Annotated in this window: 58 protein-coding genes and 2 pseudogenes; 22 read left to right on the forward strand and 38 right to left on the reverse strand. The window is 36.7% G+C overall.

Annotated features, from left to right (window positions below; genetic code table 11):
• Together ACFPU1_RS16485 and ACFPU1_RS16490 are read left to right on the forward strand one after the other, a co-directional pair.
• Positions 1–1,449: DNA cytosine methyltransferase (locus ACFPU1_RS16485; protein ID WP_385943051.1), on the forward strand; the 1,449-nt coding region annotated here is incomplete at its 5' end.
• 27 nt (positions 1,450–1,476) lie between these two features.
• Positions 1,477–2,622, forward strand: a complete 1,146-nt coding sequence (locus ACFPU1_RS16490; protein WP_385943053.1) for a hypothetical protein — start codon at positions 1,477–1,479, stop codon at positions 2,620–2,622.
• A gap of 551 nt (positions 2,623–3,173) precedes the next feature.
• Here the strand turns inward: ACFPU1_RS16490 and ACFPU1_RS16495 are convergent.
• From ACFPU1_RS16495 to ACFPU1_RS16510, 4 genes are all read right to left on the reverse strand, one after another.
• A complete protein-coding gene (locus ACFPU1_RS16495; protein WP_385943055.1) occupies positions 3,174–3,473 on the reverse strand; it encodes a hypothetical protein in 300 nt (99 codons plus the stop codon).
• A gap of 985 nt (positions 3,474–4,458) precedes the next feature.
• Positions 4,459–4,953, reverse strand: coding sequence for a hypothetical protein (locus tag ACFPU1_RS16500; protein WP_385943056.1), 495 nt, complete (start codon positions 4,951–4,953; stop codon positions 4,459–4,461).
• Positions 4,954–5,258: 305 nt separating this feature from the next.
• Entirely contained in the window at positions 5,259–5,498 is a 240-nt protein-coding gene (locus ACFPU1_RS16505) for a hypothetical protein (RefSeq protein WP_385943057.1), read from the reverse strand.
• Between the two features lie 35 nt (positions 5,499–5,533).
• Positions 5,534–6,367: an ArdC-like ssDNA-binding domain-containing protein gene (locus ACFPU1_RS16510; RefSeq protein ID WP_385943059.1), complete on the reverse strand. Its 834-nt coding sequence runs from the start codon at positions 6,365–6,367 to the stop codon at positions 5,534–5,536.
• Between the two features lie 928 nt (positions 6,368–7,295).
• Between ACFPU1_RS16510 and ACFPU1_RS16515 the strand changes: the two genes are divergently transcribed.
• From ACFPU1_RS16515 to ACFPU1_RS16525, 3 genes are all read left to right on the forward strand, one after another.
• Entirely contained in the window at positions 7,296–8,564 is a 1,269-nt protein-coding gene (locus ACFPU1_RS16515) for a hypothetical protein (RefSeq protein ID WP_385943060.1), read from the forward strand.
• Positions 8,565–8,712: 148 nt separating this feature from the next.
• Positions 8,713–9,036, forward strand: coding sequence for a hypothetical protein (locus ACFPU1_RS16520; RefSeq protein WP_385943061.1), 324 nt, complete (start codon positions 8,713–8,715; stop codon positions 9,034–9,036).
• Between the two features lie 811 nt (positions 9,037–9,847).
• Positions 9,848–10,447, forward strand: coding sequence for a hypothetical protein (locus ACFPU1_RS16525; protein WP_385943063.1), 600 nt, complete (start codon positions 9,848–9,850; stop codon positions 10,445–10,447).
• 290 nt (positions 10,448–10,737) lie between these two features.
• On the opposite strand, the gene ACFPU1_RS16530 is transcribed toward ACFPU1_RS16525, so the two are convergent.
• From ACFPU1_RS16530 to mobQ, 16 genes are all read right to left on the reverse strand, one after another.
• The gene (locus tag ACFPU1_RS16530; protein WP_385943065.1) at positions 10,738–11,292 is read right to left on the reverse strand and encodes a hypothetical protein; all 555 of its coding nucleotides are present in this window, start codon (positions 11,290–11,292) and stop codon (positions 10,738–10,740) included.
• Between the two features lie 16 nt (positions 11,293–11,308).
• Positions 11,309–11,680 carry a hypothetical protein gene (locus ACFPU1_RS16535; protein WP_385943067.1) on the reverse strand — a complete coding sequence of 124 codons (372 nt, stop codon included), beginning with the start codon at positions 11,678–11,680 and terminating at the stop codon, positions 11,309–11,311.
• Positions 11,681–11,705: 25 nt separating this feature from the next.
• Positions 11,706–12,563, reverse strand: coding sequence for a conjugal transfer protein TrbL family protein (locus tag ACFPU1_RS16540; protein ID WP_385943069.1), 858 nt, complete (start codon positions 12,561–12,563; stop codon positions 11,706–11,708).
• A gap of 20 nt (positions 12,564–12,583) precedes the next feature.
• On the reverse strand, positions 12,584–13,069 hold the full coding sequence (locus ACFPU1_RS16545; RefSeq protein WP_385943070.1) for a hypothetical protein: 486 nt from the start codon (positions 13,067–13,069) through the stop codon (positions 12,584–12,586).
• Between the two features lie 23 nt (positions 13,070–13,092).
• The gene (locus ACFPU1_RS16550; RefSeq protein WP_385943071.1) at positions 13,093–14,664 is read right to left on the reverse strand and encodes a VirD4-like conjugal transfer protein, CD1115 family; all 1,572 of its coding nucleotides are present in this window, start codon (positions 14,662–14,664) and stop codon (positions 13,093–13,095) included.
• Position 14,665: 1 nt separating this feature from the next.
• Positions 14,666–15,097, reverse strand: a complete 432-nt coding sequence (locus ACFPU1_RS16555) for a hypothetical protein (protein ID WP_385943073.1) — start codon at positions 15,095–15,097, stop codon at positions 14,666–14,668.
• A gap of 12 nt (positions 15,098–15,109) precedes the next feature.
• Positions 15,110–15,664 (reverse strand): hypothetical protein, encoded by a 555-nt coding sequence (locus ACFPU1_RS16560; protein WP_385943075.1) that lies wholly within the window; start codon positions 15,662–15,664, stop codon positions 15,110–15,112.
• Between the two features lie 14 nt (positions 15,665–15,678).
• Entirely contained in the window at positions 15,679–16,725 is a 1,047-nt protein-coding gene (locus ACFPU1_RS16565; protein WP_385943077.1) for a bifunctional lytic transglycosylase/C40 family peptidase, read from the reverse strand.
• 26 nt (positions 16,726–16,751) lie between these two features.
• A complete protein-coding gene (locus tag ACFPU1_RS16570; RefSeq protein ID WP_385943078.1) occupies positions 16,752–18,131 on the reverse strand; it encodes a hypothetical protein in 1,380 nt (459 codons plus the stop codon).
• Between the two features lie 30 nt (positions 18,132–18,161).
• Positions 18,162–20,144 carry a VirB4 family type IV secretion system protein gene (locus tag ACFPU1_RS16575; protein WP_385943080.1) on the reverse strand — a complete coding sequence of 661 codons (1,983 nt, stop codon included), beginning with the start codon at positions 20,142–20,144 and terminating at the stop codon, positions 18,162–18,164.
• Between the two features lie 17 nt (positions 20,145–20,161).
• A complete protein-coding gene (gene trsD / locus ACFPU1_RS16580; RefSeq protein WP_385943082.1) occupies positions 20,162–20,806 on the reverse strand; it encodes a TrsD/TraD family conjugative transfer protein in 645 nt (214 codons plus the stop codon).
• Positions 20,807–20,826: 20 nt separating this feature from the next.
• On the reverse strand, positions 20,827–21,171 hold the full coding sequence (locus ACFPU1_RS16585) for a hypothetical protein (RefSeq protein ID WP_385943083.1): 345 nt from the start codon (positions 21,169–21,171) through the stop codon (positions 20,827–20,829).
• 18 nt (positions 21,172–21,189) lie between these two features.
• Entirely contained in the window at positions 21,190–21,528 is a 339-nt protein-coding gene (locus tag ACFPU1_RS16590; protein WP_385943085.1) for a CagC family type IV secretion system protein, read from the reverse strand.
• A gap of 75 nt (positions 21,529–21,603) precedes the next feature.
• Positions 21,604–22,116, reverse strand: coding sequence for a hypothetical protein (locus ACFPU1_RS16595; RefSeq protein WP_385943086.1), 513 nt, complete (start codon positions 22,114–22,116; stop codon positions 21,604–21,606).
• 239 nt (positions 22,117–22,355) lie between these two features.
• A complete protein-coding gene (locus ACFPU1_RS16600) occupies positions 22,356–23,015 on the reverse strand; it encodes a hypothetical protein (RefSeq protein ID WP_385943088.1) in 660 nt (219 codons plus the stop codon).
• A gap of 60 nt (positions 23,016–23,075) precedes the next feature.
• Complete coding sequence (gene mobQ, locus ACFPU1_RS16605; RefSeq protein WP_385943090.1) at positions 23,076–25,016, reverse strand: MobQ family relaxase; 1,941 nt, start codon at positions 25,014–25,016, stop codon at positions 23,076–23,078.
• Between the two features lie 255 nt (positions 25,017–25,271).
• Between mobQ and ACFPU1_RS16610 the strand changes: the two genes are divergently transcribed.
• A complete protein-coding gene (locus tag ACFPU1_RS16610) occupies positions 25,272–25,532 on the forward strand; it encodes a hypothetical protein (RefSeq protein ID WP_385943091.1) in 261 nt (86 codons plus the stop codon).
• An 11-nt stretch (positions 25,533–25,543) separates the two neighbouring features.
• Complete coding sequence (locus tag ACFPU1_RS16615; protein WP_465310299.1) at positions 25,544–25,780, forward strand: hypothetical protein; 237 nt, start codon at positions 25,544–25,546, stop codon at positions 25,778–25,780.
• Between the two features lie 176 nt (positions 25,781–25,956).
• On the opposite strand, the gene cobT is transcribed toward ACFPU1_RS16615, so the two are convergent.
• Positions 25,957–27,033, reverse strand: a complete 1,077-nt coding sequence (gene cobT / locus ACFPU1_RS16620) for a nicotinate-nucleotide--dimethylbenzimidazole phosphoribosyltransferase (protein WP_385943092.1) — start codon at positions 27,031–27,033, stop codon at positions 25,957–25,959.
• A gap of 686 nt (positions 27,034–27,719) precedes the next feature.
• Here cobT and ACFPU1_RS16625 point away from each other — a divergent pair.
• Together ACFPU1_RS16625 and ACFPU1_RS16630 are read left to right on the forward strand one after the other, a co-directional pair.
• Positions 27,720–28,865, forward strand: coding sequence for a replication initiation protein (locus tag ACFPU1_RS16625; protein ID WP_385943093.1), 1,146 nt, complete (start codon positions 27,720–27,722; stop codon positions 28,863–28,865).
• A gap of 94 nt (positions 28,866–28,959) precedes the next feature.
• On the forward strand, positions 28,960–29,505 hold the full coding sequence (locus ACFPU1_RS16630) for a hypothetical protein (RefSeq protein WP_385943095.1): 546 nt from the start codon (positions 28,960–28,962) through the stop codon (positions 29,503–29,505).
• A gap of 83 nt (positions 29,506–29,588) precedes the next feature.
• On the opposite strand, the gene ACFPU1_RS16635 is transcribed toward ACFPU1_RS16630, so the two are convergent.
• Both ACFPU1_RS16635 and ACFPU1_RS16640 read right to left on the reverse strand, forming a co-directional pair.
• Positions 29,589–29,819: a hypothetical protein gene (locus tag ACFPU1_RS16635; RefSeq protein WP_385943096.1), complete on the reverse strand. Its 231-nt coding sequence runs from the start codon at positions 29,817–29,819 to the stop codon at positions 29,589–29,591.
• Positions 29,812–30,600 (reverse strand): ParA family protein, encoded by a 789-nt coding sequence (locus ACFPU1_RS16640; RefSeq protein ID WP_385943097.1) that lies wholly within the window; start codon positions 30,598–30,600, stop codon positions 29,812–29,814. The genes ACFPU1_RS16635 and ACFPU1_RS16640 overlap by 8 nt, the downstream gene beginning before the upstream one ends.
• Before the next feature lie 192 nt (positions 30,601–30,792).
• On the opposite strand from ACFPU1_RS16640, the gene ACFPU1_RS16645 reads away from it, so the two are divergent.
• On the forward strand, positions 30,793–31,050 hold the full coding sequence (locus ACFPU1_RS16645; RefSeq protein WP_385943099.1) for an AbrB/MazE/SpoVT family DNA-binding domain-containing protein: 258 nt from the start codon (positions 30,793–30,795) through the stop codon (positions 31,048–31,050).
• Positions 31,050–31,439, forward strand: coding sequence for a type II toxin-antitoxin system death-on-curing family toxin (locus ACFPU1_RS16650; protein ID WP_385943148.1), 390 nt, complete (start codon positions 31,050–31,052; stop codon positions 31,437–31,439). The genes ACFPU1_RS16645 and ACFPU1_RS16650 overlap by 1 nt, the downstream gene beginning before the upstream one ends.
• Positions 31,440–31,725: 286 nt before the next feature.
• On the opposite strand, the gene ACFPU1_RS16655 is transcribed toward ACFPU1_RS16650, so the two are convergent.
• From ACFPU1_RS16655 to ACFPU1_RS16665, 3 genes are all read right to left on the reverse strand, one after another.
• Positions 31,726–32,823, reverse strand: a complete 1,098-nt coding sequence (locus tag ACFPU1_RS16655) for a helix-turn-helix domain-containing protein (protein ID WP_385943101.1) — start codon at positions 32,821–32,823, stop codon at positions 31,726–31,728.
• A gap of 359 nt (positions 32,824–33,182) precedes the next feature.
• The gene (locus tag ACFPU1_RS16660) at positions 33,183–33,359 is read right to left on the reverse strand and encodes a hypothetical protein (RefSeq protein ID WP_385943103.1); all 177 of its coding nucleotides are present in this window, start codon (positions 33,357–33,359) and stop codon (positions 33,183–33,185) included.
• A 687-nt stretch (positions 33,360–34,046) separates the two neighbouring features.
• Positions 34,047–34,439: a YhjD family protein gene (locus tag ACFPU1_RS16665; RefSeq protein WP_385943105.1), complete on the reverse strand. Its 393-nt coding sequence runs from the start codon at positions 34,437–34,439 to the stop codon at positions 34,047–34,049.
• Between the two features lie 273 nt (positions 34,440–34,712).
• Here ACFPU1_RS16665 and ACFPU1_RS16670 point away from each other — a divergent pair, with 273 nt between their 5' ends.
• Both ACFPU1_RS16670 and ACFPU1_RS16675 read left to right on the forward strand, forming a co-directional pair.
• A complete protein-coding gene (locus tag ACFPU1_RS16670; RefSeq protein WP_385943107.1) occupies positions 34,713–35,273 on the forward strand; it encodes a MerR family transcriptional regulator in 561 nt (186 codons plus the stop codon).
• A 45-nt stretch (positions 35,274–35,318) separates the two neighbouring features.
• The gene (locus tag ACFPU1_RS16675; RefSeq protein WP_385943109.1) at positions 35,319–35,549 is read left to right on the forward strand and encodes a hypothetical protein; all 231 of its coding nucleotides are present in this window, start codon (positions 35,319–35,321) and stop codon (positions 35,547–35,549) included.
• Between the two features lie 705 nt (positions 35,550–36,254).
• Here ACFPU1_RS16675 and ACFPU1_RS16680 read toward each other — a convergent pair.
• Positions 36,255–36,524, reverse strand: a complete 270-nt coding sequence (locus ACFPU1_RS16680; RefSeq protein ID WP_385943111.1) for a hypothetical protein — start codon at positions 36,522–36,524, stop codon at positions 36,255–36,257.
• Between the two features lie 410 nt (positions 36,525–36,934).
• Here ACFPU1_RS16680 and ACFPU1_RS16685 point away from each other — a divergent pair, with 410 nt between their 5' ends.
• A complete protein-coding gene (locus ACFPU1_RS16685) occupies positions 36,935–37,576 on the forward strand; it encodes a CAP domain-containing protein (RefSeq protein ID WP_385943113.1) in 642 nt (213 codons plus the stop codon).
• A 557-nt stretch (positions 37,577–38,133) separates the two neighbouring features.
• Here ACFPU1_RS16685 and ACFPU1_RS16690 read toward each other — a convergent pair.
• On the reverse strand, positions 38,134–38,448 hold the full coding sequence (locus tag ACFPU1_RS16690) for a hypothetical protein (RefSeq protein ID WP_385943115.1): 315 nt from the start codon (positions 38,446–38,448) through the stop codon (positions 38,134–38,136).
• A gap of 308 nt (positions 38,449–38,756) precedes the next feature.
• On the opposite strand from ACFPU1_RS16690, the gene ACFPU1_RS16695 reads away from it, so the two are divergent.
• From ACFPU1_RS16695 to ACFPU1_RS16715, 5 genes are all read left to right on the forward strand, one after another.
• Positions 38,757–39,407: a hypothetical protein gene (locus ACFPU1_RS16695; RefSeq protein WP_385943117.1), complete on the forward strand. Its 651-nt coding sequence runs from the start codon at positions 38,757–38,759 to the stop codon at positions 39,405–39,407.
• A gap of 1,212 nt (positions 39,408–40,619) precedes the next feature.
• Entirely contained in the window at positions 40,620–41,807 is a 1,188-nt protein-coding gene (locus ACFPU1_RS16700; protein ID WP_385943119.1) for a Ger(x)C family spore germination protein, read from the forward strand.
• A 2,024-nt stretch (positions 41,808–43,831) separates the two neighbouring features.
• Positions 43,832–44,104 (forward strand): GerAB/ArcD/ProY family transporter, encoded by a 273-nt coding sequence (locus tag ACFPU1_RS16705; RefSeq protein WP_385943121.1) that lies wholly within the window; start codon positions 43,832–43,834, stop codon positions 44,102–44,104.
• Positions 44,105–44,127: 23 nt separating this feature from the next.
• On the forward strand, positions 44,128–44,247 hold the full coding sequence (locus tag ACFPU1_RS16710; protein WP_385943123.1) for a hypothetical protein: 120 nt from the start codon (positions 44,128–44,130) through the stop codon (positions 44,245–44,247).
• A gap of 71 nt (positions 44,248–44,318) precedes the next feature.
• Positions 44,319–44,834 (forward strand): DUF3231 family protein, encoded by a 516-nt coding sequence (locus tag ACFPU1_RS16715; RefSeq protein ID WP_385943125.1) that lies wholly within the window; start codon positions 44,319–44,321, stop codon positions 44,832–44,834.
• A 369-nt stretch (positions 44,835–45,203) separates the two neighbouring features.
• Here the strand turns inward: ACFPU1_RS16715 and ACFPU1_RS16720 are convergent, their stop codons facing one another.
• The 4 genes and pseudogenes from ACFPU1_RS16720 to ACFPU1_RS16735 all read right to left on the reverse strand — a co-directional run bounded on the left by ACFPU1_RS16720 (position 45,204) and on the right by ACFPU1_RS16735 (position 47,434).
• On the reverse strand, positions 45,204–45,875 hold the full coding sequence (locus ACFPU1_RS16720) for an HAD family hydrolase (RefSeq protein ID WP_385943127.1): 672 nt from the start codon (positions 45,873–45,875) through the stop codon (positions 45,204–45,206).
• Between the two features lie 96 nt (positions 45,876–45,971).
• Positions 45,972–46,965 (reverse strand): annotated as a pseudogene (locus ACFPU1_RS16725) (zinc-dependent alcohol dehydrogenase family protein).
• A gap of 121 nt (positions 46,966–47,086) precedes the next feature.
• Positions 47,087–47,245 carry a helix-turn-helix domain-containing protein gene (locus ACFPU1_RS16730; protein ID WP_385943128.1) on the reverse strand — a complete coding sequence of 53 codons (159 nt, stop codon included), beginning with the start codon at positions 47,243–47,245 and terminating at the stop codon, positions 47,087–47,089.
• A 24-nt stretch (positions 47,246–47,269) separates the two neighbouring features.
• A complete protein-coding gene (locus ACFPU1_RS16735) occupies positions 47,270–47,434 on the reverse strand; it encodes a hypothetical protein (RefSeq protein WP_385943130.1) in 165 nt (54 codons plus the stop codon).
• A 281-nt stretch (positions 47,435–47,715) separates the two neighbouring features.
• On the opposite strand from ACFPU1_RS16735, the gene ACFPU1_RS16740 reads away from it, so the two are divergent.
• Positions 47,716–48,276 (forward strand): recombinase family protein, encoded by a 561-nt coding sequence (locus ACFPU1_RS16740; protein ID WP_385943132.1) that lies wholly within the window; start codon positions 47,716–47,718, stop codon positions 48,274–48,276.
• Between the two features lie 32 nt (positions 48,277–48,308).
• On the opposite strand, the gene ACFPU1_RS16745 is transcribed toward ACFPU1_RS16740, so the two are convergent.
• The 3 genes and pseudogenes from ACFPU1_RS16745 to ACFPU1_RS16755 all read right to left on the reverse strand — a co-directional run.
• Positions 48,309–48,791 carry a DUF2321 domain-containing protein gene (locus tag ACFPU1_RS16745; protein WP_385943134.1) on the reverse strand — a complete coding sequence of 161 codons (483 nt, stop codon included), beginning with the start codon at positions 48,789–48,791 and terminating at the stop codon, positions 48,309–48,311.
• A gap of 541 nt (positions 48,792–49,332) precedes the next feature.
• Positions 49,333–50,415: a phospholipase D-like domain-containing protein gene (locus ACFPU1_RS16750; RefSeq protein ID WP_385943136.1), complete on the reverse strand. Its 1,083-nt coding sequence runs from the start codon at positions 50,413–50,415 to the stop codon at positions 49,333–49,335.
• A 483-nt stretch (positions 50,416–50,898) separates the two neighbouring features.
• Positions 50,899–51,138 (reverse strand): annotated as a pseudogene (locus tag ACFPU1_RS16755) (flagellin); the annotation flags it as partial.
• A gap of 31 nt (positions 51,139–51,169) precedes the next feature.
• Here ACFPU1_RS16755 and ACFPU1_RS16760 point away from each other — a divergent pair.
• A complete protein-coding gene (locus tag ACFPU1_RS16760; RefSeq protein WP_385943138.1) occupies positions 51,170–51,493 on the forward strand; it encodes a recombinase family protein in 324 nt (107 codons plus the stop codon).
• Positions 51,494–51,537: 44 nt separating this feature from the next.
• On the opposite strand, the gene ACFPU1_RS16765 is transcribed toward ACFPU1_RS16760, so the two are convergent.
• The 3 genes from ACFPU1_RS16765 to ACFPU1_RS16775 are packed head-to-tail and all read right to left on the reverse strand — an operon-like array spanning position 51,538 to position 55,239.
• On the reverse strand, positions 51,538–53,451 hold the full coding sequence (locus ACFPU1_RS16765) for a hypothetical protein (RefSeq protein WP_385943140.1): 1,914 nt from the start codon (positions 53,449–53,451) through the stop codon (positions 51,538–51,540).
• Positions 53,448–53,933: a hypothetical protein gene (locus tag ACFPU1_RS16770; protein ID WP_385943141.1), complete on the reverse strand. Its 486-nt coding sequence runs from the start codon at positions 53,931–53,933 to the stop codon at positions 53,448–53,450. The genes ACFPU1_RS16765 and ACFPU1_RS16770 overlap by 4 nt, the downstream gene beginning before the upstream one ends.
• The gene (locus ACFPU1_RS16775) at positions 53,926–55,239 is read right to left on the reverse strand and encodes an SIR2 family protein (protein ID WP_385943143.1); all 1,314 of its coding nucleotides are present in this window, start codon (positions 55,237–55,239) and stop codon (positions 53,926–53,928) included. The genes ACFPU1_RS16770 and ACFPU1_RS16775 overlap by 8 nt, the downstream gene beginning before the upstream one ends.
• 455 nt (positions 55,240–55,694) lie before the next feature.
• Here ACFPU1_RS16775 and ACFPU1_RS16780 point away from each other — a divergent pair.
• Positions 55,695–56,214 (forward strand): DNA cytosine methyltransferase (locus ACFPU1_RS16780; protein ID WP_385943144.1); only part of this gene is annotated, 520 nt, incomplete at its 3' end.

The raw sequence follows: 56,214 nt of genomic DNA on the forward strand, positions 1-56,214 counted from the left end.
AAAAAAAAAGATTGGGATATTATACGAAACTCATTTCAAGAACTTGGCTATGAAATTCACTTTCGAATATTAGATGCAGCCGATTACGGAGTGCCTCAACATAGAGAACGACTAATAATGGTAGGTGTAAAAAACAATTATGTTGATTTTAAATTTCCACGACCTATTTATGGACCAGACAGTTTATCTAAACAATCTTACGTAACGGCAGGAGACGCAATAAAAGACATAGACGATCCCAATGAAGAAGTTCCTGAATATGGCGGTAAATACGGTAAGCTAATTGAAGAAGTGCCACCTGGCATGAACTATCTACACTTTACAGAAAAAATGGGACACCCAGAACCTAAATTTGCCTGGCGCTCTCGATTTTCAAATTTCCTATATAAAGCTGATCCATCAAATCCTATAAAGACATTAGTAGCCAGTCAAGGACGCTATGGGGGTCCCTTTCACTGGAAAGGAAGAAAGTTTAGTATTAATGAACTAAAAAGGTTACAATCTTTTCCTGATGCTTATCATATTGAAGGAAGTTGGAACCACGCATCAAAACAAATAGGAAACTCTGTGCCACCTAAGCTTGCTGAAGCAATTGCCCAATCTATAATGCACCAATTATTTGACAGTAATAAATTTAAAAATATCGACTTGTTAAATAAAGATGATCATTTGTCATTTGATAAACGAAAAGGTGAAAAAGCTAAAAGAACTAGAAAAAAAACAAAGGAAAATGCTGGTGTCGAACAATTAAATCTATTTAACATGAATGATGTAAGTGATCCATTTGATAATGTTAAACATAGCTTTAATTTAGAATGGTATTACTCTACTGTTAGGAAGCAAACAAACCAATATCTTCAAAGTAATTATGGCCATTTCAATGTCATTGGAACCCTAAATAATGGAATATACGAATTACAAGTAAAGAAAAATAAGTCACAAGATGTTTCACTCATATTAAATCTCGATTTTCACAAGCCCATAGCTAAGAAATTTGTAAAAATCAAATGTACTCTTTCCTCAGATACTCTTTGGGATGTACCTATTGCTTGGGATGCAATCAATTATGCAATAAAAGAAACTACTTCCTATGATAGTATAGAGCCTTTATATGGCCATTTCACAGAACCTTACCCAATGTTTGACCTAAGTATTGAGACAAATGGTATTTATGAGAAAGATATGGCTGAATTCTTACAAAAGATAAGTAATTTTAGTAATTTAAAGAAACTGCATCCAGTAAATGAAATCAGAAAAATATTTGGAACTAACAATCATTTAGATGTAATAAAAAAACTACTCATGCATGGATTCGATATACGTGTACATCAGACTAATAAAACAATTCCTCTCGACTTTTATAAATGCTGTTACCCTTTTACAACTAGTTTGGACTCCTTAAAATTTATTAAATGGATTGATATTGAAAACCAAAGAAAAGTTAATTAACTGATATTTACTTATGGAGGGAAAAACATGCCTTTAACTGTCAAAGACAAAAAACAAATAGAGGAATCATTACAAAAAATTTTAGACAAAGTACAAACAGAGGAATCAGTTGATTTACCTGAAGGGGTGAAGAGAGCAGTTCAAAGTTTCAGTGAAAAAGTCGATACTGCTACAACTGCTTTTACAAATATAGTTACATGTCTGATTGCTAATATAACTGATCAAGATATTGACCCAAGGTATCATCGTAAGCCAGGAGAAGGAGAAGGAATGCCTTCTCCACCAAGTGGTAAAGAGAATTGGTTTTCTGGAAGATCAATAAGTGAGAGGATTATATACCCATGGTTAAACGCCAACAATTATAGAACTGCTAAATCAGGTTGGCAAACACGCACTTTTGAAAGGCCGCGTCCTTACTCTTTAAGCTATCCAGAAAATATAGACTATGTAAAAGGTGAGTTTCTTTTAATTTTAGATGAAATAGCTAACGGTAAAGTATTGGCTGAAGATGTACTGATCTATTTTCTGAAATTAGAAGAAAAAGAAAAAGAAAAACGAGACCAAACCATCATAAATATTGCGAAATTTCGTTCTGAGGGTGATAAATTAATTCAAGATGTTATTAATGCATTTGAAGAACATTTCACGTTAAAAGATAGTGCGAGATTGCCTGTGTTAGCAATGTACGCTACATATCAAACAGTTGTTAGTGACATTAAAAAATACGATGGATTTAACCTAGCAGATTTATCAAGTCATGAAGCAGCAGACTCACGAACCGGCTCACTTGGGGATATAGAAATTTTAGACGAAGGTGAAGATATAATAATAGAAGCTATAGAAATAAAACATCAAATTCCAATAGATGAAGTAATAGCCCTTAAAGCAAAAGAGAAAATAGAGAAATCAAATGTAAGTAGATATTATATTCTTACCACTCACCACTCCTGCAACGACGTTGATGCTGAAGTGGAAAGAGTAATAAAAACGATTTATAAAGAACATGGTTGTCAACTTATTATTAATGGTGTAGTACCTACTATGAAATATTACTTAAGGCTAGCAAGCAAACCCGAAGAAATTATAGAACATTACTCTAAGCTGCTTGTTGCAGATAGGAGAATAAAAACACACCATTTAGAAGAGTGGGATAAAATAATTCGAAATCTATAATTCTAAAAATACTATAGTTCAGAGATTTTTTGATACCAATATTTTAATAACCTTGTCCTATCATCTTTCTATCAACAAAAAAAGTAAATAACAGGGCTGCCATAAAGGACGTGAATCATGACCTTTATGGCAGCCTTTTTTTAATTCGACAAGAAAAAAAGGGGAAATCGTCTCCTTCATAGGCGATTTCTTTTTATGTTGGAGTAGCTGTAGAATAAGCTCAATAGGAGATGAAGGTAAAATCTAAAAATAAACAATTTATGATAATAACGTATAGCAAATAACAGCCTTCTTTAGGCTGTTATTTTAGTAGATTTTTTTCCACTCTTAAGGGAAGGTGTATAAAACTCTAAAAATATGACCATACCAGTACTAACTTCAAAGTTTGGGAGAGTGAACGGGTATGGCAAGTAATAAATGTAGAAGTTGCGGTAAAAGTACACGTGATCGAAAAAGTAATAATCGTCATGGTCTTTGTCATTGTTGTTATAAGATAGAGAAAAAGTGGGTTAAAGAAGGGTTTACTTATTTAAGAAAACAGGCAAGGTAATTTACTCATAAATGACTTGTTGTGTCCCTCCCGTGTTTACCACGATAGGTTTGATCAGAAAACGCTCATTCTTATTGTAATGATATTGGGCCTGTTCGATAAAAGACGGACTATTAAGAGTGGTAAGCAGTATGGTATCCACCATTTCAGACTTTGTCATTCCGCAGCTCGTGGCAAGCAACTGTAATTTATGGTCGGTATCATTTTGAATGGAAACAGAAAATCGGCAACAACGTTTCTTTCCATGACTTCTGGTTTTTGCCGATTCACTTTTAGGTGTACTTTTTATAAAACTAGTCATAAAACTCCCTCCAAAGTTAGGTGTAGTGGTGCAGTGGTTCTAAAGTATATGTGTTTTTCAAAGCGCTCATGCCTCCTTTTTAAAACTGTATTGGTAAGAAATGGCCTTTTATCTTAATACGGACAATCATAAATGTTCGTCTTTTTTGTGTGTCAGGAAAACAATTTTTCATGGCGTGAAGGGGAATTACTTAAATTTTGAAAAATTTTTTATTTTACATAGAGTGGTAAAACCACTCTCCTTTCTACCTTATAAGACCATAAGCTCAACAAAAATTAGTATAAATCACATTCGAAAAGTGGTTCACTCGTGATGTGGTGAAGGGGTGTAGGGAAGGAGAGGGAGGTCATTTAATAAGATGTTCGGTTCATATGTATAGTATTGGATGACCAATATACATATCTTTATCGTCATCCAATGTAAAAGGTATTCTTCGTGTTTTAAAGATTTTTTGGATAAATAAAACTCGAATAGTACCTTAAGGAAAGAGATGGTGGATCTTTTTAAAATAGGTTGAACGAAAACTAAGGGAGCTTAACAGCTCTCTTTTTTTATATAGTAAACTGTTTTTAATAAAAAAACGACTGTGGACATACGTTTACATTTCTATTTTCGTCCCTTAACCTGGTGAAAATCTACAGTAAAAGTCCTTATCCTTAAGACCTGAAAGTGATTCACTGTTCTTTTCTACACTGGTACAAGAGCAGGAGGGGAGAAGGATCATGACATGTACTGTTCTCCCATCTATCACAAAACACTAGTTAGTGTAAAGAGACAAACACTATATAGTGTTTACACTATATTGGTATCCAGCCCACCTCTTTCCTCCTGTGTAACTTTCTCTATCCCAGATTTCCGTGACAAAAGTTGAAGACAATACTTCTTGAAATACATTATATATAGTATGTGAAATTTTTATCGCCAGACCAGCTACCTGAAGTTCCTATGAATACTACTACATACGTATGAAAAGAAAAGAGAAGGTTTACTTTGTCTTCTCTTTTCTTCTTGTCCTAACATACATGGGTTTGTGCTGCATGGTTTCAATATGGTCTCTCATCTTTTCTAAATAGGAATCTGTTAAGCGTTGCGGAATATAAACCATTCTCTCTCTGAGAAGGTTTTCGACAACGAACATTTTCTTGGTCCAGTATTGATAATCTGTTCCTTGGTCTTCTTCTTGATCCTGGTACTCAGGGTTTCCCGTTTTTCTCGCCCGGTAAAAATGAGTCATTAATTTGTAAGCAGTAGCCCTTTCTTTACGGATCAGTTTTAACAGCATCATTAGCTCAAACGAAGTCATATTCTTTAATTCGGGTGTGGTTTTTTCTGCATCTTCCCTAAAGACAAAATCGCGAACCAAAACCTTCTCTCGTTGATGATCCGTTTGCACTTTTTCCTTTGGTATCGTCATCACACAAAATTCGCAATAAAAGTTTTGATCTAAACGGCTGCCACAATACGGACACGTATCTTTCATGTTCAGAACCACCTTTTATATTGTTTTTCTCTTTCGCACGGTGTGCGGTGGATGCAATCGTAACGCACAAGATGTACAATAAATTTTTTCCGGAGATGTGACTTCATTGATCCGTATTCTCTGTTTATTCTCATCGTGTAATCGTGCGAAACACTCCCAGCAAACCGGCTGACCATTTATAAAATGAAGGATTGTCATGATCATGATCTCCTTTCTGTTTGGCAAAAAAGGGCCAAGTGAAAAAATTCATAGCATTTCAGCTTGCCAGATTGAATGGGTGGGAGGTGGGAAAAGACGATGACTATTCATCTTCCACCTTTTCTATTTTCGTACACCTTCGGATTGATGGTATATTCAATAATTGTGTACACTTCGGTTTGAGAACGAGCATAAAAAGGCTCTGAAAAATAACTCGGCTCTAGCTCCCATCTTTCACTGCCTGCAGGCTTATAAAGCAACGCAACTTCCATGTAGTTGTCTTCATACGTTACCAGGCTAATCGCAAGGTCTTTTTCCCCTTTGATTGGAATAATGGTTTGTTTCACCTGTCATCCTCCTTGTAAGGAAAAGGATGGGGCTTTTAAGCCCCCACCGATTCCCTTCGCTTGTCCTTCCTTTCTTCCAACTGGGTTAAAATGGTTTGGCTTGTTTTGATAATGTCTGTTCCAATTTTCTTCATAATATGAGGGTCTTTGCTCCAACTGGCAATATAGCCAAAACTATATTCCCCAGTATCTATGCCGTAATGGTGTAAGACTACATAGGCCACGCCTTCAGCTTGGGCTTCTTTAATCCGGTGTTCTTCTTGTTCAAATGTGGCCCCTTGTCCATGTAAAAGATGATGGGCATATTCATGGACTAAGGTTTTCACTTCCTGATTGTGGCTTAAATCATGATCGAGAGCAATGTATTTGTCGATGATATGATAGTATCCATTGGCGGGTTTTGTATCCTCATGATAAATAGGAATGTCGATGAGGTTTTCCAGATCACTGTATAATTCCTTTGTCACGTCCTTTTCTCCTTCCAGTGTTTTGACCGGAGGCTCTGGCAACGGCTCTCCTTCTGTTTGCTGGACATCAAAAACATTGACGTACCGAAAACCATATATAATTGATTTTTCTTCATCTGTTTCTTTGTCTTTTTTCTTGGTGATTAAGGGCGCTAAGATTTTAATGGCCTTGGAGCCTTTTTTCGGGTATCGTCCGAGTTTTTTCCACTCATGATACCCTTTCACAAGCGTTGCTGTGGGCATTTGACTAAAAATGAGCACGGTATTGTTAAACGAATACTGTCTAAAGTTTGAGAGAAACGCTAGATACTCTTTCATTTGTTCAGATGCAAAGATCTCCTGAATGCCTTTTTCTAGCTTCTTTTCAATGCCTTTCATCACTTCCTCTTTTGTCTTTTTCATTTGTGTTTCATCCTTTCTTTTTTCTTTGTTTGGCTCGGCAGGGAAGTGTACTTCCCAAAAGGGAGCTTTTTTTCTTTTGTTGCGTAGCAGTTAGCGTGACCTTTAACCAAAACGACAAGGGAACCAACCAATTCGTCATGCTTCAAAACTTTTTTGTTTGTGCAGCGTTTTTGCAAAAAAGTTTTGAAGCTCCCTTGCGTTATGGTTGTTTTAGTTGCCAAAAAACGTAGGAAAGAGCGAAGCGCAAACTTTGCCACGTTTAGGGGCTTATCTGAAACAGGGAACGCTAGACTGCCGGAGCCAAAAGAAAAAAGCATAAAAAAAGAAGCTGGCAATGGCCAGCTTTCTAATTGGAGGGGAAAATAAAAGGCGGTCTTCTTTTCGGCCACACTCTTTTTAAATTTCTATGTTCCACCCTAAGAATGGGACTCGTTCTCTCGTAAAAAATAGTCAGGAACATACGGAATGTTAGCGTAGCCTTACAGACCGTTGATATCAACTATTTTAGAGGGAAGCGAGACTGTTATCAGCATGTAAGAAAGCTCACTTCGCTTTCTTACATGCTGATAGGACTAGAAGCGATTGTATTCTTATCCATCGTAAAAATCATAATCATACTAAACCATATGATTGTCAATGAAGTTTTCCGACCCATGGTTTATTTATTTGTGCTCTAATAAGATCAACCTTAAAGGTATTGAATAGCTATACAAAGATGAACTAGTCTGTATCTGATATTATTGATTTGTACAACAAGGAAACACAAAAATTTTTAGAGAAGGAAAAAGTAATCCTATTATCTAATGATAAGTTATTGAGCACTTTAGATGGAAGGATAGATAGCAGTAAAAAAGAGACTGAGTAAAGAGGAGTAAATAAAGTCCAACCCTTTCATAATTTTTAGGTTTGGGAGTTGAGGAGGGAAAGAATGGAGTTAAATATAGGAATTATTGATAGTGACCAGGCAAATGAATTTCTAAGGAGTTTGTGGGCAGAGATAGCAACAGAATTTGGGAGTTGTGGATGGTCTTATATGCCTTACAAAGATATCCAAGGAAAAAGAATTCATTTTGGGGTTATGGCAGCTGGACAACATGCCTTAGCAGTAAGTATCTCTTATAAAGATAGAGGTTCTATTATAAATCTATATTTTGATTACCCTGATACTAAAAAGTCTTTGGAATTAGACTCTCCTTTAGGGCAACAACTAAAGAGGGTTGTAAGAAAGGCAAGAAGAAATATGGGTAATTATCAAAAGTATCTTGTTACAGAGCAAATTAAATCATATTTTCCCTTATCATTTTATGAAACAAAATTCTTTAAATCAGGATTATTATCTGAAGAAGTAACTGAAATTTCATTTCCTGTTTGGGCTTATGATAATAATCAATGTAATGGGTTAGCAGTACAAAAATTAAATCAAATTATGGACTTTTTAGCTGTTGAGACCAATGTACCTTTTTGGAAAAACCCAGAGAAAATGAAAATACATGCAAAGAGTACTGCTGTATTAAAAACAGAGCAATATCAAGATGATGACTTTATCAGTGAATACTCTCTTCAAAATGATTGCTTGGTTATCTCCAAGAAAGGTAAGGCATTTTTAGATTTTATGATAAACAACAATGATATTAATGAAGATTTAAACAAATTCTTAAATGCTTGCTATCATTTCCATACAGCAAGAAAATATGATGCACAAATATTTGATTATAAAGGGTATAAACATACACTATCAGAGGATGAATCAAGGCTAGAAGTAGATATTTATACAAAAAACAAGGATTTAGAAACTGCATTTAGGTTAGGTAATTCACACACTGAAATAGCATCAACTTTATACATGTCAGCTTTAGAAGTTGTTACTTTAATTGGTTTTAAGGAAGATAAATGTGATTCATGTGGTCAAACTAAATTTTCTATTATGCGCAGGGTAAAAGAATTGGCATCAAAATATCTAAATCCAGTAGCAGCTGATTCCCTAAGTGATTACTATAATAAGAGGTCTGAATACTTACACAAAGGTTCTATATTAACTAATCCCACCCCATCATTCTCATCTGTTCCCTTATTAGATAAGGATGATAACACAGGGACAAATTTCCCTGTAAAAGTCATGGTTGATCATTTAAGGGAGGATACAAGTTATATTCTAAGAAATTTTTATAAAGAGCATTTTGCAAATATTCTTTCCTAACAGGTGGTTAACATGAATAAAGATAGTTTTGCTTTATGGTTAGAAATCCATGCTAATCTAAAACCCTACTCTATTAACCTAGTACTCTTTTCAGTTAGTAATAAATGATATAGAATGAAAAAATATGGAAATTTTAAGGAGGCATACAATGTCATTAAATAAAAAGCTCATTCCTGATGGCTTTAAGTACTATATAACATGCAAAGATAATAATGAGCAAAAATATTACCGCTATGATCATGCTCCATCATGGGAACATCCAAATGGGGAAACAGAAGACACTACAACATTTTCAGAAATAAGTAAAAAATTTGAGCAGGAAGTTTTAAAAGATAGGGAATCAAACACAGAAGTTCCTATGCAAACTGGTCCTCAGGCAGAGCAAGTTAAAGTTAATCCACAAGACATTGATCTTACAACAGTAGTTATTGAAAGCTACGATCCTAACAGGATTTTTGGCTACTTTGAATAGTATTATTTTAGATTAATCTTAACACCTTCAGGGAGTAGAGTCATACTTTACTCCTTTTTGAGTCCTAAGATGGTTACCGGGAGATAATAAATAAATGTCCTTCCACTTTAAAAACAGGAAACAAAATTTGCCATATGACTTTGTTTATTATGTGTGATAGAGATAGAAATAACTATTAGATGAAAAAGAGAGGGATAAGTTTAATTACCAAAAACATAGCTTCCTTTAAACCATCCAACAACCTACGGGTTTACTCAATTTATAACTTAGAAGAAGGGGTTATACAAGTTTGTGAAAGAGAAGGTAATGAATTTAAACATAAGCCTTTGCACGAATTTTCACAAGAAGAAAAGGAGAAGGTTAGATCAGCCTTGCATGTACATAATGATAAACATTTAATACTAAGTAACCTATTCAAATCTTGGAATACAAAGCGTTAAACAAACATACAGCGAAAGGTTTGGAGAAACCAACTCACAACCAGAACCGGCAGAAGAACCAGAGTTATCAAAACCTTCTCCTTCTACTACAGATACTTACACACCTCTCCCAGCGACAAACAGTGATGATGAATGCAAGGAATACAAAGCATTGGATCTTAACCCAGATGAAATAGAAGAGGATCTGGAAGATATGTTGAAAGAAGGCTTAGGGTTACCGGAATAATTTTAGAGGTAAAACTTTCAAAATAACCTTTGAAAGTTTTTTTGTTGTCTTTAGGATGGAAGGGAGACAAAGGGAATTGTACTCTTTGTTTGTTAAAATAAAGTACAATAGCAAAGTAAAACAGCAAGGGGAGAGGTAGATAATAATGGAGAATCTAATATTGTTGGGGGCTGCTGCGTTCGGGGCGTTTATTTACATGTTCATAGACAAAACTCTTCTACCACTTATAGTAAAATTGATAAGCCAATGGCAAAAGTTTAAAGGAGACAAAGCACTACAAGAAGAACAGTTTCAGTTTGAAATGCATCAAGAAGCTAGGAGAAATAACTTTGAAATCAATTTGCATTTGGAACGGAGACTTAGGGAAGAAATTTTCCCAACTCTTTATGAGAAATTCTTAATAGCTTCATCTTTTGCTTATCACAATAAAATAAATGTTACTGAAAGAAAAATGAAAGAGAATATGCATAGAAGTTTTTGGGAGGCAAAGAATTATTGGGTTACTATAGAGGTTTTTATAAAAAATGACAATGACCTACGCGATTTAATAAATAATATGGTGAAAAACCTTGCCGATAACTACCAACAATGGGCATTACCAAGAAATATACGTAATACTGCGAAAATGACTAGTTTGGAAAAAGACAATGAAAAGCAAGTAGAGAACCTATTAAAATTGCTTCAAGAGAGAATTTATAAAGAGTATAACCAAGTGAACTCAACTCCTAAGAAGGAGAACGAGTAGTTTTAACTTTGGAAATAATCATTCAATTCGCGTTATCAATGTAGTATCGAAATAGTACCATGCTATGATGGTTCCAAAAAAGATCCAAGTCATCCCCAGTTTAGAACATAGAAAAAAATATTCATAACCCTTGGGGATTCGACCGAACACTATTTACTGTTACAGACTATCAACAAATCAAGTTAGACACACGTTTGTCTGCAGCGAAAAAACTGCCTTTGCATTGACAAAGGCAGTTTTTTTATCCATATTACACTATAGCACTATTTAGTAAAAACAATATATAGTTTTTATCTTTTCGTTTTTAGGTTATTTCCCTTTGGTTTATATGGCTTAACGGATTGAATGGGCTGCTTAGGATTTTTCCGTTTGGCAATGATTTCTCCACTTTGAGTGACAAACGGATAAAACGCTTCTAAGGATAAGTGAACATTCTCGGTGTACACTGTTTGCTGTAAATGATCAATATAGAGTTTTTCTTTCGTAATCCCAGGGAAGGAGGTTACATGCTCCATTGAGCTGATCTTCTTTATAAGTGGGTATTCTTTCTGATCGCTTTGAATATCGCAAGGAAATTTTTCCTTGATTTCTCGTTGAAGAGTTGAATTCATTAACTGGTGTAAAAACTCTTTTTTATTTGGTAAATGCTGAATGAGAGAAACATAATCACCTGTATCGTTAGCTACCTCTGCTGGAGTATGCTCCTTGACCAGGTCTTGAACCAATCCTACGGTTTCCTCCTCAGAAGCATATAAAGCAAAGATCGTGAGTCTGTCAGCGATATCTTGCAACAAAGCCGACTCATTTTGTAAAGGGGCGGTGACTTCTTGTGTAAAATTAATCATAACCATCTCCTTTTGTTTACAGATCTACTTCTTCAGCCTTCCTGTTTTGTATTTTGAGAACTTCGTCCTGTGCTTGTCCCTTTCTTTTTTCAGTCCCTTGATCCTTGTTAATCTCTTGAGAATCCTGTCTATCGACTTCCGTAAGATAATTTTCAAAGTCTTGATAAATATCTTTGTTCTCTTGAAAAAAACTCTCTACTATATCCAGTTTTCTATCCAGCTCATTGTTTTCTTTCTGCAATCCCTTTACTTGTCGCTGCAATAAATGAATCTGATTAATATCTTTTTTAGAAAGAACTGTGTTGTTTTCACCTTTCTCTATATCCTCAATAGGCTTTTCCAACTTTCTTTCATCGCCCCATTTCTTCTTTCGAAATTCCTTTTCCATTTCAATCACCCTTTCTTTGTCGTTTTTATCTTGCTAATCCTTTAGCCATAAGTAATCTTGTTGTCGTACGTCCTGCGTTTCCCATGGCGTTCATAGTAGCTCTCCCTGAACCGGTGGCGTACCACATCGAACGAGTAACTGAGGGACCCCGAATGATTAATACACAAAACCCGATAAGCAAGGCAAAATTCCACCAGGTCAGCTCTCCCATAGCCAAGATTTCCGTTACCCCAACCATCAACATAATTTGCACGATAATAGATAAGACTTGAGACAATACTTCTCTCCACCACACACTGGCATAATTATTCTCATCGGCTGCAACCGACACGGCTGCCCATACACTAAGGATAGTCAATAAAATTAAGTCTGCGTGGTAGACACAAACTTTGACAATAAAGGCGATCATGGCTATTGCTATAAAACCTACTAATACAAGCAACATAAACCCATTGAGAACCTGACCAACTGGTCCTGATGTTAAAACGCTCGTGACAGATTCAGCAGTGTGGGAACCAATTTCACCAAACATCCAGTATGCTAATGGATACACAACCTGACCCACTAGCCACATCAACATAAAGGGGAGTATGATAACTAAGAAAGAAGCTAAGAAAGCTCTATAAACCACCTGAGTTATTCCAACCTCTACTGGCAGGCCATTAGCGCTAGCATGAGTGATATGTTGAACTACTTTAAATAAAATTATTAAAAGGAGAACAATAGATCCAAATCCTAGAAATACTTGATACGCTTCTTGAAAAAAACCTGTTAATCCTTCATGGCTAAACAGTAGCTCTGTGATCATTTGAAATGCAGAGGATAAAATATCATCAAATAGTTCTCGAAAAAACTCTTCTACCCGTTCAGACAAATTAAACACGGAATAATCCTCCCAATGTTTTAATTATTAATCTTCCATTCTCCGTTTTCTTGTATCATATCTACCATGTAGGAATGCTGTTGACCTATAGATCGTTCAGGGGAATCTAAATAATAAACAACTGTTTCTGTATCTTCATCTACTTCATCTACTTCAATAGAAAAATCGTTACGGAAGACCGTTTTTCTTTCAAAAGGATCATTTTCTAAAAAGAATGTAGCGCCTTCGTTATAATGACTATGTCCTGTTTCTTCAATGGTTTTAATAACTTTTTCATGAAAAGAATCTGTAAAATATTCAGCTAAATGTTCATTAGTTGCCACGATAACCGGTTCAATATCTCCCTGTTCTTCTGCCAGAGTTTCTTGGCTTTCAAACGTATTTAGAAATTCCTCTAACTGTGCTTGGCTTTGTTCAATGGCTTCTTCCTCGTCAAATGCGTTTTCGTCGTTACAAGCAACCAAAAACAACAATGAACTTGGAAGAAGCAATAATCTTTTCTTCATGATTGACTCTCCTTTGTTTTCATTCATTCTGCTTTTTTCTTAAAGAAAGCTTGAGCTTGGCTAAAGTTCTCGCCTGAATTAGCTGTTGTTTGTGGTTCCTGCAGTGTTTTCTGAGGCGGCAATTCACCAGGTTCCTTCGCCTCTCTTTCACTTTCTGCAGCTTGTCTTCGTTTCTCTTCTTGCTTTTTAAGAAATTCTTCTACTTTGATCTTATAATTCTGCTTCCTTTCATCGGTGGTTGTTTTTTGATAATCGGCTTGTGATATATCAAATAAGTCTGTAGCTTCGGGAAAAAGGGTAAACTGGAAAGCTTTTTTGGCAATCACAGGATGTTTTCCGGCAATGACCACAATACTTTCGTTCTTTCCCATTGTTAAAATCTCATCTAAGTTCATAAGATTTCTCCCGGTATAACTAAAGCTTTCCGATGCAGAACCCGTTTCTCTTCGTCCAGTATTCCTAGAGGTGGACCCTGTTTCCACTTTGACAGTGGCTTTTCCCATCTGTTCAAGAAAGTACTTTGCACTCGTTTCATTGACGTTGCCAAGGCAAATTTTCACGGCACAATTTCCGAGAATACTCTCAGCCTTTTCTCTTCCGTAAATCGCCTGTAATTGCGTCAGGTTTTGAACAATGGTTGCCACTCCAATGCCATATCCCCGGCAGGTAGCTAAAAATTTTTCATAATCATCAAATCGTCCTAAATTCGGAAACTCATCAAGAATGAAAAAAACAGGCTGTGGCAACTTCGCTTTATTGTTTGCGCCTAGTTTATAAAGTTCATTAAACATTTGGTTAAAAAAGAGATTGATCAACCCCTCCCACGTGCTATCCATCACGGGAATAATGACGTACAGCGCGATCTTTCGCTTGCCAATGTCACTCAAATGAAAATCCGAGAAGTTAGTAAAGGCTGCCACTTCCTCATCAACAAAATCAGATATGGTGGTAAGGAGAGAAATGATAATGCTAGAACGTGTCTTTTCCACTGATTTTTTAAATCCCAGTTCATACGCTTTTCTGGCCGGATGTGTTTTCTCTAGCATTAAAAATTGTTGATCAAGTTCTGAAGTGCCTGATTGATCGACTTCGGGATCAAACTCCTGTAAGAACTGCAGGACACCGGACATATTCCGTTCTTCAGGCGGCTTTTCATGATTCACATACAAGATTAAGGCTTTGAGCAGACTTAATTGAGAGTTGTACCATATATCTTTTCGTTTAGGATCATTCTTTGAAGCGACAACCGTATTAGCCACGGTGTTTGCTTCAACATCTTTTTTCACATAGTCAAAGGGGTTATAACGATCACTGGCTTCCATGTTGGAGAAGTTCACCACATGGACTTCGTAACCCTGGGCTTTTTTTATTCCTGCCGTCATTTCATAGACCTCACCTTTAGGGTCTGTACATGCTATCGAGCACTCTCTCTCATTAATCATATTGGTAACAACATAGCTTTGGGTTTTATAGCTTCCAGGACCCCCAACAATAAAATGATTTCGATTGGGGGCCTGGCTGTTGGTCGGCTGAATGATCAATTCATGTTTCATTTCACCTAGAATGATGCCGTTGGTTTTCATCTTAGCTCCCATGTTAGGGCTCCTTTCTCTGTTTCATAGATTCTTTTAGCTCCGCAAATACATCTTGTTTCTTGGCACCAATGAATTCGGTTTTGTTGATAATGTCACCCTTCTTGGCAAAATGGGCGGATCCGTAACTTTGTTCTTTCTTATCGACTTCCCATCCACTATCTTTTTTTCCCTTGGTGGCAATCAGGGAGAGATACAGAGAATAAAGGAAAACAGCCATCACACCCACATAATATAGAGGTACGTTTTCAGTGATTAATAACTGTGTTGTCTCTATTGGATGTAAAAAGGTATCTACCATTACGGAAGGGAGTCCTTCCACCTGTTCTAGTGGGGTGTCTCCTTCAAAAAGATAAGGAAAAAGGGTGGAGACTTGAAGAACAAGAACGTACCCTATGGTAAAAGCCAAAAGAAAGGCTAGACATTTCGTTTTCATCCCTACACTCCTTTAGTCTGTCCATGACGGATTTTCCGGTGACTCATTTGCTGCGTCATGGAAATTTGTTATGATCCACTCTCCATCCTCCCGGGACACTTCCACTTGGAGAAACGTTTGCGACTGATTTCTTTGCCCATTGGAGAGATATTCAATGGTATGGGTAAAGGTGGTAAGCACCTGTTGGTTGGTATGTTCATTTCGTATGCTATCTACCTCAACATAAACAGCAAGATCACTGACATAAGCTCTTAAATCATCTTGTGCATTTTCCTCGCTAGGGAACAAATAATGGTGCATGTTTTCATTCATGATCGAACGAGCTTCTTCTTTTCTTTCTTGATATCCTTCTTCATTTTCGACATATACGGTGTTTACAAAGGTTGTGACAACCTGTTCAATGGTTTCAATGTCACTAGAAGAGCTATCCTGGATGGTACTCGCTTCTTGAGCTTCAGAAGGAGTGAGATTGTCTAGGCTAAACGATTGCTCCTCGTCCTGTTGTTCCGAGCCACAACCCATCATCAAGAAAAGAAAAGGAAGAGAGAGCAAAATCAATCCCTTCATGTTCCACTTCCTTTCTATAAACGTTGCACCCTGCCGTTGAAGGTTTTTTCCCAATAACCTTCCTCCATGCTTTCAATGGCAACCCCTGTACTGCTTTGCGCACCGATATACTTTCCATCACCTAGGAATATTCCTACGTGTCCATCAACCTTGTAGGTATCAAAAAAGACTAAATCCCCGGGTTGAGCCTCCTCATATGACACACGTTCCCCTTTATGCTTTAACGTATCAGTGGTGACAGACCCTAAGTTTCCTAGTTCCACTCCGACTTGTTCATAGGCCCAATGAACAAAAGAAGAACAATCAAACAAGCCTTGTTCTTGTTCACTTCTCGTTCTGCCTCCACCAAAGACGTATTCGGAGTTATTAATCCACTGCATGCCAACCTCAATCACTTCTTCAACTTCTCCAGCATCTACGGGGGTACTAATGTAGGACATCACCGCATCGACATACTGCGGATCCCCATAACAAGCGCCTGTTTCCACACTTTCTGGACGCACACAAGAATACAGTCCAGTGTGTTTTAACCGTTGATACTGTTCTCTGGAAAACTCGATAGCTAACTCCTTGGAATACTCTCCACTGTTGTGTTCATTGGCATAATCAATGAATCCATGCCCAAAGTTGTACGATTGAAGGGCTAGTTTTACATCACCATTGGCTTGTTCTAAGACCTGAGCAAAATACGCTGTACCTACGTCAATGCTTTCCTCAGGATCTGTAATCGTATTTCGTGGAAGTCCCAACGATTCGCTGCTTTGCATTACGTCGTCTAGTTGTCCTCCACTCTCTTGCATCGTCTTTGCCATTAACAAATCTACGTGTTCAGGAATGCCATGCTCCTCAGCGTATTTTTCAAAAAGAGGACGTAAGGCTTCCACTTCTGCATTGACTTGTGCTGTTCCCACGCCCCCGGAATAGGAGGATTCACGTTGAGAATGTTGCTCTCCCACGACAGCGATAATCAGAAGAAACAACAAAGCTCCTAAGCCAAGAAAGAAATAGAAAAGTTTGTCCCCATGATTTCGCAGGAGGGCAGCAATAACAACTGGATTCATGTTGAACACCTTTCTTTCACATCAATCTATGACTCTACTTCCTCAAGTTCCTCTTGTAACTGGTTCATTTGATCCTCGATCTCTTCTACTTCCTCACCCTCATCATCGCTTTCAAGGTCTTCCAATTCTGCCTCTAGTAAATCAATTTCTTGTTCTATCCGGTGAACTTCTTGTCGCTGCTGCTGTTCTTCAATGGCTTGAGCAACGGATTCTGAATCGAAACGATCCGCAATGATTCTCGCATCATTCAAGTGGTTATTTTTAATAAAAGCTTGAGCCATTCTCATGGCAGTTTCTTCGTTTTCAACCAAAGTTGCCCGGTTACTAATGGCCTGGTGATTGTAATCAAGAATGTTTTGTTCATCCTGAAGAAGTTGGTTATCACCTTCTAAGTCAAGAAGGGCTTCCTCGTCCTCTTGTTCGTAGAGTCGGTCCACAATGGCTGTTACCGTTCCATCGGTGGGGGAACGATCAAGAGCAAGCTGGTACTCCCGTTCTTGAATCAACCATTTTACAATATCGTTTTCTTCTACATGTTGCTCTTCCATGCGTTCAACAGCCGTTTCATAGTCACCGTGGTGCACGTCGTTCAGAATTTCAACTTCGGTTTCTTTTTGCAGAAGTTCTTGTTCATAATGTTCAGCAATGACGGCTTGTTGATTACTATGAATCGATTGCACAACGCCTATGGCTACGATCAAGGTGATAAAAGAAGCTGCACCGAGTGTAAAAAGTTTTTTTGACGCTCTCTTTTCGGTATGGTTGATTTCGTTAAAATACTGAAATTGAGCATACTCCAAGGATTCATGCATATCTTCCCGTAATTCCTGAGCAGTGGTCGCTTCACGAATAATTTGTACCAATTTAAGAACGTCTGGTTCTTCTCGTTTGGCCAAGATGTGTTTTCGCCCTTTGAATCCTTTTTCTCCGTGCACAAGGAATGTCTCATAAGGCTGTTTGGTAATTAAATGCAAGGCTAACGCTTTATATTGTTGTAAGATGGTATAACGGTTTTCCTGGGGCATATCCATCGTTGCCATATAAGAAAACAGCACATGAGACATAGGCCTGAAAAACAAGGTGGCCGGGTGAATCGAAACAGAGGATGATGTCTGCAAAGGATCTACCTCTAACACATTTGTAAGCACAGCCAATCGAATCGGCAAGGATTCTTTGTGAATATCGTTCATGCTTAAATAACCATTGGGAATGGCTTGTTTGATGTGAATTCTATCCTGTTCTTTGCTGACTTCTGTCACGGGCAGACAGTAAGAAGTATTTTCATAGGTTTCTTTGATGTTTTCGATTTGAAAGGGGGCGAGGTTGGAATGTTTATCTGCTAGTTGAATGATCGCTTCGTTTGCCCGGACTTGGATGGAACCATGTTCAAAGGAACGGACTTTCACAGGAGAGATGCCTCCTTTCTCTTTAAGGTTCTAGATTTGAAACTCTCTTGCTTCTTCAATTTCAGATGGACTCATTTCCACTTCATACTTCGGCTGTATATCAGCCGGTTCACCGTATGTTCTTTCATACTGCTCTGGATCCCATAAACGTAACTCTTCTTGTGTGAGCTCCACTTTCATAAATGCTCGGTTCGAACCGTGAATAAATAAAGCTTCACGCTGTCTTTTGGCTCGTAACAAGCTCTTTTCTTGTTCAGAGAACTTAATTTTTAATTTAGATACCACTTCATCGACACCCATGTTATCCAAGCCAAAAAACATCTTTGTATAGCTATTTTCAATGATCCCTGCACCTAAATTATCGTGAGTATCTAATACATCTTGGATTTGCTGAGTGCCAGCAATCGCCCCAGCGTTGTATTTACGGAATCGTTTATAGGCATTGTAGAAAAAGGAAACAGAATCAGGGTTTTTCGTTAAAAAATGGAATTCATCGATGAAACAATAGATTAACTCCTCTTTGTCTTTGGTAATCTCATCCCATAAGAAGGAAAAGATATTTAAATAAGCAGCAGCTTGAACATCTTGTTCATTTTGTAAGGGTTTAAGGTTAAAGCTGACCAATTGGCCTTTCACATCAACATTGGTGTGTCCGTTGAATAAAGAATTGGAACCAGAACAATAGGAATCTAAAATGATGTGTAGATTTTCAATTTTTTTATAACGATCTGGATCTTTGCGTCTTAATTTCTCCATTTGGTCATAGACATTACGTAGGGTCGGGTAACGATCATTCGGAATGGAAGCTACGTCATCGAATTTATATATTCCATAGTCAGCGTATGTGTCTCGTAGGATGGTATCTAATAATGACTTTTCAACTTGTGTAAGATCAGGCTTGATCACATGAAAGAATCCTTTTAATCGTTGAATTTTAGCTTTGATTAAATGCTCGGTTTCATGCTGTAGACTGGGATCGCCTTCTCCGGTGTCATTACTAAATAGTTGAAGTGGATTGATTTTGGTTTTGGCGTTGGAAGATAAGTGAATCACTTGACCGCCTAACGACTCTACTAATCGGGTATACTCGTTTTCTGGGTCAATAATAAACGTCTTACTTCCCATCGCAAAACTCCGAAGGATTTTTTGCGCCATGTAAGTCGATTTGCCAACCCCTGAAGTACCAATAATTACAGCATTCTGATTGAGTGAACGATACGTATCTGTGTAATCGACGGACACCAGTGAATCTGTTTCTTTATTAATTCCTTCCACTTGCGCCCGAGGAGAGAGATCAATAATCTCTGCATCATCGATCGGAATAAAGGAAGAGGCAGCGTCGGTATTGCTCAGTCGTGACGTGTATTCAGCTAATAGGTTCGTTCCAATCGGCAAGGTAGACCAGTAAGATTGGTACATGCCTTTGACTGGTGTTAAATACCGTAATTTTGATTTCTTTAAGGTTCGTTCCACATTACCTTTGATGTGCTTTAATTCTTCCTCTGAGGTGGCTTGCAGAAGCAAATAGGTATGTTGGTAAAGGTAGGTGGTGTCATCGTCTAACTTATCCATCTGCATATAGGCAGAGTCAATTTGCTTTTGCAGTTGTTTACGGTGATAAGGGTCCACAGTCCTTTCTTTTTCTACTTCTTTGTTTTTGATGGATTCATTATAATGAGCGATCATCACCTGATCATCGGCAGATTCTAGGTGCTGAACAATCGTAATGTTTCCTTTCTTTCGCTTCAAATCAGCTAGCCAGTTTCCCGTTTGCCTCGTGGGATAGCCAACAATCGCAAGGACGGTAAGATAATTCCCTCCACTTTCAATATGCATGTGTTGTTCTTCCCAGGAAAAGGGATAAATGTCATCTAGCGAGGTGGTATCTAAAAACTCATCGATCACCTCAGCGTCGGAGTTCTCTCTTGGGGTTTCATGAATGGACTCGGGAAGGGTTGGTTCTTTCTGACGTTTCAAGGTAAATGGGAGAGTAAGCGATTTTAAGATATTCATCCATTCCACTCCTTCTGTTATTGCCTGATGAAGTTCGTAAAATGGTGCAAAGCTTCTTTATATTCACTTGCATCCAACTTTGTAATCTCAAGGTGGTAGTTTTCAAACGTGCTTTCTAAGGTTTGTCGAAGTTCTTTTACTTTGTCATCTAGGTTTTTCCTTGCAAATTCTAGGCTTTCATAGCTATCTTCTTTAATTTTTTCTTTGATAATAAAAAGATGCTGTTTGGTCGTCATTTCTGTTTTTTCGTCTATCCCTTCAAAGTGGTTGATGTATGAAGCGATTAAACGTTGCTTCACTGGGTCGTTAGCTTCCTCTGCCATCAGATATCTTTTTTTCCATCCGAGTAAATATGGTTTCATGTCAATTGGAACCGTGGTATCTAACAGCTGGAGAGAGTCGCTCTCACTGTTACCTGAAAACATAGAGTTTAAGAAAGACGCGTAATCATGAAACAGTTCCGTTTGTTCATCTTGATTAAAGAGTTGCATGTTAATCCCTGTGGTTTTGAGGGCAGCAACCAAGTATCCATCTTTTAAGACGATGTATTCTAAATATTGTCCTTTAATCAAAGACATATCTTGAATGGTTTGATCTTGTTCATTTTTCAATTTCTTTGGAGCCTGACTTATAGAATTCGGTGGTGATTTTGGTTTTTTCAAGAGCAAAACGATCCCCTCTTTTATCGTGTTTTTCCTCGAATGTAAAAACGCTTCTGTCGTTTTACATAAGCCTTCCGGTATTGAATCCATTGAAGAAGTGAAATGTTTTCTCGTTCTCTGATTGGCTTAATAACGACAATTGAAAGCCCAGTAAAGAAAATAAGTAGAGCAACAAAAGCCCGTAGGATAAATAAAAAGGTGGAATACGGTGGCGTCAGTAAAACCACCAAGGAAAGGGCTGCAAATGGGACAACAATAAACCAAAATTGCTTGGTTGGTATGCCTTTAATCACGTTATAACTAGCGTCCACGTTTTCAGGAAAATAAAAAGTTTTTCCTTTCCCTTCATCGGTTTGTTGTGCCATAGAAGATCCTCCTCTGTTTTATGCTGCCATTAAGTCCCATGCCCATGGAACGATCCATATCATGGCGGCTCCAACAGCTGTGAGAAGAGCAATGCTTCCTAGTGTCCGGTATACTTGTTCTTTTTCATGCGGGTTATGCATGGAAGCAAAGCCAGTAATGACGCGCCAAATGGCAAAAATAACCCCTACTAACACGACAAGTCCGGTTAAAATTCCCTGAATGGTTGCTCCAGCACTTTCTAGTCGACTTTCCACTTCAGCTCCTGACGGAGCAGGCGTTGCTACGAGGTGTCCCGGTTGAATCAGTCCTGTAATCATCCATTCCTGAAATTGAAAAATAAGGCCCAATAAGGTCATTAGTCTTATCCCTCCATTTTAAGTAAATAAAAAATAGAGATATGCAAATAAATGGTTTTTCATTTATTTCTATCCCTATTTTTTTCTCTCACCAATCTCCCTTACGAACTCTCTTTCTTGCCCCCTTTCCTTCTGCATCTCGCGAAATTCCTGTAACTGCTTTTTCGCGTCTTCTTTCTCCATGAAATGTGACAAGCTGTTTAGTTTTCCTCCTGGGGTGACTTGGCCAATGTATGCACCTTTTTCCGTTTCAATCACATGCATCCGTTGTTGATATTTTTCCAGAGCTTTATGCTGCTCTTTTCCAAACAGGTCAAACATCCCTTCCAGCACGGCTCCACTGGCGAAACTGACTTCAGCACCTGCTCTTTTCGCTTGAATGACAGCCTTTTTAAGGTGGGGCATCGATGCTTTGTCAGCTTCTTGAGCATCTTTATAGGGGTAACCTTTTTGAAGCATAAAATGCTTTAGTTTGAAGTTACTCACTTCTACATCTTGACTCGCCTTTTCTTCCATTACAGATGTTCGAACAGCTTCTATTGGTTTTCCATAACGCTCTAACCACTTCTCTCTGTCTTCCTGTGACAAATTGTCGTAATCCCTCCTTAACATCCCTCTGGAATGATTGGGATCGGTGAGAATCTTTTCTTTCAGAAACACTTCATAGGCCAACTTTTCCTTCTGTCGATTTCCTTTAATTTTAATCACCTCCTAAGTAATATATAATTATATATTTTATATAGCTATGTATATATTTTAATATAAATGAAGGCATTATTCAATATTTTCCAACAATTTATTATAAATTTTTCCAGAAATGGTACTTATTAATCACGGTTCGGTATATCAAGGTACAGGACTAAGTTCCTCAGAAAGATCTCCAACAATTCTCCTTCTGTAAATCTGCGACCATTGTGATTAGTTCGAGAACCGAGATAACGTTTTAAAGGCCTTGCTATACGGATAAATTGCTTGCTTTTGGACTGACTATCAGTTGTAGGGGAAAGCAACGTATTCTCATTTGCCCTTTCTAGCAAGACAGCCATATTGATAAGTCCGGTCATACTTATATTTGTTTCTCTAAACACCGTTTCTTTTAAATATGATTTTAAGGATTCAGAAATATTATACGTTGACGAAACAGTAGAACAGGAGTCTTCTAATTCCAAACCGGTCCAAATGTGGTTACTATTATTTAATACATATTGTTCCAATTGATAACTTAAATACATAGATAAAGTCATTTCATACCTAGGGTAAGAACCATTTCTTTCTATTAACAATGGAGAAGCATCTATAGGAACTTTTTCTAATTTTTTATGGGTTTCAATAAATCTTCTAGACTCTTCTGCATTTATAAGCTTTTGTTCTTCGGAGATCATAAAAAAGTGCATGAGCGTGACAGCATTAAAACTAACGCCGACACACTCTTTTCTTTTAGTAAGTTTATCTTTTACTTCATCCGTTAGTGCCAAATAGAACCGCAAAGAATCAACTCCTTCCTAGAGGTAGTGTAAATGATTTTTATTTTGCAGTTCAAACTTCTTTTATAAGCTCATTCCCCGGTCATCAGTTTTTCTACCCTCTGCTTTTCTCATCTCGTGAATCTTTTCTTGTTCATCATATTCCACTTGATGTAAAGCTCGACTAACAGAATATCTCATAGCTTGAACAATGGTAGAGAAGGATGAAGGATTCCGGTAAGTGAATGGATTAATTCGCTTTTCTTCTTGCCGTTCATACTCTTCAAGCAAGTCCTGAATCTTTCCTTTAGCCTCATCCGATAAGTCATGGGTGTCGAGACACTCTGCAAAGAAAAGATGTTCAACGGATGAATTATTTACGATAAGCTTCCTAAACTTTATATATTCCGGTGTGTTCGTTTTCGTTGCGTCATCATGATAAAAAGCATCGTGAATCGCTTCAATGATTGATTCTTTTTCTGGAGTGGTAAATAGGTGCTCTCCTTCACTATCCACCGTTATTTTTCGTCCCGTGTATTCCTTCAAACTCAACAGCAACTCTTTTTCTTCAATGCTTAACTGATCATTAATCTCCTGTCCATAAAGAGAAGTCATGCGATGATTGTAATGCTCTTTCATAGCATCTAATGCCTGTTTGATAGAACCTTGTCGTTCAACTGTTTGTTGCACTTCTTGTTGAACGGCTAGATCTAACTGATGAAAGGTTTCAGGTTGGGTGAAATCAATGCCATGCTCTTGGACCAATTGATTTAATTTGGTATCCATTTTTGAGAAAGAACGTTCCAGCTGATCAGCCGTGGACGTTCGATCAATAGACAAGGAAGACAAATGATGATTGATTTCACGATCACTATAATAATGGAGCTTCTCTAAAGCTTCATCATGACCTGGCAGGTATGATTGACGAATGATTACATTGACCAGTCCTCTTTTCGCAAAATCACTAAAAGAGTTTTGATCAATGCTGGGATAATGCTTTTCTAAGAAACGATCAGCTTCCTTGGATAAAATTTCTTCCACATGATCGACTTTTTCATTCAATCCTCGAATGTATTCTAGTTTAGACTCATCACGTTCTTCTACTGGCTTTTTGATATATTCAGAGCGATACCATTTTTGCAGAATTTCTTTCTTTTCATTCAAGGTTTCAAAAGTAACCGGAGCTTTTAATTCTTTGGCGAGAGAAGCAATCTCTTTCTTCTCATTTGGCGATAAGTGACGTATCGGTTCAGGAATGCTTTTGATGTCTTGAACTTCTTTTTTGTACTCTTCGATCTCCACAATTTTACGGTTATGTTCTCTAATTTTTTGATTTTCTTGCACACGTTCAGAATCTTCACCCATGCTTCTGGCCACGTGACCTTCATGGATGGTGGGCTTCACTTGTTTTCCTAATTCAGCATAAGACTTTTCTGTAATTCGATCATCCATTCCATTTGCTTCTAAGTACTGATTCGCATAACTTGCCCACTCTTTTCTCCAGTGCCTAAATGTTTCACGATCTCCCCAGTTATTCATGTTTATTCTTTGCCCATTAACCTTCTTTGCTTTCGCTTCCCATTCTCCGTTCTCTTTAAAAGAACGCATCGTTAAAAGGACGTGAAAATGAGGGTTATTCACGTCGTCTCTATGAATCGATAGATCAGCCACCATACCTTCATTTACGAAAACATTCTGGCAGAATTCTAAAGTCAAGTTCGTTTGCTCCTCTTTAGATAATTCTTTAGGCAAAGCGACATTTATTTCTCTCGCTAACTGTGCTCTTTTATGGCGTTCCACTTTTTCTACTTCATTCCATAACCGCTCTCGATCATTCGCCCAATCAGGAGCATGAAGGGGTGTTAAAAGGTAGTTTTCAGGTTGAACCATTCTTTTATAATGATTGGCACGATCATACCGTTCACTATACAAATTTTCTCCAGAACGATACGCTGCAGCTGCGATTGCCGATTGTCCTTTTCCTCTTGAAATAACTTGACCTGAAAAATGATAAATAGCCACCATTTCCTACCTCCTTTTCACACGAGCGAATGCGAGTTTTGCCATCATGATTTTTGACATGAGCGTAAGCGAGTTTTAAAGATTTTCATAAATGATCGATAGAGAATTTATCGCACGCATCCTTGATTGGAAATCAAGGTGCATAAGTGCGCCCTTCGCTGTTGCTTGGGATCATTTTATCATGCTATACTGGTATTATCAACCAATTTTGATAGTGGATACCAGTCGCATTTATTACATTAAAGGAGTGTGTAAGGCATGGGGAACAGGTATCAATCCAAGAAACAGAAACTAGAAGAATTAAAAGAACAGCTCAAGCAAGAAGAAAAAAGAGTAGAACAAAACATTGGGAAGTTTGCTTTGAAAGAATTAGAGTTTGAACATGACAGGGAAGAGGAAGCAAAAGAGATTCTTTCGTTATTAATTAGCGAATACAAAGAAAGCCAAACAAACAGTGAAAAGATCGAACATACTCAACAAGAACGTCCCTATCAAACTGTCGGGAGTTCAGTGAAGTGAGTAGGAACGAAGTGGAAAAGATTCAAGCAAAGATTAATAGCTTAGAATTGGAAATCAATCGAGATTCCTATCTAGATAGAAAACAAAGAACAAGGCGCCTGATTCAAAAAGGCGCCCTGGCAGAAAAATATTTTAATATTGAACATTTAACCGTAGAAGAAACCGAAGAAGTCTTTAAAATTTTTTCTGCTTATGTTCAAGGAAACCTACCGAATAAATTTAAAAAAAAGGATAGTCAAAGTGAGTAGAATAGGAAATATACATGATGAAACAATTGAAGTATGGTGATCAGCATTTCTTTGTGGTGTATGAGAATTTGCCACGTTCCGTTAAGACACTGAAAGGAGTTGTATACGGGTACAATCATGCATACAACTCCTTCTAATATGAGTAATCCTATAACTCTCCCCTACCCTTTGCATTTTTATGTATTACCTTTGAGAGAACCATCCTTTGCTCCTGAGATCTTTGCTTCTTCAAACGTAGCCATGTTATGGACAATATGTACGGCTGACCTAACTATTGGCAAAGCAAGTGCAGCCCCACTCCCTTCTCCAAGACGAAGATTCAAATCAATGAGTGGCTGCAACCCTAAAAGTTGATTCACAACAATATGACCCGGTTCCACAGATTGATGGGAGGCAATAAGGTATTGCTCACATACAGGATTGATACGAACGGCTGTAAGAGCAGCTACAGAAGTAATAAAACCATCTAGCAATACTGGAATACGTGTTGCCGCAGCACCTAAAACAACACCAGCAAGCCCTGCTATTTCTAATCCACCGACTTTTCCCAATACATCTATCGGGTCATGAGGGTTCGGTTGATTAATTTTAATTGCCTGCTTAATGACTTGAATTTTCCTTTCTTTGTCTTCATGATTTATACCCGTGCCGACTCCAACGACGTTCTCAATAGATGTTTGTCCTAGTACTGATAGTATGGCGCTGCTTGCTGTAGTGTTTCCAATTCCCATTTCTCCAAGGGCAATCAGCTTAGCCCCTTTTTGTATGGCTCCCTCTGCTACCTCGATTCCTGTTTCTAGTGCTGCAATTGCTTCTTCTCTCGTCAAAGCTGGTCCTGCCATCATATTGTTTGTCCCTAAACGAACTTTTTTGTTAATTAAACCTGGGAGTTCTATGTTTTCCTTCACACCAATATCTACTACTTCTACAGAGGCATTCGCCACTTGGGCCAACACATTAATTGCCGCGCCCTCGTTCATAAAATTATGTAGCATTTGCTTAGTAACTTCTGAAGGAAAGGCTGATACCCCTTCCTTTGTTACCCCGTGGTCGGCTGCCATCACTATTACCGTTGCTGGGTCAATCTCAGGTTGAGTACTTCTCCCTATCCCTGCTAATTTAATTGCTAGTGATTCTAACGAACCTAAACTTCCTAATGGTTTAGTAAGGGAGTTTATATGCTGTTCCATTTGTTTTTCTGCTCTAGTATCTACACCCTCAATTAAACGAATTGTTTCTTGTAATTTATTCAACAAAATTCCTCCTTAGGCTATTCTTTCTTTATTTTTGGTACTTTTCTGTACTATGAGGTCTTAAGTACGCTTATAGTCGCTTTCCGATAAAGGCTCACCTACCGTCAATCTTTACTAGTAACGAACGTGGCCTGTTTTATAAGAGTACTGGGATGGATGGTAGTCTGTAACCAAATTTGTAATAGTTAATACTCCTTATTTAAGTACTATTACATTTTTGGTGCTTCTTATCTTTCATTACCTATTTATTAAATTCTATCTCATAGATATCTATTTCTTATTGTTTTAATTGTTTTACTTATGTTTTATATGTTTTAAATCTTTTAAGTGTTTTCAGAGACGTAAAAATACTAGTCTAATAGGAAAAATCAAAGGTAACTATTACACTTTTGGTGTTAACCATTACACTTTTGGTGCGAGCGATTACACTTTTGGTGTTAACTATTACGTTTTTGGTGCCTAACTATTACACTTTTGGTGTTAACTATTACGTTTTTGGTGTAACGATTACAAATTTGGTGCGAACTATTACGTTTTTGGTGTCTTTAACTATTACAGATTTGGTGCCTAACTATTACACTTTTGGTGCATGCAAGAAAAAAGAGCCTCCCTCTCTAACTATTACAAGGAAAAAGGTTGTAATAGTTAGTTGTTTTTTAGATAATAGAACCATTGGAGGTGAAATTTTGCCAAAGATAGCAGAAAAAGAACTGAATTCAGTGGTCACCAAAAGTAATGAATTAATTCAAGCATCGTATCGATTGGGGTTGACTGAGCAGAGGGTCATCCTATACCTGGTAAGTAAAATTCAACCGAATGATGAAGAATTTAAAGTCTATACATTTTCCATCAAACACTTTCACGACATCTTAGGGTTAAAGGGTACCCCAAAGTATTCAGAGATAAAAGAGATTACGAGAAACCTTATGCGAAAGGTGTTTCAGGTTCAGATGGATGGAAAGCTGTACCAGATGAGTTGGTTATCATCGGTTGTTTACAACGATGCAGAAGGGACCATTAGCCTCCGGTTTGATCCTGTTTTAAAACCCTTTCTTTTAGAGTTAAAAAAGAACTTTACCAGTTATAAGTATGAAAATGTGGTCAAGCTCCGGTCTTCCTACTCGATTCGGATTTACGAGCTCTTAAAGCAATATGAAAAGTTAAAGGAACGGCATTTTGAGATTAATGAGTTCAGAAGTGTTCTTGGCCTGGAGGATCAATATAAGACCTATGGGAATCTCAAGAATAGAGTCATAAAGCCCGCCCAAAAAGAGCTTGCGGAGTATACCGATGTGAAGTTTGAGATCAAAGAGCAAAAAACGGGTCGGAAAGTGACAGGAATCACCTTCTTGATTGATACCAATAAAGACGTAAACGTCTATCTGCAGGAAGACCTGGAAACGGGTTTATTTATGAACCGTATACAAATATTTGCCCATCAATATGGATTTAAAATGAGCGACAAAGACCTCTCTCTTTGGTTAGAAAACAAAGAAACAGTGTTAGAGCTCATAGAGAAAATTGAAAAGAAAGAAAAAGGAGACATCCAAAAGCCTTTTCATTACATAAATAAGGTTCTCGCGAATAACGAGGATCCTCCTAAAGCTACGGACAAAGGAAAAGACTCTCTCGAGATCATTAATCAGTTTATTAAAAAGTATAGGAAGCAAACAGGCACAATTCCAGCTTGGCTTATTGCTGATGAACTAGAGGCCTTTATGAAAGAAAAAGGGCTTTCTGAAGAAGAGGTAGAGTCTCACCTTAAAGAAAAAAAAGAAGAGGTAATAAACATCATTACAACCCAAATCAAAAGGAATCGAGAAAAAAATTAGTAGGTTTCCTCTGGAAAGGTCTGCCGCGAAGGTTGTAGAGGAAATGAATGAATCTCAGGTTTCATAGCAGTTCCAACATGGAAGGAAAAAAGAAATGGATAATCAGGTACAAAGAGAATTCGAAAAAGCAAAATCTAAGAATAAACATGAACGCTACGAAGCATATTGCAAGATCTTAGAAGCAACAGAGGAAACTGTAGACTGGGCTTATGAAGTATGGGATCAACTAGTTGAAGATTTAACTCATCAAGACAATCATGTACGTTCACAGGCTGCACAGTATTTGGCTAATTTATCTAAAAGTGATCCAGAACAAAGAATTCTTCGAGATTTTCCAAAGCTATGGACAGTAACAAAAGACGAAAAATTTGTCACAGCAAGGCATAGTTTACAATCGGTTTGGAAAGTAGGATTAGCCGGAAATCAACCCAAAGACATGGTGATGAAACACATGGTTGATCGATTCCATCAATGTACTGAAGAAAAAAATTATACGCTGATACGCTCAGATATCATTCAAAACATGAGAAATTTATACGATATTCTAGATGAGGAAGAAATAAAAGAAACAGCCATGGAGTTAATTGCAACGGTTGATGAAAAAAAATACAAGAAAAAATATGAGGCTATATGGAAATAAAAACTACATCGTCTGATAGAAAATGGATAGATTGGGTCCATCTTGCTGGGAGAGACTTCTCCGTTTGAAGAAGTCTCTTTTACTTACCCCTTTTTTACGTTATGTTTTTCTGCCAGGTAATGCGCGGCTTCGGTAATTAGATGAGCAATCGATGTATCTGTTTCCGCGGCCACTCTTTTTAAAATTTTATGGTCAGCAGCATAAATCTTTATGTTTTTTTCCACGACGGGTTTTCGCGTCGTATCTTTTGTTAGGGGATTGACTTTTCGTTTCGGTTCATCCTTGTTATTTAATTTATCTAGGTTTTTACCCACGTTCTTCTCCCACCTTTTCTAGTATTTCGTCGAGCACAGCATCATACATGCGTATAGCCTGTTGATCATGGCGGTCATTGTTTTTTACCCCTTGCTTTGAAAATAACTTGACTCTTTCACGAGCATAAATAGGAGTGGTAAACAATAAATCCCCAAACCATTCCTTGGCCTCTTCCAGCACTTCATTGTCTATTTTTCCTTCTTTTTTAATGTAGTAGGGAACCACACCTAGTAAGTCTAATTCCGGATTATACTCTGCCATCTCCCGTAGATAATCAACAAAACTGGTGGACTGTTCATAGCTATGTTGGTGTGTCTGCATCACAATTAATGCATAGTCACTTGCCACCACGGCATTGTTGGTCTTTTCACTGGTCGTAGGTGCCACATCAATGAAAATAAAATCGTACGTTTCTTTGAGAGGCTCAAGTAAATAATCCAAGAAGAAGGAGGTTTTACTCACATCCACTGTCTGAGAGTATACATAGCGTTCAAAACCCAATAAATCCCGATCAGACGGCAAGATGTCATGATGGTCCGTTAAGGAAACAATAGCCTCTTCTAGCCTTTCCGATTGAATAGATTCATAGAAACTGGGCTTCTCTTCTTCTTCCGTCCCCTGGTACGTCTTGAATAACATTTTGCTGCAGTCAGCTTGAGGATCAAAATCAATGGTTAACACGTTAAATCCTCGTTGTGCGAGCAAATAAGAAAACATCACACAACAAGTTGTCTTCCCTACTCCACCTTTACTATTTGCAATTGTGATTGTGGTAGCCAAAAGAACACCTCGTTTTTCATCATTTGGTACTTTTTAGTGTAACAAAAAAATACTATAAAAGAGAATAGTGTTTGCACTAAATACTCCTGAATAAGAGAGGAGAACCTTGTTTTTTTGGTTTTTATTGAATTATAATTGTTATAACAGTTATAAAAATATAACAATTTGTATAGCGTATTAGGAGGAAAACGAATGGCGGTGAATAACATGGAACGCAAAGTAACGAAAATCGGAAATAGTTTAGGCGTAACGTTTCCAACAGAATTGCTAAAACGTCTTGGTGTAACGCACGGTGATGATGTTTTTATTGAGGAACAGGATGGCGCCATTGTGATTCGCAAAAGTCAAAAAGTACAGTTACCCAAAGGTGTGAGCGACGACTTTTTTGATACTCTAGATAAGAACATGAAACAGTATGATGAAACCATGAAAGGGTTAGTTGACCGTTGATACGTTATATAACCGAACAAGAAGTGATTGCCATCAATTTACTGGTCATTGAACGATATAGCCCCAAGGAACAAAAAGGGGTGAAATTGCCTGATCTTCTCAATTCCGCCATTAATCGCCCCAAACAATCCGCTTTTGGTGAAGAGGCTTACCCGACCATCTTCGGAAAAGCTGGAGCTTTGTTTGAGTCATTAGCCAAAAATCATACCTTTCATAACGCAAACAAGCGAACGGCCTTTTTGGCATTGATTCAATTCCTTGCCTACAACGGCTTTCAGTTTACTATGAGTCAAAAGCAAGCCGAGGATTTTGTGGTGGATGTGGTGAATCAAAAATATGAATTTGATGAGATGGTGGCAATCATTAAAGAATATAGTGTGAAACGGTAGTCTTGTGTTCGTAAAGAAAGGCTTTTCATGATGGAAATTCTCATGAGTTTTTTCAGGAACTAGAAAAATGGGTGTTGTGAAAACACTAGATAGAAAGCCATGTTCCATAAAGCCAAATATACTTGGCGGCAGTCCTACAGACTGATCGGAAAACAACGCTTTCCGTCATTCTGTACGTATCACTTCGGCATTACGTCCCTCGATCACCACAGATTGTACGGCTCATATCGTTGCCTCAAGACCGCATCGAAAATGAGCCCCCCCTTTTTTTCCTTAGGGTTCTCGCTCAATACCCAGCCAATGATAGACTGTTGGATCGCTTTAATTGGTTAGCGGTATCCTTCTTTCTTTGGGAAAGGACCTCCTTGGCTTCTTCAAAAGAAATGCGTTTTTCTTTTGCTAAGTCTCTCGCAGACAGCATGAAATGATATTCCTTCGTTAGAAGCTTCCTAGACTCTTCAGAATCTCTTTTTTCGTCTTTTGAGGGGTATCGGTTAGGATTGGTTGTATCTTTCCTCTGTTGCTCTTTCTGGAGCCATTTAGGGAGCTTGTCCTTCTTTATTGTTTGTTGTTTTTGAGTCATATAGGATTTCGGTCCTTTTTGCTGAGTAAGAGCAAGATCAATAAGGTAGCCAATCCTTCTAATGTTGTCCTTCGTCGTCTGTAACACATGCTTTAAACATAAAGCATAGAAGTGTGGGTTCATGTTGTCCTTGGATTTAAAATGGTTTTCTATATCCACTACCTCAACAACATCATCAATCAATCGATTTTTATATTTGAGTAAAACAGTTGTGATGGGTTCAGGTAGATTCATAGCTAGTATCTTCTCATTAGTGATTGATAGATTTTCTTTTTTCTTTTTCTTATTTTCTTTTTCTCTTTTCTTTTTAGGCGGAACGTTTTGTTCCTCCCCTACCGGAACTTTTTGTGTCTTATCCACCGGAACGTTTTGTTCCGATGGGTGTTGAGCAGATGTATGTTTCCAGTAAATACGATGGTCTATTTGACGCTCGGGTAGCTGTTTTTCCCCTACGATCTTCAAGCATTGGTCAACGAGGGGTTTAAAGTTGTATACATTTGATTGACGTTGCCCCTTCTCATTCATGCGAAACCCGACCAACACCAACTGTTTCTCTTCGATGCTCTTTAATAATTTTCTGATGTTTCGTTTAGTGGTGCCCATAATCGTTGCCAGTGTTTCTTGAGAAGGGAAAGGGTCAGACGTGTCGTGCTTAAAGCTCATAATGGTGAGCACCAGTTGAAACTCTTTTCCCGTTAATCCCACTTTTGTCGCATTACGGATAATCATATTTGGTACGCAGGTAAATCCCTCATCTAAAATGGCGCTTCCCCACATTGCTTCTAATCTTGTCTCTTCCATAGCAAAAAGCTCCTTCCGAATCCCACGCGAGATTCCCGAAAGGAGCTAGCAAGTGTAAGTCATAACAATACCTTCAACGATATTCCACGTTACACTGTTCAAATAGCGTGGCAAAGAATCCCCCTCTCTTTTTCCTTTTTTGCAAGCCAAATAGACTTTTAAAAAGAAAGAGAAAGTGGTATACTTACACCACAAACAAGCTTTAAGCTTTAAAGCTTAGCTTCTTCCGAGGAATCTCTGTTATGTGTCTAGGCCGCCAAACCTTTAGGACACGTAACAGGGATTTTTCTTTTTTAGTTGTCTTTTATTTTAGCATACTGATAGGAATATCACTTACTCATTTTGTTAATTTTTAGATTTTATATTAGAGTCGGTGTTTCGAATAAAACAAACACATGGGTTCCAGCAGCTTTTAATTCCTCTATGTCTTCCTTTGTAAATGGTTCTGCATCTTCCAACGTGAAAAAACCTTCCTCTACCATGCGTTTTACGTCTTCATTATTAAAGTGGTGTGGAATGCCATGAATGTTCTTCATTAATAATTCCTCCTTTAATGAGCGTAACCTTTATGATAAAGCCAGTCTATTGTATATACTGTTATAGTGTTAGCACTATATATTGTTAATGCATTAACCATATTATACCATGTAACACTCATTATAAAAACACTATATAGTGTAAAAGCTAAATAGTGTTTTTATTTATGGCTATACACCTTATGGAACGACAAAACCCTATTCATTAAAAAAGAAAATTTCGTAGTCTTCTCGTAAATTAAAAAAACAACCATCAGAATGCATCGGATGGTTGTTAAAGAAGGTTCTCCGAACAATAATTGAAGGTAAAAGTCTTCCAAGCAGACGGTAAGCCCTGCCGTTTGCTTAAAGGTCCTTTCCTTTTCTGCAAAGAGTTGAAACCAGGTTATGGGAAAATAGGAAAAACATTAAATGAAATGTTAGAAATCTAAGTTTACGAACTCAAAAAAACAACCACCAGAATTCTGGTGGCTGTCTAAAGGAGGGTCGAACAATGAATAAAAAAGAACCCAGCGTCAGCAAATGACTCCTCGTGCCTGATCATTTGCTTAAAGCACCTTATCTGTGAAAAGTTAAAACCATATGCCGACAAAACAGGAAAAAACGCCTAACAATGGAACAAATGTAGGGCTAACTTGCTTGCTTTCTTTAAAGAAAGCCTATTCAAGTTTGAAAACTTGGTAGCTGTTACACTCTAAGTTTTCCATCATATTGTTTCGTTGATTGAGCTTGTGAAAGGTACGAGAGCATGATTTCCCCGACTCTCTTTTTGATATTGGCGTTCATATAACGCATGCTACCTTCGTATCCTCTGCATTTATAAACAAATTCAGTAAACATGTCATCAGATGCAGTAGGTTCATGCCACATCTTTAAGCCTTTGAGATGCATTTCCTTTTTCACTTCTCTTAGATCAGCCCGAGCTAACAGAATGGCTTCGTCAATGAGATATGTATAGGGATGTTTCAATTTGAAAGGAGATTTTTCAATGATTTTCATATCCCTTTCAAAATTTTTAATCACGTATGGAATTAAAATAAAAGAATCAAAAATCTCAGCATCCTCTTCTGTATGATTCATAATTACCCCTCACAATACAAGAACGTTTGTTCTTATATTACCACAATAGAATAACGTTTATTCGTTCTTATGTAAAATTCCATATTTTTGATGTTGGAGAGAGCTTATATTTTACAACTAATTTTAATCTTACACCCATTCGTATATTATGTTTTATGCCTTCATCAAAAACTTAGGTTTTTAAGGTGGATATTAACCTTGGTAAAATGAATAATAACCTATTATTATTAAGGTATTAAGGTTATTATTTAGGTTAGTAGGGTGGGTGATAACATGAGTAAAAACGAAAACCTAGGTGAGGATAACGTGGGTGAAAACATAAATAATATTGAACTAACTGTGAAAGAGGTTTCGAATATCATTGAAGAAACACCTAATGTCATTCGAAATTGGATGAAAGAGTTAAAACCATACATTCCTCTTAAGAAAAATGCTTCTGGATATAATGTGTTTGATCGAGAGGCTTTAGAAAAAATAAAGTTAATTAAGCAGCTTCATCGGGAGCAAAACTATTCTATTCGCCAAATTGAACATTACTTTGCAACAGGTGGAGAGGCTTATAAGCCGACACCAGAAAAAGGGACGGATGAAATACTGGCTGATGATTTAAAAGATATCAAGAAAGAATTGTCCATGTTGAGAGAAGAGCAGCACAATCAAAAAGATTTTAACCAAGAGCTTTTAAAGCGATTAGACCATCAGCAAGAATACATAGATCGAAGACTAGAAGAACGCCATCAGAAGTTAGACCAGTTCATAACAGAATTTCGTGAAGTGAAACGTTTGGAAGCAGCTGCAAGTGAAGAAAAGAAATGGTGGAAGTTTTGGAAATGAAATAATTAAGCATAACCAATTCGGTTTTAATAGGTGGGTGTCTATGTGAGCAATAAGGTTATGTTTCACAGAGGTATGTTTACAGGGGAAAGGAGAGGTATTTCCTTTCATGTATTTTTCCTCCTCTGTTTTAGTTTTAATGTTGTGGCAACCGGGTGCGGGAATGATGAACTCAATCAATCTTCTACCAATGAAGAAATAGGGAATCCAACACCAGAAGAGATACTAGACTCTAACCCTGAAGCTGATATCTTTGAATACCAAGGGATTGTATAATCAAATGCTACAGAATTAGACCACTATGATATAGAAGATTACGATAAAGGAGAACAAATTGGAGAAATTCAGAATCGAACGAACGAAGCTGGTGATTTTGATTCCTTTACTTCCACCCATTTAGCTGTAGGGACGACGCTCTATGCTACGAAAGACGAACACAACGGTAATTTTAATTACACGATTATTGCAAACAATGAAGGTGAAGAGGTCCTTTATTTTGCATTACTTGAGGGGTAGTAAATAAAAGCTTTTTGAGTGATCAAGAAGCCGCCCATGATAGGCGGCTGTTTTTATACCTGATTTATCCCTATAACACGGAGTCCCTTGTTTCAACGACCTAGACTGTAAAGTGGGACAAGGATTCTATGTAGGTTAATAAGGTAGGTATTAACATGGGTAAGGACGAAAACCTAGGTTATTATGAACCGCATGAGCGATTGATATAAAATTTCACTCACCGTGCATTAGAAAAATAATTTAGCCCTACTGAGTATCATCTATTTAAGATTTATTACATGATCATTAATACTAAGAGTAGCAAACTTTTATTGCTATCCCCTTTTTTATAGAACTTCCTTAGAGGATTTGTTAAAAAGGAAACAAATAGCTTTTTATGAGGAACTTAAAAAGATAAGGCTAACAAGACATAAAATGGTTGGGTACCTGCTGTACCTATCTAGGTAGTAAGGCGTTTGATCCTAACTATGTAATCTGCCTGGTTTCGTGCTTTCGTGATTTTTGAACTACGTTGTTTATATATCCTTCAGCAGCAAGCGTATACTGTTGGATAATGTCTTCTCGATCTTTCATAAATTGTTCTACGCCAACACTAAGCATGGGACCATATCGCATGGTGGTTTTGTGTGGGTCCTCTAAGCCAAATTGTATCTCTTCTTCAACGTAAGCCAGCCCTTTTGTATGGTGTGGAATTTTTTTAAAAGTCACGAGGATCGAAATGTTATGAGTGTTCATATTTCCTCCTTTAAAGTAAACATATCATTTAATTCTATAAAATTTACTTCTCTTTTGTTCTATGTATCGTTAATCGTTTCCCAGTAGTAAAATAATAACATTTATTACCTTTTATTAGGAGTTATTTTTGAGCCAATTATAACGATAAAAAGTCTAAGGTAGCCAAGCTGGTTAGAAAACTTGGATTTAGTATATTAAGGTTTTTAACAAAGCTAGTAGGGTTGGTAAAAACCTGAGTAAATAGAAAAACCTAGGTAAGAACACGAAAGGTTGAATGGTGGAAACCCTGTGAGGAGAGGACAATCGGCAAGGAAAAGCACAAAAACTATAAAAAACTGTGTAATAGTCTCTCTTTGTTCCTAGAAACTGGTGGAAAGGGTATAAAATATCCGTAAAGGAGGGGTAGATAAATGGTAAAAGTGTTTTGGATGATTGCTCTATTTTTACTTATTCCAACTACGGCTCTTGGTCAAGAAGAAAATACGTATACAGTAGAACCCGGAGATACGATGTGGAGCATCTCTCAACAACACGATGTAACGGTCGATGAACTCCTACAGGCTAACCCAGACATCCTAGATGTAAATACAATCTATGCTAATCAAGTGATTCAACTTCCTCAACAAGGGGACGGACAAAGTACGCCTTCTCAAGCCGAACAATCTGAAGAGGGCCTTGTACAAGAAGTGATTCGTTTGACCAATGAAGAGCGCGCCCAGCATGGTTTGGATCCTTTAGAACCATATGGAGATCTTGCTAACGTGGCAGAAATGAAATCTGTGGACATGAGAGATCAAGACTATTTTTCTCATTATAGCCCAACTTATGGAGATCCTTTCGAGATGATGACTTCTCAAGGGATTGATTTTCAAGGGGCAGGTGAAAACTTGGCTGCAGGCCAAACCTCTCCTGAACAAGTAGTAAGGGAATGGATGGAGTCTCCTAGTCACCGGGATAATATATTAAGACCTGACTATACCCATATTGGGGTGGGGCACGTAGAAGGTGGTTCTTTCGGGACGTACTGGACCCAAATGTTTGTAGTAAAGTAAGGGGATTTTTCCATCAAGCAAAAGTGTTTATCTAACGGAATGAAACAAAAGGGGATCACGTATTCTCTTCACCTTCTAAAAGGTTAGTAGGTGGGTGATAACATGAGTAAAAAGAAAAACCTAGGTGGAGTATTACCGATGTTTTCTTATGATTCAAACGAGAGGTTTTAAGGTGAACTGATAGGCCGTAACTTGGGTGAAAAAGAACCTAGGTGAACAACTAGATTCAGGCACTGCTGAATGATCATTTCATTTACCGTATTATTAATGTTTTAACAATATAGCAAGAAATCATAACTAGCTAGTAAGTCTGTAAAAAGGTCCTAGTATTTATCAGTGAAAGTCTGTATACACTGGTGTTGGGACTCTTTAAGGCGATTCCGTACATGCAAGTTACCTCCAGAGTCCTACCCTCACTAGTAAGGGAGCCTACGGGCTCCTTTTTACTTTCTATTGAAAATGACTCCGCTCGGGTGAAATCAGTGGTTTAAAAACACCTGATAAATCTTCTTCAGAAATCGAGTGAATTTTCCATCCTTGTTTGCCTCTTTCTAATATCATTTTTCCGGTACATATTTTTGGTTTCGTGTGTTTGTTTTGATAAAGCAGTTTATAATGGACCACCCGAATAGTAGGATTTGATTGTCACCACTTTGGTTTCCAACAAATGTATTTGTCCAAAGTGTTTCATATTCCTTCGAATGTTTTTTTTCAGCTCCGTAGGTAACCTGTATAAAATAGTCATTAAGAAGGCCAATAAAATCATCCGCATTTACTTCATTTATCGCAGTGATCATGGATGTAACCGTAGAAATAATTTCACGCTTTTCTAATTTACCAATTGAAAACAGCACACTGAGTAAAATGATCATGATAAAATTTCACAACCTTGCTCCTCTGTAAACATTATGTTAAATTTTTAATTCTGAAATGGAAGCCCACGGCTCAGTACGTACTGGAACCCATATATGGTTTTTTTAATGAAAGCAAAAGATACTTTCCTTTAGGATTGGCAAAAACCTAGGTAAAAAAGAAAACCTAGGTGATAAATTATGAACCTTTATGAGGAGAGAAGAAATGCAAAGTGGCGTTACTCAAAGGATCTATGACGGAGTTTCCGGTATTTTTTATTATATAAACACGTTTAACTTCCTGGTATTAAAGCGGAGGAGGGGGCATTATGAGGAAAAGATATGGGTTGTCAATTGTTACTTTAAGTGTTGTTGGACTATTCGTTGCATGCGGGGAGAATTCGGCAGAGACGGGAACAGAAGAAATAAAAGCCGAAGAAACAGAGAACATGGAAGGGGAGGAGACCGCAACCAATTCAACAGAAGGTGTGGTTGCCGTTGAAGAGGCTGAGGAAGTAGAGCCAGGGGTCGAAGAGCAGACGGAAGAAACTCCACAATACGAGCAATTCGTTTCTGATTATAATTCGTTCATTTCTATGTATTTTGACAGTGAGGCACTTCTTAACGTAGACGACATTGTTCCTCATTCAGATTATGCTCTACAGATGAATGGGTACGTGACTCATTCGATTAAGGTATCTGAAAAGGGGAACGTTATCGAAGTGACACTTCTTGGTAAGACGAACGATAGCCAGGAAGGGAGCCGAGAACTGCCTGTGGCTTTGGCTGGTACCATGCACGCAATGGATCAAGATCATTTCGAGAGTGTCGAAGAGATAGACGCGTTTTTAACAAACGAAACCGAGTTTGATAAATATACTTCTGAAGGGGAGAAGAGGATCAAGGCTGAAACAGACTCGGTTGAATACTCATTTATTAACATGGGCGACGGTATGATAATAACGGTGAAGCCAAAATAAAGTTCTTCTTTAAGGGAGGGATTCTAATGGGGATGATAGGTAGGTATAAACCTGGGTAAAAATAACCTTGATAAAAACATTCATAACAAAATTATTGACCTATAGTTAGAGAAAAAAGGCCATTAGTAAATTTCTAGGATTCAATCAGATGTGGAAAAAGAAAATACAGGATCTTTGAAGGAGACTATAAAAGGTTGCTTTAAAGATAAAGTTTTTGGGAAACCAAAAAATGAAGCAGCATCCTGGACCGACGTATGGTCCAGGATGCTGCTTTATTTATAAGAATACTCAGGAGGTGATTCTTAGAAGTGCCTATATTATTAGGCTATCATCACCTTATTATACGTGAACACATGGAAGAAAAAGGGTCCAATAAACCCTTCTTGAATTCAAGAAGGGTTTATTGTCTTAGAGGGTGTAAACAAAACAATGAAAAAATTACTTTAGCAGGACATCGATGAAGAGAGAATATAAAGTATTCTCTCTTCATAGTATAATACACTTCATTTATAAATAGTAATGGTTCTTATTTATCATTTTACTTTGTAGGTATTTCCATTATGGTCAACTTATTATCCATTCATTATTACCTAATTTTTATTGGAATACTGCTCTAACTTGTACATTCTCCACTTTCTGCGTGGCCCTGGCGAGCCCATCGGAAGATGGGCTATTCGTGGAGCTGGTAATATCCTAAAGACTCTCCGGGTGTGGGGATAAAACGGGTATGCGTTTAAGGTCTCATACACAAAGACAGAGAAGTTGCAGAGATTAATAGGTGGGTAAAAACATGGGTAAAAACAAAAACCTAGGTAAGAATAACATTAGTAAGAACCTGGATAACAATTTAATGAACGTAAGTAACATAGGTTTTTGAGGCGCACTGCAAAAAAAGATGGGGGTTTGATTTTTTTCTTTATACCAAGGAATTTTCCTCTTACATACTTTGGACCTGAAGATAGTTCTTTCTCTTCAGTAACTCTCTGTACCTCCCTATGCTTCATATACCACCAACTTGGCACAAGAAGCATGTCTAGTTAAAACCATTAATTCCTATACGGGTTAATACGGGTTGCATTTATGACATGGACTATAGAGAAGGACCGATTGATTCCCTTTTCGGTTTACCCCTTTATAGGGAGAATAGCAAAAGAATACCTCTCCACCTACCCTGGCGAGCATAAGAAAACGTCCAAGACAATGGGGGTGCTCATGATTAGAAAATTCTCTCTTCTTCTACTTTGTATACTATTGCTTTTGACGGGTTGCTGGAATGTAAGGGAGTTAGATGAATTATCTATCGCTTCAATGATAAGTATTGATAAATCAGATGAAAACAAGTATGAAGTCACCGCGCAAATTATTAATCCTGCCCAAAATGTGGAGGAGGAACGAACCGACCGTGCTCCGGTGGCAACACATAACGTCTCAGGAGCATCTGTTTTTGAAGGGATACGTAGACTAACGACTCACATTCCCCGAAAACTTTTTTTAGCACATATCAGAGTCGTCGTTATTAGTGAGGAGATCGCTGAAGAGGATTTTACCGAAGTATTAGACTTCTTTTTCCGTGATCATGGAGTAAGGACTGATTTCTTAATAGTGATCAGCAAAGATCAACCTGCAAAAAATGTCTTGAAGGTATCATCGCGGATAGAGGAACTACCTGCAGAAAAAGTTTTTTCCTCCATCACTTTTTCTGAAGAAAATTGGGCACCAACCAAAGGAATGCAAATAGATGACATTATTGAGCAATTTATCCTAGATGGACAAAACCCCGTAGTCACGGGAATTAAGGTTGTTGGCGATCAGGAAGTAGGGGGAAGCAGGGAACACGTAGAAACCATTGAAACCGAGGCGGTTTTGAAGCTGCATAATCTTGCTGCCTTTCGGGAGGGGAAACTGGTCGGCTGGATGACAGAGGATCAAAGCATAGGATATAACTATATCCGTGGCAATGTGCAAAGCACCTTAGGTGTGATTCCTTGTAATAACGACAATATCACATATGAAGTGATCCGTTCAGAAAGCTCCATTGATGCAAAGCTTGTAAATGGGGAACCAATGGTTAATGTCACTATCTCAACTGAAGGAAATATCGCTGAAGTGACTTGTGACCTTGAAACGTCACCTCAAACCATTAAAAAACTTGAAAAACAAATAGCAAACAACATAGAAACCATGGCAATTTCTTCAATCAACCGAGCCCAAACTGATTTTAAAAGCGACATCTTTGGATTTGGAGAACAAATTCGCAGAAGTGATCCCACCTACTGGAAAAGTGTAAAAAATGATTGGAACACTCATTTTGAAGATCTAGAGGTAAATGTGGCCGTCGATTTCTCTATTCACCATACAGGTACCGTAACTGACTCCTTAATAAATGATAAGAAAAACTAATGGGCATCAAAAGCTTTCATTGGCGATTTTACTTTAAGGAGTGAGGTTGTTATTCGTGGCATAACATGAATAAATTAAAACCTAGCTGAGAGGATTATTACTAAACTGCTAAAGAAAAAAGCTCGGGCACCTCCTCTTTAATGTTGTTTTCCCCAAACTGGTTTTGGCTTTTGACAAAGGCCTGTTAGGACTTTATTGTTCCTCTTTGTTTTCGGCGTTTGTGCGGAAGAAACCATGTTAATCTGTGATTTCACACTTTTTGCGCATTGAGTGTTCCACTATTCTGCCATTTAGTCGGTGCCGGTCCCTCTTTAAGGAAATATAAAATTACACACCCGGTATCCTTACATAACCTTAAAACAGCGTCTATATGTTCTTATATAGTGTCTAATGTTTAAATTTATGACCTGGTACCCCTTATGGAACGACTAAAGAAAAATTTAGTAGTCTACTCATAAATTAAAAAAACAACCATCAGAATGCATCGGATGGTTGTTAAAGGAGGTTCTCCGACCAATAATGAAGGTGAAAGTCTTCCAAGCAGACGGTAAGCCCTGACGCTTATCGTTTGCTTAAAGCCCATTACCTCCTGTAGGAAGATGTAAAACCAATTGGCAATAAGACAGGATAAAAACCCTAAGCATGGAACAAATGTAGTGGTAACTTGCTTTTTCTCTTTCAGGGCTTATATCGAAACCTCTCTCTTTTTTATAGTAAAAAAAGATTGTTATCGTGTGGGAGTCCAAAAATTAAAGAAAAAGCGTTTGTTTGGCTGGGGATCCAATAAATAAAAAGAAGCATCCTAGATTTAAGTATGGTCCAGGCTGCTTCTGTATTTACAAGGTTATTCAGGAGGGTGATCTTAGTTGTGCCTTTATTATTAGGCTATCATCACTTTATTAGACGTGGACACATTGAATAAAAGGGTTTATTGTCTTAGAGGGTGTAAACAAAACAATGAAAAAATTACTTTAGCAGGACATCGATGAAGAGAGAATATAAAGTATTCTCTCTTCATAGTATAATACACTTCCTTTATAAACAGGAATGGTTCTTATTTGTCATTTTACTTTGTAGGTATTTCCCATTATGGTCAACTTATTATCCATTCATTATTACCTAATTTTATTGGAAGACTGCTTCTAACTTGAACATTCTCCACTTGTTTACTGGGATACCTCCGCCACCTGCTAAGGGATCAAGTTGGTAACTCCAAGAATACGTCACATGCCATCCTTGAATATTCATCCTTTGAGCGTGTAAGTACATTTCATGACTAGCCCAATTCACGGCACTTACACTCCAACTAGCAACAGCTCCCGGGATGGGTAGCTCTTCCTATGGTTTTTAACCCTGCATTAATGGCTGAGTGCCCTAGGCCAACTCCAGATATGTAATGATCTCCAGTCGTAGAAGCTAGGCGTTTGATAGAAACATAGGTGCTGTCTGTATGTGTTACGCACGACGGATTGTACTTCTCAAGCGCTCCACTATAAGGGTTTTCACATGATGCTTCTGCTGCAGACGGACTTACAATAAATTAGGATGCCATTAATGCTGCAACTAATAGGAAAAAGTTAGTTTTCAGTAAAAGTTTCATTTCGAAATTCTCCTTAAAATGGTTTGAATTATAAATGAAATGTTACCATAATTATTTTTAGCACAGTTGAATAGGTCGTAGTTTTAAAGTTTTTGTTTGGTTCGTACTAGAAAAAAGTTAATTTGCGAGTGAAACAGACGCCCAAGAAGTTCGTAGACAAAACCAGCAATCTCAGTAGCGTAAGCAGCAAAACCAACAACAATACTTACCTTCCACAGAGGAACCTCTTTATTCAGAGGTTCCTCTTATCCTCCAAGACGGACGCTAAATACTTCCGCCTTCTCTGAATACTTTAGTTCAGGTTCATGATTAAAAATATTTTTAAAGGAGATAATTTTGAAAGGAAACAGATAAGAAGAAGTAATAGGAAATATTTTAATCTACATATAACACATACCTTATAGATCAAAGTCGGTGACAAACAATGAGCACGAAACCTCATCAATACGAAATGAAAGCTTCTGAATTAGGTTATGTCCTTATTTCTTACAGCCTTGGAGTAGGAATTTTAACGCTTCCAAGAGACTTGGCCTTACGTCTGGATACTTCCGATGGATGGATGACTGTTCTCTTAGCGGGTTTCATTACTCTCTTGTTAGTCTATTTCTGTGTCACTTTGCAAAAACACTTCATCCGTGAAAATGTTTTTGAATACTGCTTAGAGGTTCTGTTAGTAAATGGATCGCTTTTCCGTTAGTTTTTTTGTTCCTCGTGTATTTTATGTTAGTGGCTGCTGTGGTCCTTCGCTATTTTGGTATAGCCTCAAAAATGTATTTGCTTGACCAGACTCCTACTGAAATTCTTGTGATCACCTCCTCTTCCTTTCATCTAGTTAGATGAATTTTCTCATCCTCCTTTATACATACATCAGCCAAAGATGGACAATTTATTACTAAAAGGAGTTGAAGTGTGTGGGAATATTAGGTGGAAATCAATCGACAGAACCATTGCATTGTGGTGAGGTATTTGGCGTGTGGTCCTATTTATCTTCTTTGAAGGGGTTTGTGGCACATTATGAAACCTTGGTCAACCATACGGGGGATGGAGAGCTAGCCAAATTGATCGAGGATTCGTTACAAAGAGTAAAAAAAGAAGAACAGGAAATAGAAGATTTATTAAAAGTAAATGAAGTGTCCCTGCCCCCAACCCCTCCGGGAAGACCGAAGGCAAACATAGAAGAGATCCCGGTAGGAGCTAGGTTTAACGACAACGAAATTGCTGCAATGTTGACAAGGGATGTGGCGATGGGACTTGTAGCTTGCAGTCAAGTCATCGGTCAGTCTACACGAGAAGATATTGCTATGATGTTTAGTCGTTACCACCAAGAGAAAACACAATTAGGCTCAAAGCTTCTACGTTTGGAGAAAGAAAAAGGGTGGCTGGTTTTACCTCCACTTCATACTCAAGCAAATACTCAAGAGGCATAGAAAACTCTATAGTACTTACCAGATTGAAAAAGGAGCTCATGGGTGGAAAGAGCTCCTTTTACATACCCTGCTTGCGTACAAGCCATAGGATCATCCCGAACGGTGGAAATGGTTTTAATTGTAGAAGAGTACTATCTTTTTAGCTCAAGGTCCTGTTACATAAAAACCCCCTTTAAGCATGCTCAAGGGGAAAACGTCTGTTTTATTTTGAGGTTTTACCCAACAATCCGCTTTGATCTTTTCTTTTAAGTTTGGGCATTCACACCTTTAGGTATCTCAGTTTTCTTCTTCTTCTTCACTCGTGAGGCCTTTTTAATCATGTAGGTAGGTTGTTCAACTAACGCACCCTTTACTTTAATAAGAGAAATATCAAATTACTAGCGTAGTTAACTCATCGAGACTATGTATTACTTTTACATCTGCGTGTGTTGTGTTATTTTTTCGATTTAACCATATTCCAACCATTCCCGCATTTTTACTTCCTTTTGCATCAGTTTCAAGTCTATCACCTATATAATAACTCTTATGTACTTGAACATTCGCTTGAACACATGCTTTTTGAAAGATAGTAGGGCTTGGTTTAGCCACTCCTATTTCACTTGAAGTAATAATACAATCAAAAAAATTATGAATCCCTATACTTTTTAATTTTTCTAACTGTTGATTATAATCACCGTTACTAATAATTCCAAGGCGAAATCCTTGTTGGTTTAATCGCTTTAAGCAAGGAATTACGTCGTCATAAGCAGACCAATTTTTTTTATATAAATCCAAATAATTTTCGAAACTGCTGTCTGCTTGTTCGTTGTTTAAATGATGTCCAAACAAGCCTTTAATTCGCATTCTTCTTTGTTCTTGGAAGGATAATTCTTTTGTTAAAAACTTTTCAAAATATTTTATTGAAAGGTTATACCATAAGTCAACAAATTCTGCTTCATTATGTTCTAACTCGTCTCCAAAATTCTTATAAAAATCAATTGCCCCCATTTTTTCTGCTCGGTCATGGTCAAGTAATGTTGCATCTATGTCAAAAAATATCACGATACTACTCTCCCTCTGTTCATTTATGAAATCAAATCATAATTATATTTCTTTTCTTGTTAAACTATCCTCCCCGTTTGTTGAACAAGAATGGACTCAGTGACTTGTTAAAAATATTTTCCCTTTTGTTTTATTAGAAGATTCAACAGCAGCAATTGCCTTTTTGAAATCCGACAAGTCATACCTAGAATCGACCATCATCAAACATAATTTCTTCGCCTCTATTAGCCGTATTATATGATTAAAAGTTTCTTGCCATTTTTTTGCTGAGACATTTTTATTCCAATGCCGTAAATGAAACATATTCGCATTCACTTTTGCTTGATTTACAATTTCTTCCCAATTTACTTGTACCCCTGATAATAGACCGATTGTTAAAAAATATCCATTAGGGCGGACACTAAAAGCCAATTCGTTTCCATCCGAACCTCCAACAGAATCAATGGCAGCATCGGCCCCAATTCCACTTGTTAACTCCATAACGGTTTCATTTAGACGACTTATAGAGGTATCTATCACATTAGAAGCACCGAGATGAAGTAACTCCTCTGTATACTTATTATTTCTAGTCACTGCAATCAATTGAAAACCTAAAATCTTTGATAATTGGGCAAAAATATGCCCAATAGAAGAACCACATGCGTTAACCAATAAAACATCATTTGGTCTTAACTTTAAAATTTCCGTACAAACCACCCACGCTGTAACGGGATTAATATACATTTGTGATGCAGTAAAATCATCAATAGAATCAGGTATATGGACGGCAAATTCTGCTGTTGTTTTAACAAAATCTTGCCATGTACCTTCCCCACGCAAAGGTAAAACCCGTTGACCAATAAGGCTTTTTGTCACTAAAGGACCTACCTCCTCTACAATCCCAACTCCTTCATAACCAGGAATATTAGGTGAAGAAACTCGATGAGAATATGCCCCTCTAATTGGAATTAAATCAGAAGGATTGATAGGACGCGCTCAACATTCGAACAAGCACTTCATTATCTTTTGGTGGTTCAATGGTTTTATATTCAATTTTTAACACATCTTTAGGACTGCCAAATTCGTGAAAATTAATATATTTTGCATCCAAAATAATAAAGGCTCCTTAATATAAATTAGAATTATTTATTATAGCATTTTGACTAAACTGCTCCGATAGTTAAAGAAATCCCATAACGAAAAAGACACCATTTAAATACATGCTCTTAAAGTTAAAGTATATTAATCTTTTCCGAGTTAAATCTTCTGTAAAAAGAACTCCTAGGTACGCTAGTTATCTTACAAATTTCACTTACCGTATGGTTGCTCTCTTTATAAAGCTTCACAGCCAAGCTATGCATTTTATATAAGTTATAGCCTTCGGTGGCCATTGAGAGCCGGATCTGGCTACAATTTTAAAAATCTTTCGGCAAATACAGACCTCTTTGTTTAGCTACTTTATGTATTAATTCTAATTCACTTTTCATGTTATCAGATAAGATTCCTCGCATTATGTTTCTCTTTATTTCATAATACAAACCAGAGAGCAAAACACTTGACGCTTTTTCATATGCAGACATAGGACTCTCCTTTACTATATACAAATTTTATTTATTCTAAATATAATTTGACACAAATATATAAATTATTCAATTATTTCCAACGATGACAATCAAGACTATATTATCGAAAACGTTCGTTTTTGATAACGATCTATCATCCTTAAAAAACTTACTCTATTTTTTGGTTTTTGGCAGATTTTCAGTTTCAAAAGACATATCAAAATCTAAGTTTCAATATATCCTTTATTTACCCTTTTTGATAATATAGTAGTAAGGAAATCAAAAAGGAGTTACAAAAAATGTTATTTGGGTATGCTCGTGTGAGTACAAAAGATCAAAATCTACATATGCAGTTTGATGCGTTAAAAAAATATGGAGTGGAAGAAAAAAATATTTACTCAGAAAAAGTCACTGGTACCAAAAAAGACCGGCCAGCTTTTAATGAAATGCTAAAATATCTTCGTGAAGGAGATACGGTTGTTGTTTACAAACTCGATCGGATAGGTCGAAGTACAAAACACTTAGTGGATCTGATCAATGACTTCCAGGAAAAAGGGGTCAACTTCGTTTCCATAAATGAAAACATCGATACAACGACGGCAATGGGAAAACTAGTATTTACTATTTTCAGTGGACTCGCCCAATTTGAGCGTGACATTATCTCAGAGCGAACGAAGTCAGGGTTAGATGCAGCTAGAGCCAGGGGAAGAAAAGGTGGCAGACCAAAAAAAGACCAATCCAATTTGGAGTTGGCCTTTAAAATGTATGATAGTAAGGAGTACAGTATTCAGGAGATATTGGAGGCAACAGGGATGAGCCGTGCTACTTTTTATCGGTACTTAAATCAAAAAAGTAAATAAACAATGCATCAGGAGGGTATTTGCATAGTTAACTATCCCCAAATGGATTTTTTTACAGATTCACTAACCACTCCCACTAAAATATCTTTAAATCCAGTTGATATTTCTGATCCAGTTTTAGAAAGCAGGCTTTTAAACTTAGTAGTAGCCACTACCGTTCTAGGTCCATCTTTAACTAGATCATCAAGCGATTTTTTTAATTCTTCTTGCTCTTCATCCGTTAAGTCATCCAGTATTTCAGCTAATTCTTTTGCAGCTAATAACTTCTCCTCCGTCCACGGATAAGAACTACCGCATGCATGGCAGTAACTCGGTACATTGTATGATCTTGTTGAAATTACCCCCGGCACACTATAATAACCACGAATATGATTCTGACACTGAATACACTTTGTTATAGTTTTTTCACCACATTGATTACAAAAGTTCGCTCTTAATTCAGGTGATCGGTTGTATCTTGAAGTAATAGTATGCCCATTTAAGCAAATCTGCGCAATATCATGACTTCCACTCAACGTAAGCACTCCCCTTCCCTTATGTATGGTCATTAGCGTTCCTATGTTTTTCTTCATAATCCTTCTCGAACGCTTTAGTTACTTCCGTGTTGTCTAATTTTCCACCTTTAGACTTGTAAACTCTTTTAGTAACTTTTTCCCCGCGCCTCCTATACCTGCAGTGAAATTAGTCTCTTTACCTTGTACTCCAATACTTTTTTCTCCACTCCGCTATAGAATTCTTCAATTTCAACTTCATCTGCAATTTTCTATTCTAGATGCTATAGCTAACTCTTGCGCTGCCCTAGCCTGAGACTCTATAATTTCTACTTTCTATTATTTGTCGTTCTTCTTCGTTTCGTAACTGTTCATCATTTTTCTGCATCCCTGACCTATATACAAAGCATCTTGAAAAGTCTACTGTCACTTCTTCACGAGTGCGTACTATATAACAAAATACACCATCCAACCTATAAAAAGAGTGATACAGTGCTTCTATTCTGCGGTCACTCTTTTTTAATTTGATAGTTCTCTATTTAGTTTCACATATTAATAGATCAATTTAATGTAAAAAGTATTGCCAGTATTTTTTAGCTTGACTTGGGGATTCTAACCAAAAAATAATGGGGCTGTGAGAATCTCTGTATTCTATATAGGTATTTGACTTAATTAAAGATATCCACTTTATTCGTAAGTGGTTTAATCTTTTAAAAATGTTCTCTACTTTCTTAAAATATATTTGTTCTTCTAAAAGTGTAACATCGCTATCAAAAGTGTTAATCCTCCAAAAATGTTCTTTATATTCATCTAAACAATTATAATAATCTTCTAAGAATCCCAATAAACTAATGGTGGAAGAACCAATAGGCTGTTCATTTTTGAGATAGTTTAGTTTGTCCTCAATTTCTTCGAGTAGATTTTGTATTACAAAGTACTCCTCAGTCTTTTCAGTGGCATAACTAATTAAATCATCCTTTGCCAACCTAAAAATATCTATATATTTACTTATGTAAGTACACAACTCATCTCCATAATCCGGTATTTCTTCTTCTGACAACCTTTCAATACGTTTAATGTCATTTAATAGGCGTTTGATATAGTTAAACTCTTTTTCTACTTCTCTATAAATTAAAAGAAAAGGTACAATAAGAGGAGAGACCGGATCCGTAAATATCGGCTCATATTTTAAATGAGCATTTTTAAAAACTCGATCTTCTATTTGTTTAATCTTATCTACATCTTTTACTATAACCCCTGCCTCAAAGTTATCTTTCGAAAAATCAGTTAGATTAGCACTTCCAATATAAAGGGATGATCCATTGCTAATAATCTTTGAGTGATTAACCTCATTATAAAAAAATTGAATGTACGGATTTTTTCTTAAAGACCTTCTTATCAAGTTGGAGACATTTTTTTCTCGATTATTAAAAACAACTATAATTTCATTTATGTATTCAATATCTTTTTTAATCCAACCATCGTAGTTTTTGGGAAGCCCATAATTAAAAGTGGTTAAATACAAATGTTTATTCCTAATAGAAGTTGAAAATATTTCTTCAAAATTGTCTGTTCCTTGTGTAAATACAACTTTGGCATCCTTAATTTCGATTGTAAAGTTGTTTTCATCTTTCATTTCACTAAACATCAAAAATCTCCCTTATCTTTTCAACTTTTGTTAAAGAATATTTTTTTGTTTCCATTCGGCAACTTCCTTTTTAATTATTATAACAGTAAAATAACTTTATAGTTTTCTATAAAAGTAGATTTGATAGTATATTTAATACTAAGTTAACGGTAAAATTAACGCTAATTTTTAATTATAATATTTTAGTTTAGCTCAGTGCTATTATTACTTTGAAATGCTGTGAGTAGCATTTAAACCTCTCTAGAATGAAAATGAACCTTCTTTTAATATATCTTATGTAAACTGGTACCTTTTTTACCAAAATCACATTCTTTTCTATCATTATGAATAATATATGATAACTTACACTTACTTTGCCCTAAAATCCTTAGATTATGCAAAGAATTTTTTGTTTTTTTACAGGGGTTCATCACTACTTCAACCAATTAAATAACTCAAATTCTAATAAAAAGAGCCCTCCTATGAAGGAGAGCTCCTTCCTTTTTATCCAAGAAGTTGAAGTACGGATTGTGGTTGTTGGTTTGCTTGAGCTAGCATGGACTGAGAAGCTTGAGAAAGGATGTTTGCACGAGTCATTTCCATCATCTCAGCAGCCATATCAACGTCACGGATAGGAAATTCCGCAGCTGATAAGTTCTCAGCTGAATTATCGAGGTTAGAGATAGTGTGCTCCAGACGGTTCTGGAATGCACCAAGTTCAGAGCGTTGAGAAGATACTTCTTCGAATCGAATTGGTCGTAGCACGAAGCATTTAGTGGATCTAATCAATGATTTCCAGGAAAAAGGCATTAACTTCGTTTCCATTAATGAAAACATAGATACAACAGCAATGAGAAAACTTGTCCTTACCATGTTTAGTGGACTAGCTCAATTTGAGAGTGATATTATCTCAGAGCGGACAAAGTCCGGGTTGGATGCAGCTAGAACCAGGGGAAGAAAAGGCGGTAGACCAAGAAAAGACCAATCCAAACTGGAATTGGTCGTTAAGGTGTACGGTAGTAAGGAATACAGCATTGAGATATTAGATGCAACAGGGATAAGCAGATCCTTTTACCGGTATTTGGACGGAAATCATTAAAGAATCTTTAATAAATACTCGAATTTTTTAAGGTTAAATGATAATTATGTCTCATCTAACTCATTAACACTAAGATCTATGAGACCTTGCTCACCAGATAAAAATGTGTATTCTGAGTAACTAATATACATTGATGGAGGAGTATTGTCTACTACAATTAACTGAAAATATTCACTTAATTCAACAAAAATCTTATAAATTTCTTCATATACCTCTGGATCATTGATTCTACCTTTTCTATTACGATCTTCTTCATCCATCTCTGACCTTATTGTACCTAAATATTTACTTATTGAGTCGAGTAACAAAAATCCTGGGTGTCCAGCAGCGTAACCTTTGATTTTGCTAGACAATATAGCTGCTACAAAGGAAATTTGCATACATTCTAACAAACCACCACTTTCATGTTCAAACACACTAGCCCCGTCATGATAAGGAATATACTCTTTAAAATCAATGTATGTATGAGTAGTATCATACTTTAATCGTGCCATATAGTCCTTATATTTTTCATTAATCAATTTAAAAATCTTGTGTTTCTCATCTTCACTGGCTTTCAACCCATTTAAATCTTCTTCCAAATTCTCTATCTCAGATTCTAATTCCTCGATAAGCTTGTTTTTCTCTTCTATTTTCCTATGAACCCTGATACATTCATCAATAATTTCTTTTTCACGATTATAACTATTAATTATGCTATTAATACTATCAAGTTGAGAAAGATATGGAACACTTGTTTTCTTTGAAAATTCACCTACCGCATTATCAAGTATTGCTTGTTCCTTACTTAGACTTGCCACTTGAGCATCAATTTTTTCAATTTTATCTATATCTTTTTTAATTAAATTTTGCACTAATTTGGCTTTATTCTTGGTTTCCCTGTGGATTTTATTAAGAATTTTCTCAGTTGGTTTACTTTCGTGATGTATGTGACTTTGTACTGTAGAATGACATAAAGGACATTCAATCCTTTGATTATTTACTACTAACCGATAGTTCATTTCTAGCGTTGCTTCCGTTTCTGATTTCTCTTTCTCATATTCTTGTAATAAGAATTTTTTTGATTCAATAGACAAATGGATATCCTTAATTTGTCTTTTATAATCGAAAATCTGATTTGCTATAGTTGTTAGCCTATTTTTTAATTTAATGTACATCTCGTTCTCTGTACTTTTATGACTGTTATTTTCTTGAATAACTAAAGTTTTTTTGCTTTTTTGTACTGCTATTTCTCTTTTTATCTGATTTTCTTGAGATATTAAAGTAACAAATTCACTAGCTTCTTTATCTTCTAAATAAGAATTTAATCCTGTTATTTCCCTTTTTTTCATCTCTATATTATTTTTTGCAGCGATTAATTGTTCACTTAATTGATCCTTGTCCGCCTCTACCAAGTCAAAGATCATTTCAAAAGCATAAGGGTTCTTATTTTTCTTGAAAGTTACTTTATTATCAAGAAAATCATTAGTACCAAGAGCGTGCTGTTTTATGTAAACATAACGAAAAATGTCTCTAAAGGAAATTGTGTCTAACTGTTGTTCTTTACTATGGGGTTTATATTTAGTACGAATATATTCATTGATGTTAAGTTTCCTCATAATATATTGCATTACTTCTTTGATATCAGAAATCTTAGGGATATATCCATCTATGTCATCAAATTCACAGAAGAAGATACTGATCTTTGATTTATTTTTTTTTAGCAACCTATTTAGAGTGATTACTTCGTCATCTATACTAATTTCGAGAAAAACTTCATCACAGTGTTTAGCTAACTCTTTGTGTACTTTCAAACGAATATGTTCACTTCTACCAAAACAATAATCAATAAGTTGCAGAGTTAAAGATTTTCCAGAAGTTCTATCTCCCCGAATTAAATTGAATCCTTTATTAAACACCAAAGTACGCTTATAACTTGGTCCTAAAAGTATAAGTTTATTTATATTGAGTTTACTCATTTTTTCCCTCCTTTTATTTTATTTTTATTCTCCGTATTGTTATCTACCATTTCGATTACTTCTAAGTACTTATTTATCAACTCTACAAAATATTCAATCTCTAAACTATTCACAAATTCATTTCCTTTTGTTGTTAATCGTGCCCCTAGTTGATCTGTTTTAAATGACACTTTACCCTTGATATCTACGAACTGCAAATTATATAGCTCAAGTAGTAGTTGATTAATATTTTGCTGGTATCTAAAGTACAAATTTCTCGAAACGAATCCTACATCCTCTTCTGCCTCTATTACGTTTAATAAGTTAAAATTAACAATGCTATAATAAAATATAATATCTGGAATTTTATAAAACTTCTTAGGCTTTTTCTGAAAAAAGACGTAGAAAAGACACAATGTGTTCATCAGCTCTAACTGGTTGTTATCGAATATAAGCTCTATTGATGGGGGAACAACGAATTCATCTTTATTGTAACTACTCATTTAATCTTTTCTCCCCCCACCAAATCTTCTTTTTTTCATCATCTGCCAGTAGGTGAATCAACCCTCTATTTTCATTCTTATCTGACATGTCGTCCTCTGTAAAATGTTTAGCATGTCTGCCTAATTCTATATTCTCTAAGGTTTCATGGACGACTTCTACAAACTGTTGACTGTTACCATGTTTCCTAAAGGTATCGATATACCTTTCTTGGAAATGTATTAAAACTTTTCCTAGTAACGTATTAATCACATCAATTGGCATACCATTATTTTTGAGTTCACGAATGTATATTTCTGCAGCAACATAAAAATACGAACTTAACTCAATCAAAGCAGGTTCAACATTTTCAAGTTTTAGTTTCTTATAAAAAAGGTGTTCAACCTTCTCATCGAAGTCAGTAATTTTCGCACCTGGAACCACAGATTTCGTACCAGAGATTTTGTTATCTCCCTTGATACTTTTTTTTTCTGATTGATTCCCATGATTTGATTCTGACAAATGTGCTAATATTTTTCTAATTTCGCCAACGTGAGAAGTTTTCTTAGAGTCGTAGGCAATAGTATTTAGACCAAATTGTTTTTTTAAGTCAGCAACCTTATTAGGCGGAGGGTTATCCAATATAATATAGTGCTGCCCTCTAAAATGCTCTCTGTGATCTTGAATCAACTTTTGTATGAATTGATCTTCAAATGAAAATCCCATAAATAATAATTTCTTATTACTAGTAACTACTTTGAGTAAATTTTCATATTTTTGATCTTGATACAATGCATCATAGCTGCTCTTACTTAGAACGATTGACCCTGGGTTAGAAACATTACCGTGCAAATGTAATACTCTTTGCTTATCAAATAAGTCTTGAGTACTGAAATTAATGTCTCTAAGTTCCATAGGATAGGTACTGCACTTTACATATTTATACAACAGGCCTTCATAATTGGTTGTAAGATACAGGTCGAAATTTAGTTCTGCTATGTCAGTGTAATTATGTAAAGAATCATCTTCTAGCTCACAACACATTCTTTCTTCAATTAATTGGGAGGTCATTGTTTGAATATCTTGATCATCCAAGTTTGCAAAACTTTTCAGTTGATCCACTGCACTCCAGTAATCGTGGCGTTGCAGTAGTATATTTACAGACTCTCCAAGAAAACTTAGTTGACCCTTGGAATATTTTTCAGTTATTGCTTCGATTAACGATTTCCAAGTAGGAACTTGAAATGGTGCTGATAAACCAGCGCCAATAAAGGGAACTACCTTGCCTTCTTTAAAATCTTTTCTTAGATCATGTAAGTTTGCCTCCATAATGTCACCACTCCCCGATTAGCCCTTATGGACTATTTTAGCAAAATTTTCTATATCGTACATTATGTTTTAAAATTTAGTAACTATCCCCAAATACCCTGTACACGGATTACCATTCTTTCATTCGCAAATTTCCAAAATCGTAGCTGACCTACACCTCTTCAAACCTTTATACTTTCTTGTATTAAGAATCGGTATATTTAAGTTTCGTCATAGAAGTTGTTAAGAGTTTTATGATAAATCAACGTTTCTTCGACTATATGATCTTTTGAAACATTTAAATTTTCCCATATTTAGCAAAACTCAAGTTTCAAAAAACATATCAAGAAAAGATATAATTTGTTATAGTAGTCTTTTCATTATTCATTTTAAGGCAAACCGATTTATACTGAAAATGTCTGATATAATAAGACTATTAATTACAGTAAAAAAGAACTCTCAGGAGTGAATATTGTATGGCACAAGTAAAGGTATTAAGTCTGTTTTCAGGAGCAGGCGGTTTAGATATTGGTTTCGTTAAGGCTGGCTTCGATGTTTTATGTAGTATTGAATATGAAGAGAAATTTACGAAGACATTGGAAGCAAATAAGGATACTTTTTTTAAAGAGGACCATCAAATAATATGTGAAGACATAAACAAAGTAACAACTGAGGCTATAAACCAGAAACATTTTGATTTGATAATTGGTGGCCCACCTTGTCAAAGTTTTTCAGCTGCAGGCAGAAGAGCTGGTGGGGTTTATGGTATTTCAGACACGAGAGGTTCCTTATTTGGAGAATTCTGTCGATTTATTGATCACTATAAACCAAAAGGATTTCTCTTTGAGAATGTTAGAGGGTTGTTACAAGCAAACAAAAAAAAAGATTGGGATATTATACGAAACTCATTTCAAGAACTTGGCTATGAAATTCACTTTCGAATATTAGATGCAGCCGATTACGGAGTGCCTCAACATAGAGAACGACTAATAATGG

This window comes from Thalassorhabdus alkalitolerans, from assembly GCF_042656525.1.
Taxonomy (GTDB): domain Bacteria; phylum Bacillota; class Bacilli; order Bacillales; family Marinococcaceae; genus Thalassorhabdus; species Thalassorhabdus alkalitolerans.

Coding starts and splice junctions, on each gene's coding strand:
- ACFPU1_RS16735 (WP_385943130.1), bottom strand. CDS start 47,434: ATGTCTGCATATGAAAAAGCGTCAAGTGTTTTGCTCTCTGGTTTGTAT.
- mobQ (WP_385943090.1), bottom strand. CDS start 25,016: ATGGTGGCTATTTATCATTTTTCAGGTCAAGTTATTTCAAGAGGAAAA.
- ACFPU1_RS16630 (WP_385943095.1), top strand. CDS start 28,960: ATGGATAATCAGGTACAAAGAGAATTCGAAAAAGCAAAATCTAAGAAT.
- ACFPU1_RS16775 (WP_385943143.1), bottom strand. CDS start 55,239: ATGGAGGCAAACTTACATGATCTAAGAAAAGATTTTAAAGAAGGCAAG.
- ACFPU1_RS16770 (WP_385943141.1), bottom strand. CDS start 53,933: ATGAGTAGTTACAATAAAGATGAATTCGTTGTTCCCCCATCAATAGAG.
- ACFPU1_RS16545 (WP_385943070.1), bottom strand. CDS start 13,069: ATGAAGAAAAGATTATTGCTTCTTCCAAGTTCATTGTTGTTTTTGGTT.
- ACFPU1_RS16510 (WP_385943059.1), bottom strand. CDS start 6,367: ATGAAAAAGACAAAAGAGGAAGTGATGAAAGGCATTGAAAAGAAGCTA.
- ACFPU1_RS16500 (WP_385943056.1), bottom strand. CDS start 4,953: ATGAAAGATACGTGTCCGTATTGTGGCAGCCGTTTAGATCAAAACTTT.
- ACFPU1_RS16730 (WP_385943128.1), bottom strand. CDS start 47,245: ATGGCCACCGAAGGCTATAACTTATATAAAATGCATAGCTTGGCTGTG.
- ACFPU1_RS16575 (WP_385943080.1), bottom strand. CDS start 20,144: ATGAATATCTTAAAATCGCTTACTCTCCCATTTACCTTGAAACGTCAG.
- ACFPU1_RS16520 (WP_385943061.1), top strand. CDS start 8,713: ATGTCATTAAATAAAAAGCTCATTCCTGATGGCTTTAAGTACTATATA.
- ACFPU1_RS16680 (WP_385943111.1), bottom strand. CDS start 36,524: ATGAACACTCATAACATTTCGATCCTCGTGACTTTTAAAAAAATTCCA.
- ACFPU1_RS16705 (WP_385943121.1), top strand. CDS start 43,832: ATGAGCACGAAACCTCATCAATACGAAATGAAAGCTTCTGAATTAGGT.
- ACFPU1_RS16515 (WP_385943060.1), top strand. CDS start 7,296: ATGGAGTTAAATATAGGAATTATTGATAGTGACCAGGCAAATGAATTT.
- ACFPU1_RS16670 (WP_385943107.1), top strand. CDS start 34,713: ATGAGTAAAAACGAAAACCTAGGTGAGGATAACGTGGGTGAAAACATA.
- ACFPU1_RS16495 (WP_385943055.1), bottom strand. CDS start 3,473: ATGACTAGTTTTATAAAAAGTACACCTAAAAGTGAATCGGCAAAAACC.
- ACFPU1_RS16645 (WP_385943099.1), top strand. CDS start 30,793: ATGGCGGTGAATAACATGGAACGCAAAGTAACGAAAATCGGAAATAGT.
- ACFPU1_RS16530 (WP_385943065.1), bottom strand. CDS start 11,292: ATGATTAATTTTACACAAGAAGTCACCGCCCCTTTACAAAATGAGTCG.
- ACFPU1_RS16565 (WP_385943077.1), bottom strand. CDS start 16,725: ATGAATCCAGTTGTTATTGCTGCCCTCCTGCGAAATCATGGGGACAAA.
- ACFPU1_RS16590 (WP_385943085.1), bottom strand. CDS start 21,528: ATGACCTTATTGGGCCTTATTTTTCAATTTCAGGAATGGATGATTACA.
- ACFPU1_RS16585 (WP_385943083.1), bottom strand. CDS start 21,171: ATGGCACAACAAACCGATGAAGGGAAAGGAAAAACTTTTTATTTTCCT.
- ACFPU1_RS16655 (WP_385943101.1), bottom strand. CDS start 32,823: ATGGAAGAGACAAGATTAGAAGCAATGTGGGGAAGCGCCATTTTAGAT.
- ACFPU1_RS16765 (WP_385943140.1), bottom strand. CDS start 53,451: ATGAGTAAACTCAATATAAATAAACTTATACTTTTAGGACCAAGTTAT.
- ACFPU1_RS16700 (WP_385943119.1), top strand. CDS start 40,620: ATGATTAGAAAATTCTCTCTTCTTCTACTTTGTATACTATTGCTTTTG.
- ACFPU1_RS16690 (WP_385943115.1), bottom strand. CDS start 38,448: ATGATCATTTTACTCAGTGTGCTGTTTTCAATTGGTAAATTAGAAAAG.
- ACFPU1_RS16560 (WP_385943075.1), bottom strand. CDS start 15,664: ATGAAGGGATTGATTTTGCTCTCTCTTCCTTTTCTTTTCTTGATGATG.
- ACFPU1_RS16550 (WP_385943071.1), bottom strand. CDS start 14,664: ATGGGAGCTAAGATGAAAACCAACGGCATCATTCTAGGTGAAATGAAA.
- ACFPU1_RS16750 (WP_385943136.1), bottom strand. CDS start 50,415: ATGTTTAGTGAAATGAAAGATGAAAACAACTTTACAATCGAAATTAAG.
- ACFPU1_RS16525 (WP_385943063.1), top strand. CDS start 9,848: ATGGAGAATCTAATATTGTTGGGGGCTGCTGCGTTCGGGGCGTTTATT.
- ACFPU1_RS16490 (WP_385943053.1), top strand. CDS start 1,477: ATGCCTTTAACTGTCAAAGACAAAAAACAAATAGAGGAATCATTACAA.
- ACFPU1_RS16665 (WP_385943105.1), bottom strand. CDS start 34,439: ATGAATCATACAGAAGAGGATGCTGAGATTTTTGATTCTTTTATTTTA.
- ACFPU1_RS16685 (WP_385943113.1), top strand. CDS start 36,935: ATGGTAAAAGTGTTTTGGATGATTGCTCTATTTTTACTTATTCCAACT.
- ACFPU1_RS16555 (WP_385943073.1), bottom strand. CDS start 15,097: ATGAAAACGAAATGTCTAGCCTTTCTTTTGGCTTTTACCATAGGGTAC.
- ACFPU1_RS16660 (WP_385943103.1), bottom strand. CDS start 33,359: ATGAAGAACATTCATGGCATTCCACACCACTTTAATAATGAAGACGTA.
- ACFPU1_RS16610 (WP_385943091.1), top strand. CDS start 25,272: ATGGGGAACAGGTATCAATCCAAGAAACAGAAACTAGAAGAATTAAAA.
- ACFPU1_RS16740 (WP_385943132.1), top strand. CDS start 47,716: ATGTTATTTGGGTATGCTCGTGTGAGTACAAAAGATCAAAATCTACAT.
- ACFPU1_RS16695 (WP_385943117.1), top strand. CDS start 38,757: ATGAGGAAAAGATATGGGTTGTCAATTGTTACTTTAAGTGTTGTTGGA.
- ACFPU1_RS16710 (WP_385943123.1), top strand. CDS start 44,128: ATGTTAGTGGCTGCTGTGGTCCTTCGCTATTTTGGTATAGCCTCAAAA.
- ACFPU1_RS16535 (WP_385943067.1), bottom strand. CDS start 11,680: ATGGAAAAGGAATTTCGAAAGAAGAAATGGGGCGATGAAAGAAAGTTG.